The 56,096-nt window shown below is 46.6% G+C and carries 48 protein-coding genes, 1 tRNA gene and 3 pseudogenes; 30 read left to right on the top strand and 22 right to left on the bottom strand.

Annotation, left to right across the window (positions count from 1 at the left end):
• Window positions 1-687: 687 nt before the first annotated feature.
• The 5 genes from QUB44_RS18550 to QUB44_RS18530 form a co-directional block, all read right to left on the bottom strand.
• Window positions 688-1,449, bottom strand: coding sequence for a DUF72 domain-containing protein (locus QUB44_RS18550; RefSeq protein ID WP_333369772.1), 762 nt, complete (start codon window positions 1,447-1,449; stop codon window positions 688-690).
• Window positions 1,450-1,537: 88 nt separating this feature from the next.
• On the bottom strand, window positions 1,538-1,915 hold the full coding sequence (locus tag QUB44_RS18545) for a hypothetical protein (protein ID WP_333369771.1): 378 nt from the start codon (window positions 1,913-1,915) through the stop codon (window positions 1,538-1,540).
• 174 nt (window positions 1,916-2,089) lie between these two features.
• Window positions 2,090-3,157 carry a CAF17-like 4Fe-4S cluster assembly/insertion protein YgfZ gene (gene ygfZ / locus QUB44_RS18540; protein ID WP_333369770.1) on the bottom strand — a complete coding sequence of 356 codons (1,068 nt, stop codon included), beginning with the start codon at window positions 3,155-3,157 and terminating at the stop codon, window positions 2,090-2,092.
• A 137-nt stretch (window positions 3,158-3,294) separates the two neighbouring features.
• A complete protein-coding gene (locus tag QUB44_RS18535; RefSeq protein ID WP_333369769.1) occupies window positions 3,295-3,678 on the bottom strand; it encodes a hypothetical protein in 384 nt (127 codons plus the stop codon).
• Window positions 3,679-3,864: 186 nt separating this feature from the next.
• A tRNA-Val gene (locus QUB44_RS18530) sits at window positions 3,865-3,936 on the bottom strand.
• A 72-nt stretch (window positions 3,937-4,008) separates the two neighbouring features.
• Here QUB44_RS18530 and QUB44_RS18525 point away from each other — a divergent pair.
• Together QUB44_RS18525 and mazG are read left to right on the top strand one after the other, a co-directional pair.
• Window positions 4,009-4,638 carry a metal-binding protein gene (locus tag QUB44_RS18525; protein WP_333369768.1) on the top strand — a complete coding sequence of 210 codons (630 nt, stop codon included), beginning with the start codon at window positions 4,009-4,011 and terminating at the stop codon, window positions 4,636-4,638.
• Between the two features lie 151 nt (window positions 4,639-4,789).
• On the top strand, window positions 4,790-5,617 hold the full coding sequence (mazG, locus tag QUB44_RS18520; protein ID WP_333369767.1) for a nucleoside triphosphate pyrophosphohydrolase: 828 nt from the start codon (window positions 4,790-4,792) through the stop codon (window positions 5,615-5,617).
• 127 nt (window positions 5,618-5,744) lie between these two features.
• On the opposite strand, the gene QUB44_RS18515 is transcribed toward mazG, so the two are convergent.
• Window positions 5,745-6,146, bottom strand: coding sequence for a helix-turn-helix domain-containing protein (locus QUB44_RS18515; RefSeq protein ID WP_172192721.1), 402 nt, complete (start codon window positions 6,144-6,146; stop codon window positions 5,745-5,747).
• A 180-nt stretch (window positions 6,147-6,326) separates the two neighbouring features.
• Here QUB44_RS18515 and QUB44_RS18510 point away from each other — a divergent pair, with 180 nt between their 5' ends.
• Window positions 6,327-6,710 (top strand): hypothetical protein, encoded by a 384-nt coding sequence (locus QUB44_RS18510; protein ID WP_333369766.1) that lies wholly within the window; start codon window positions 6,327-6,329, stop codon window positions 6,708-6,710.
• A 128-nt stretch (window positions 6,711-6,838) separates the two neighbouring features.
• Here QUB44_RS18510 and QUB44_RS18505 read toward each other — a convergent pair whose 3' ends face one another.
• Together QUB44_RS18505 and QUB44_RS18500 are read right to left on the bottom strand one after the other, a co-directional pair.
• Window positions 6,839-7,324, bottom strand: coding sequence for an allophycocyanin subunit alpha-B (locus QUB44_RS18505; RefSeq protein WP_293336342.1), 486 nt, complete (start codon window positions 7,322-7,324; stop codon window positions 6,839-6,841).
• 232 nt (window positions 7,325-7,556) lie between these two features.
• Window positions 7,557-7,691 carry a hypothetical protein gene (locus tag QUB44_RS18500; RefSeq protein WP_333369765.1) on the bottom strand — a complete coding sequence of 45 codons (135 nt, stop codon included), beginning with the start codon at window positions 7,689-7,691 and terminating at the stop codon, window positions 7,557-7,559.
• A 102-nt stretch (window positions 7,692-7,793) separates the two neighbouring features.
• Between QUB44_RS18500 and rlmD the strand changes: the two genes are divergently transcribed.
• From rlmD to QUB44_RS18465, 7 genes and pseudogenes are all read left to right on the top strand, one after another.
• Window positions 7,794-9,206, top strand: a complete 1,413-nt coding sequence (gene rlmD / locus QUB44_RS18495; RefSeq protein ID WP_333369764.1) for a 23S rRNA (uracil(1939)-C(5))-methyltransferase RlmD — start codon at window positions 7,794-7,796, stop codon at window positions 9,204-9,206.
• A gap of 149 nt (window positions 9,207-9,355) precedes the next feature.
• Window positions 9,356-9,774: pseudogene (locus QUB44_RS18490) on the top strand (XisH family protein).
• Window positions 9,762-10,097 carry a XisI protein gene (locus QUB44_RS18485; protein ID WP_333369763.1) on the top strand — a complete coding sequence of 112 codons (336 nt, stop codon included), beginning with the start codon at window positions 9,762-9,764 and terminating at the stop codon, window positions 10,095-10,097. The pseudogene QUB44_RS18490 and the gene QUB44_RS18485 overlap by 13 nt, the downstream one beginning before the upstream one ends.
• A 160-nt stretch (window positions 10,098-10,257) precedes the next feature.
• Window positions 10,258-10,986 carry a DUF6884 domain-containing protein gene (locus QUB44_RS18480; RefSeq protein ID WP_333369762.1) on the top strand — a complete coding sequence of 243 codons (729 nt, stop codon included), beginning with the start codon at window positions 10,258-10,260 and terminating at the stop codon, window positions 10,984-10,986.
• A complete protein-coding gene (locus QUB44_RS18475) occupies window positions 10,983-12,482 on the top strand; it encodes a DNA double-strand break repair nuclease NurA (protein WP_333369761.1) in 1,500 nt (499 codons plus the stop codon). Before QUB44_RS18480 ends, QUB44_RS18475 begins: the two co-directional genes overlap by 4 nt.
• Before the next feature lie 15 nt (window positions 12,483-12,497).
• Window positions 12,498-14,300, top strand: a complete 1,803-nt coding sequence (locus QUB44_RS18470; protein WP_333369760.1) for an ATP-binding protein — start codon at window positions 12,498-12,500, stop codon at window positions 14,298-14,300.
• A 5-nt stretch (window positions 14,301-14,305) separates the two neighbouring features.
• Complete coding sequence (locus QUB44_RS18465; protein ID WP_333369759.1) at window positions 14,306-15,358, top strand: hypothetical protein; 1,053 nt, start codon at window positions 14,306-14,308, stop codon at window positions 15,356-15,358.
• A 245-nt stretch (window positions 15,359-15,603) separates the two neighbouring features.
• Here QUB44_RS18465 and QUB44_RS18460 read toward each other — a convergent pair whose 3' ends face one another.
• Entirely contained in the window at window positions 15,604-15,939 is a 336-nt protein-coding gene (locus QUB44_RS18460) for a DUF5615 family PIN-like protein (protein ID WP_333369758.1), read from the bottom strand.
• The gene (locus QUB44_RS18455; RefSeq protein WP_190655942.1) at window positions 15,932-16,252 is read right to left on the bottom strand and encodes a DUF433 domain-containing protein; all 321 of its coding nucleotides are present in this window, start codon (window positions 16,250-16,252) and stop codon (window positions 15,932-15,934) included. The genes QUB44_RS18460 and QUB44_RS18455 overlap by 8 nt, the downstream gene beginning before the upstream one ends.
• Before the next feature lie 318 nt (window positions 16,253-16,570).
• On the opposite strand from QUB44_RS18455, the gene QUB44_RS18450 reads away from it, so the two are divergent.
• The 4 genes from QUB44_RS18450 to QUB44_RS18435 all read left to right on the top strand — a co-directional run bounded on the left by QUB44_RS18450 (window position 16,571) and on the right by QUB44_RS18435 (window position 20,743).
• Window positions 16,571-17,686 (top strand): SPFH domain-containing protein, encoded by a 1,116-nt coding sequence (locus QUB44_RS18450; RefSeq protein ID WP_333369757.1) that lies wholly within the window; start codon window positions 16,571-16,573, stop codon window positions 17,684-17,686.
• A 424-nt stretch (window positions 17,687-18,110) separates the two neighbouring features.
• The gene (locus QUB44_RS18445; RefSeq protein WP_333369756.1) at window positions 18,111-18,425 is read left to right on the top strand and encodes a YkvA family protein; all 315 of its coding nucleotides are present in this window, start codon (window positions 18,111-18,113) and stop codon (window positions 18,423-18,425) included.
• A gap of 143 nt (window positions 18,426-18,568) precedes the next feature.
• On the top strand, window positions 18,569-19,609 hold the full coding sequence (gene lpxD / locus QUB44_RS18440; RefSeq protein WP_333369755.1) for a UDP-3-O-(3-hydroxymyristoyl)glucosamine N-acyltransferase: 1,041 nt from the start codon (window positions 18,569-18,571) through the stop codon (window positions 19,607-19,609).
• A gap of 249 nt (window positions 19,610-19,858) precedes the next feature.
• The gene (locus QUB44_RS18435) at window positions 19,859-20,743 is read left to right on the top strand and encodes a CPBP family glutamic-type intramembrane protease (protein ID WP_333369754.1); all 885 of its coding nucleotides are present in this window, start codon (window positions 19,859-19,861) and stop codon (window positions 20,741-20,743) included.
• Here the strand turns inward: QUB44_RS18435 and QUB44_RS18430 are convergent.
• The 4 genes and pseudogenes from QUB44_RS18430 to QUB44_RS18415 form a co-directional block, all read right to left on the bottom strand.
• Window positions 20,728-22,566, bottom strand: a complete 1,839-nt coding sequence (locus tag QUB44_RS18430; protein WP_333369775.1) for an alpha-2-macroglobulin family protein — start codon at window positions 22,564-22,566, stop codon at window positions 20,728-20,730. The two genes, QUB44_RS18435 and QUB44_RS18430, sit on opposite strands and share 16 nt — an antisense overlap.
• Window positions 22,540-23,733, bottom strand: a pseudogene (locus QUB44_RS18425) (Hsp70 family protein); the annotation flags it as partial. The gene QUB44_RS18430 and the pseudogene QUB44_RS18425, both read right to left, overlap by 27 nt.
• 1,731 nt (window positions 23,734-25,464) lie before the next feature.
• Entirely contained in the window at window positions 25,465-26,769 is a 1,305-nt protein-coding gene (gene cbiE, locus QUB44_RS18420; protein ID WP_333369753.1) for a precorrin-6y C5,15-methyltransferase (decarboxylating) subunit CbiE, read from the bottom strand.
• A 257-nt stretch (window positions 26,770-27,026) separates the two neighbouring features.
• Window positions 27,027-27,767 carry a DUF1868 domain-containing protein gene (locus tag QUB44_RS18415; RefSeq protein WP_333369774.1) on the bottom strand — a complete coding sequence of 247 codons (741 nt, stop codon included), beginning with the start codon at window positions 27,765-27,767 and terminating at the stop codon, window positions 27,027-27,029.
• 176 nt (window positions 27,768-27,943) lie between these two features.
• On the opposite strand from QUB44_RS18415, the gene holA reads away from it, so the two are divergent.
• Both holA and QUB44_RS18405 read left to right on the top strand, forming a co-directional pair.
• The gene (gene holA / locus QUB44_RS18410; protein WP_333369752.1) at window positions 27,944-28,921 is read left to right on the top strand and encodes a DNA polymerase III subunit delta; all 978 of its coding nucleotides are present in this window, start codon (window positions 27,944-27,946) and stop codon (window positions 28,919-28,921) included.
• 229 nt (window positions 28,922-29,150) lie between these two features.
• Complete coding sequence (locus QUB44_RS18405; protein WP_333369751.1) at window positions 29,151-30,077, top strand: hypothetical protein; 927 nt, start codon at window positions 29,151-29,153, stop codon at window positions 30,075-30,077.
• Window positions 30,078-31,406: 1,329 nt separating this feature from the next.
• On the opposite strand, the gene QUB44_RS18395 is transcribed toward QUB44_RS18405, so the two are convergent.
• Complete coding sequence (locus tag QUB44_RS18395; protein ID WP_333369750.1) at window positions 31,407-31,991, bottom strand: endonuclease dU; 585 nt, start codon at window positions 31,989-31,991, stop codon at window positions 31,407-31,409.
• Between the two features lie 98 nt (window positions 31,992-32,089).
• Here QUB44_RS18395 and glpK point away from each other — a divergent pair, with 98 nt between their 5' ends.
• From glpK to rpmA, 6 genes are all read left to right on the top strand, one after another.
• A complete protein-coding gene (gene glpK / locus QUB44_RS18390) occupies window positions 32,090-33,577 on the top strand; it encodes a glycerol kinase GlpK (RefSeq protein ID WP_333369749.1) in 1,488 nt (495 codons plus the stop codon).
• 74 nt (window positions 33,578-33,651) lie between these two features.
• Window positions 33,652-34,023, top strand: a complete 372-nt coding sequence (locus tag QUB44_RS18385; RefSeq protein WP_333369748.1) for a c-type cytochrome — start codon at window positions 33,652-33,654, stop codon at window positions 34,021-34,023.
• 186 nt (window positions 34,024-34,209) lie between these two features.
• The gene (locus QUB44_RS18380) at window positions 34,210-34,704 is read left to right on the top strand and encodes a DUF3122 domain-containing protein (protein ID WP_333369747.1); all 495 of its coding nucleotides are present in this window, start codon (window positions 34,210-34,212) and stop codon (window positions 34,702-34,704) included.
• A gap of 331 nt (window positions 34,705-35,035) precedes the next feature.
• Window positions 35,036-35,251, top strand: coding sequence for a hypothetical protein (locus tag QUB44_RS18375; protein WP_242716252.1), 216 nt, complete (start codon window positions 35,036-35,038; stop codon window positions 35,249-35,251).
• A 263-nt stretch (window positions 35,252-35,514) separates the two neighbouring features.
• Window positions 35,515-35,907 (top strand): 50S ribosomal protein L21, encoded by a 393-nt coding sequence (gene rplU, locus QUB44_RS18370; RefSeq protein WP_172190164.1) that lies wholly within the window; start codon window positions 35,515-35,517, stop codon window positions 35,905-35,907.
• A 27-nt stretch (window positions 35,908-35,934) separates the two neighbouring features.
• Window positions 35,935-36,234 carry a 50S ribosomal protein L27 gene (gene rpmA, locus QUB44_RS18365; protein WP_190738131.1) on the top strand — a complete coding sequence of 100 codons (300 nt, stop codon included), beginning with the start codon at window positions 35,935-35,937 and terminating at the stop codon, window positions 36,232-36,234.
• Between the two features lie 304 nt (window positions 36,235-36,538).
• On the opposite strand, the gene thiS is transcribed toward rpmA, so the two are convergent.
• Together thiS and QUB44_RS18355 are read right to left on the bottom strand one after the other, a co-directional pair.
• Window positions 36,539-36,751: a sulfur carrier protein ThiS gene (gene thiS, locus QUB44_RS18360; protein ID WP_333369746.1), complete on the bottom strand. Its 213-nt coding sequence runs from the start codon at window positions 36,749-36,751 to the stop codon at window positions 36,539-36,541.
• A gap of 101 nt (window positions 36,752-36,852) precedes the next feature.
• On the bottom strand, window positions 36,853-37,935 hold the full coding sequence (locus tag QUB44_RS18355) for a thiamine phosphate synthase (protein WP_333369745.1): 1,083 nt from the start codon (window positions 37,933-37,935) through the stop codon (window positions 36,853-36,855).
• A gap of 361 nt (window positions 37,936-38,296) precedes the next feature.
• Between QUB44_RS18355 and QUB44_RS18350 the strand changes: the two genes are divergently transcribed.
• Window positions 38,297-40,174: a DUF1565 domain-containing protein gene (locus QUB44_RS18350; RefSeq protein ID WP_333369744.1), complete on the top strand. Its 1,878-nt coding sequence runs from the start codon at window positions 38,297-38,299 to the stop codon at window positions 40,172-40,174.
• A gap of 623 nt (window positions 40,175-40,797) precedes the next feature.
• Here the strand turns inward: QUB44_RS18350 and QUB44_RS18345 are convergent.
• The gene (locus tag QUB44_RS18345) at window positions 40,798-41,475 is read right to left on the bottom strand and encodes a peptidoglycan-binding protein (RefSeq protein ID WP_333369743.1); all 678 of its coding nucleotides are present in this window, start codon (window positions 41,473-41,475) and stop codon (window positions 40,798-40,800) included.
• Between the two features lie 264 nt (window positions 41,476-41,739).
• Between QUB44_RS18345 and QUB44_RS18340 the strand changes: the two genes are divergently transcribed.
• From QUB44_RS18340 to QUB44_RS18330, 3 genes are all read left to right on the top strand, one after another.
• The gene (locus QUB44_RS18340) at window positions 41,740-43,653 is read left to right on the top strand and encodes an SdrD B-like domain-containing protein (RefSeq protein WP_333369742.1); all 1,914 of its coding nucleotides are present in this window, start codon (window positions 41,740-41,742) and stop codon (window positions 43,651-43,653) included.
• A gap of 545 nt (window positions 43,654-44,198) precedes the next feature.
• The gene (locus tag QUB44_RS18335; RefSeq protein WP_333369741.1) at window positions 44,199-46,622 is read left to right on the top strand and encodes an SdrD B-like domain-containing protein; all 2,424 of its coding nucleotides are present in this window, start codon (window positions 44,199-44,201) and stop codon (window positions 46,620-46,622) included.
• A gap of 383 nt (window positions 46,623-47,005) precedes the next feature.
• Complete coding sequence (locus tag QUB44_RS18330; RefSeq protein WP_333369740.1) at window positions 47,006-47,866, top strand: SDR family oxidoreductase; 861 nt, start codon at window positions 47,006-47,008, stop codon at window positions 47,864-47,866.
• Between the two features lie 683 nt (window positions 47,867-48,549).
• Here the strand turns inward: QUB44_RS18330 and QUB44_RS18325 are convergent.
• On the bottom strand, window positions 48,550-49,578 hold the full coding sequence (locus QUB44_RS18325; RefSeq protein WP_333168489.1) for a hemerythrin domain-containing protein: 1,029 nt from the start codon (window positions 49,576-49,578) through the stop codon (window positions 48,550-48,552).
• 378 nt (window positions 49,579-49,956) lie between these two features.
• Here QUB44_RS18325 and QUB44_RS18320 point away from each other — a divergent pair, with 378 nt between their 5' ends.
• Both QUB44_RS18320 and QUB44_RS18315 read left to right on the top strand, forming a co-directional pair.
• Window positions 49,957-51,222 carry a pitrilysin family protein gene (locus tag QUB44_RS18320; RefSeq protein ID WP_333369739.1) on the top strand — a complete coding sequence of 422 codons (1,266 nt, stop codon included), beginning with the start codon at window positions 49,957-49,959 and terminating at the stop codon, window positions 51,220-51,222.
• A 262-nt stretch (window positions 51,223-51,484) separates the two neighbouring features.
• On the top strand, window positions 51,485-52,753 hold the full coding sequence (locus tag QUB44_RS18315; RefSeq protein WP_333369773.1) for a pitrilysin family protein: 1,269 nt from the start codon (window positions 51,485-51,487) through the stop codon (window positions 52,751-52,753).
• Window positions 52,754-52,777: 24 nt separating this feature from the next.
• Here the strand turns inward: QUB44_RS18315 and QUB44_RS18310 are convergent, their stop codons facing one another.
• From QUB44_RS18310 to QUB44_RS18300, 3 genes are read right to left on the bottom strand one after another with little or no spacing between them, the layout of a single operon-like run.
• A complete protein-coding gene (locus QUB44_RS18310) occupies window positions 52,778-53,125 on the bottom strand; it encodes a BrnA antitoxin family protein (RefSeq protein ID WP_333369738.1) in 348 nt (115 codons plus the stop codon).
• A 38-nt stretch (window positions 53,126-53,163) separates the two neighbouring features.
• Window positions 53,164-53,544 (bottom strand): PIN domain-containing protein, encoded by a 381-nt coding sequence (locus QUB44_RS18305; RefSeq protein ID WP_333257349.1) that lies wholly within the window; start codon window positions 53,542-53,544, stop codon window positions 53,164-53,166.
• A 9-nt stretch (window positions 53,545-53,553) separates the two neighbouring features.
• Window positions 53,554-53,814 carry a hypothetical protein gene (locus tag QUB44_RS18300; RefSeq protein WP_333369737.1) on the bottom strand — a complete coding sequence of 87 codons (261 nt, stop codon included), beginning with the start codon at window positions 53,812-53,814 and terminating at the stop codon, window positions 53,554-53,556.
• 181 nt (window positions 53,815-53,995) lie between these two features.
• Here QUB44_RS18300 and QUB44_RS18295 point away from each other — a divergent pair, with 181 nt between their 5' ends.
• Together QUB44_RS18295 and QUB44_RS31220 are read left to right on the top strand one after the other, a co-directional pair.
• Window positions 53,996-55,816 carry an efflux RND transporter periplasmic adaptor subunit gene (locus tag QUB44_RS18295; RefSeq protein ID WP_333369736.1) on the top strand — a complete coding sequence of 607 codons (1,821 nt, stop codon included), beginning with the start codon at window positions 53,996-53,998 and terminating at the stop codon, window positions 55,814-55,816.
• Window positions 55,817-55,934: 118 nt separating this feature from the next.
• Window positions 55,935-56,096 (top strand): annotated as a pseudogene (locus QUB44_RS31220) (ISL3 family transposase); the annotation flags it as partial.

Here is a 56,096-nt window from a genome sequence, read left to right as displayed (position 1 = left end):
TTTGGGCCGCCAGTTCTCTGGCAGAGAGAGTGACTTATTGGTCGTCCATAATCTGACGGTGAGCAACAGGCCATTGCCAATAACTCTGTTACTTGTTCCATGCTAAATTTTGCCGGTGCGCCAACACGCTCTCGATCTTGTAATCTTTGCAAAATCGATAAGTCTTTTCCCTCGTTCTCCAACCATCGGTTTCGCCCCTTCACGAGCCATCTGCAGGTTAATCTCTAGGCTTCGGGCTATTTCACGATTTTTGACCATCAGATGCCATGATCATGATTTTGGCTCGTAGCACGATTTGTTGCGGTGTTTTGTGTTTGTCGATCAACTTCTGAAGTTCATGACGCTCGCCATCGCTTAAATTTAATATTTTAGGCATTAATAAGGCCATATATTACTCCTCCATCGCCGACCGAAACAGGTCTCAACTAACTCTAGCCTTGGTCACGCTTGGTTTGCGGACTAATCTTTACCTAAAAATCTCGCTCCTGCCACCTTTGCAGCATACCTCGGCTTACCTCATCTTTCGCTCGAAACGCTATATGTTATTCTACCACAAATATAGTCTGTATACTTACGCCGAGCTGTACTAGACCGATCGCCACCTCCGATTTATAATTCAACTTCAGGGAACTGCGGAGCATTGATGAATGCGCCCAAAAGAATGGGAACGGTCTCAATTAGAGTCTGTCAGGAAGTACCATTCTCCACAAAAGTTTTCAGCTTTGAAGCGTTCCTCACTGCATTTCCCTCTCCGTCATTGTTGAAGTAGACGAACACAGGTCGCCCCTGGCTTTCCCACTCGCGGATGCGATCGGCCCACCAATGCAAATCGTCATCGGAGTAGGAGCCGCCGTAGAGATTGTTGGGGTCGGGGCCGTGGAGGCGCACATAGACGAATGAACCCGTTACACGCAGGATACATGGAAGGTGGGCGCCGCTCATCACGCAGTAAGCCGCTCCTTCGCGTTCCAGAAGCGAAAATACCTCTTCTGTGTGCCAGCTTGGGTGTCGGAATTCCACAGCTAGTTTGATCCAGGAGGGCACCTGTTCTAGAAAGTAGGCTAGGCGGGCCAAATCGCAGCCGAACTGGGGAGGAAGCTGGACGAGCAGAATACCGAGTTGATCGCCTAGGCATTGAAGTCCCTCACTCATGCGTTCCAACCACTTTTCTGGCGAATCAAGGCGCTTGGAGTGCGTTAGACCACGGGGCGCTTTTACGGTCATGAGAAATCCTTGGGGGAGGCGCTCTCGCCAGTTAGCAAAGGTAGTGTTTGGTGGCCAGCGGTAGTAGGTGCTATTAACTTCGACGGTTTGATAGTGCTGGATGTAGCGATCGAGCCTAGAGCGAGGCGGTAGCTGGTGGGGATAAAGCACACCTTCCCAATGGTCGTAACTCCAACCTGAAGTGCCAATATGAACAATCAAATCGGGGTTCGTTATCCCTTCCATGATTCGGCTTGAAATCGCTACTACACAAACTTTCGTCCCAGCAGAGAGGGACTAAGAATTTGATATTTGAAAACAGGATGCGATTGAATTAGTTGGCTCGATCGCTGCTACCTCCCTCTGTAGCTTTTTCTACTGCTTCCCGTGCCGGCGTAACTGCTTCGCCCACGTTATTTTTTACCGATTCTATAAATCTTTTGGTACTGGGGGCGATCGGTTGGTCAAGATTCAGCTTTTCTCGGATATTGTCAACGGCATCATTCCCGCCCTTCTCGATATCACTTGTGGGCTGGCGATCGGGACGGGCAACTTCGTAAGACGTAGCTTCTGGGGTTAAATGTGTAGCGTTCGCTTGCATTTTATTGCCCGAAAATTCCAATTCGGAGCTAAAAATCAGCGCTATTCCTACAGCCAAGATTATTCCAACTCGCAGGCAAGTTGTAACTAAGCGCGATGTAAACTTTTTCATTGAAAAACTCTGTTTTTTTTGTGACGACTGTAATACAGAATAATTTCGGTTGTTGGTTTGCAAATCTATCTAAAGATAGGACTTGTGGCCAATTTATGGTGTTAGCATCCTTCCCAAATCAACCTCAAGAAAAAAGTTTTGGGCGCTGCGGCGTCACCAGGCGACCGATCGCAACTACGAACTCAAGAAAGGTACATTTACTACTTCCCCTGACACCGATCCGACTTGCACTTTCAGTCCTTCGCCGCCCACTTTTGTGCGGATGTAAGCAAGACCAAAAAAGCCGGATTCAGTTTCCGTAAAACTGGTGAGTTTGCCGACTTTTTCCTCTCCGATTGTGACTGTTGTTCCGGGTTCAACCGCACCGCTCAACTGTACGCCCCAAAGTTGCTGTTTGACTCCTTTGTAGGTGTTCAACCGGGCAATTGTTTCTTGACCGATGTAGCAGCCTTTGTCATAGGTAATCGTGTGTAAAAGACGGGCTTCTAAGGGGTTGTAATCGTCTGTGAGTTCAAAATCGGGTGCGGGGCGTCCTTGTTCGATTCGCAGTTGTTCCCAAACTTGATCGCCCATTGGTACGGCCCCAGCTTTGACTAATTCATTCCACAACTTGGCTGCATCGCAAGCTTGTGCAATTAACGTGTATCCGGGAGTTGCTAAACCGCTACCAACCGCAACTCGAACCCCCCCTTGGTAAGGGGGGGAAAGAGGGGGGGGTTTTATCAATTTGTGAGTAGCGTAAGGTTGATTTTCTAGTTCGGTAACTCCGATTTTTTCTAATAGTTGAGTGCTTTCTGGGCCGAGGAAACTGAAAGCAACAGTTGTATCGGTTAAATCTGTTAACTCGACGCGATCCATTGGGAAAATATAGCGATCGAGCAATTCCAGGAGTTGGCGGCGGCGGTTGGCTGAGACTAGCAGCAGTACGGCATCTTCTGTCGCGTAAGCAGTGGCGAGGTCGATCGTCCGGGCGGTGGAAGTCACGAAAACGGTGTCGCAACCTTGACCGGGTTTGAGTATATTAAAGTTATTGGTACTTTGATTGTGCAAGAACCGCAGTCGATCGCTATCTGAGATTTGAATGCGTCCCCAGTGAGTGCGATCGTACAAAGCCACACCTTGTTTCGTTGCTGCGATCGCTTCTGCGTCGTTACCAAAACTGACTGGCACAATTTCTTTGGTTGTTAACTCGGCAAAAGTAGCACCGGCCGCTGCTTGAATGTCGTGCAATTCTTGAATCATAAGATTTTGTTTACTGTTAACTGTTGGCTGTTGACTGATGACTGTTCGCTGTTAACTGTTGACTGTTGACTGATGACTGTTCGCTGTTGGCTGGAAAGCTCATCACTGACAACAGATAACTGACAACTGTCAACTGACTATTGGCCCAAATTGGCGAATATTTCTTGTATTAATTGACTGGCTTTGGCATCAAGACGAGTCCAATCTACATCGCCCGTGTCCTCCTCAATCAAGCTAGTATCAATTACAACTTCTTGGCTTTGCAGTTGAGTGTGGGCGGGCTGGTAGTTGACAAAGCAGACTCGATAGCAAAGTTCCCAAATATCGATACATCTTTGCTCGCCTTGAAGCTCTAAAAGTAGTTGATAGCCAGGAATGGGGATCTGGACTTCTTGATAAGTACCCGTCCAGACAGACTCCTCTAATTGTTTGCGGATGTTGTCGAGCACTCGGATCATCGCTGGCTGCATGAGCAGTTCAGCTTGCTGCCAAGCGATCGGGCTAGTTATTTTAGGCTTCATATACACGGTTCTAAAAAAGAAAATCAATAAATTAATTTTCTAGCATTGGGTGCCAACTTTTGAGACATCCGCCACAGAATGTTAAATTTAGTCGTTACCCAATTTAACAGTCAACTCTCAACAGCAACAGCCGTTCTCGGCTTGACGGCTAAAAACGGCTGAAACTGTTGATATTGAGTTATCGGATGGGTAATGTAGGATTTGAACCTACGGCATCCTGCGTGTAAAGCAGGCGCTCTACCACTGAGCTAATCACCCAATTGCACTCACCGGGATTTATCATATCACAGTAACTCAGAAAGATCAAGTAAAAAAAATCCTAAACTTTAAATGCCCTCTGGCCGCACCCACGATCAAATAACCCTGTGGAGTTTGCCCTTGGTGGCAGCCCTCACCTTTGGCCAGACGAGCAGCAGCAACCTGACTTTGCTCGTTTCCGGCAGTTTCTTATTCGGCGGGCTGATGTTTGGCCCCGACTTGGATATCTACTCCTGCCAGTATCAGCGCTGGGGATGGTTCAAACCGATTTGGCTCCCGTACCAAAAAAGCCTGCGCCACCGCTCTTTTTTGTCCCACGGCCCTCTGATCGGCACTGCTTTGCGAATCTTGTACCTCGCTATCTGGATCGCGGTTCTCGGAATGTTGGGATTGGCAATTGCCGAAAAAGTCGGAAACTTAGGCTGGAATTGGCAGGATGTGGTTTTGAGTTATGGGCGATCGATCTGGGAACACCACATCGAAATTTTAGCCGTTTACATCGGTCTAGAATTGGGCGCTATGAGCCACTATCTGAGCGATTGGGGCGGATCTGCTTACAAAAGATTCAAAAAGAAAGGATTGAGCGGATTGCGCCCTCCTGGCACAATTAAGAGGCGCAAACGCCAACCAACCCGTCGCACTTCCAGCAAATCTATAGCAGAAGGAAGAAGGAAGAAGGAAGAAGGAAGAAGGAAGAAGTAATAAAATCAGCAGAAGGAAGAAGGAAGAAGGAAGAAGGAAGAAGTAATAAAATCAGCAGAAGAAAGAAGGAAGAAGATGTAATAAAATCAATGGTTGGAGCCATTAACAACGTTATAACCGTCTTGGCGGTTGATATAAAAGGTAAATTATTATGTCTAATTCTGAAAGTCGATCGCTCACAGCACTCAAAGAACTTATAGAAGTTGTGGCTAAATTGCGATCGCCAGACGGCGGATGTCCTTGGGATTTAGCCCAAACTCCCCAAACTCTAGTTCCTCACATCATAGAAGAAGCTTATGAAACCGCCGATGCGATTCGCAAAGGAGATAAAGATGCGATCGTGGAAGAATTGGGCGACTTATTGTTACAGGTAATTCTGCAAGCTCAAATTGCCAGCGAATCCAATCAGTTTACCTTCGCCGAAATCGCAGCGGGCATTACCGAAAAACTCATTCGGCGACATCCCCACGTCTTCGGCGATGTCGAACTCAACAGCGTCGATGAAGTCAACGAAAACTGGGAAAAAATCAAAGCAGCCGAAAAAGGAAAAACTTCGGAAAAGCCCCCAAGTTTAGCCTCGAAAATGAGCCGTTATGCCAGCACTTTGCCGCCGATCGCCGCCGGGATGAAAATCTCTGAAAAAGCTGCGGAAGTGAGTTTTGATTGGGACAATGTAGAGGGCGTTTGGGATAAATTTCACGAAGAAATGGCAGAATTTGAACACGCTCTCAAACACGAGGATAAGGCAGCGCAGCAGTCAGAATTGGGAGATATTATGTTTGTGTTAATTCAATTAGCTCGCTGGTACGATTTAGATCCGTCGGCTGCTTTGCAAGGAACAAACGATCGCTTTGTGCAGCGGTTTGCTATGGTGGAGGCTGCGTGCGATCGACCTTTGTCAGATTATCCCGCAGAAGAGTTAGAATCTCTGTGGCAGCAAGCTAAAGGTTTAATTGCTAAACAAAAGGGCGATCGGTAATCAATCACCGCAGATAAACACAGATAAAATGACATCAGCGTTCATCAGCGTTCACCCGCTAATATCTGCGGTTCAAAACTCCCCATCTCAAGAATTTGGTTGCATCAGTTCAGATGTCAGCAATCAACTACTCGTAAAGCTTCGCATCGTTGTATGGGGGATGTTCGCAAGCGATATAAAGCGCATTTGTCGGTTCCAGGGCTTCCCCTGTCACTGGATCGATCGGCTTGAGGACAAAGCATAACAGAGAGAGCGATCGCCAATCCAAATTATCCAGCTTCCCGCGTTCGTAACGGTTGACTGTTGCGGCACTGATACCCACATCTTTGGGTACGGGTTGATTTGTAGCAGTGAACAGCGCCTCTTCATATCCCTTTGTTTTGAACTCTGTTTCGCTGACAGACCAGCCTGTTGTCTGTCTTGCTGCTTTTAAAATCTTCCCCAAACGCATCCGCCCCGTTTCAGTGAAGCGAACGGGACGCAATTCCTGCTCTTTGTCTACCACAGCTTTGTTAGAGAGTCCTGACATTTTTCCCACCTACGTTAACTCTCAAACTAGCACAGCATCAATGATTGAGGGTTGCACGAGCAACATCTGAGCTGAAGAAGTTTAAATTTATTTCATTGCACTTGTGCAATAAGAGTCTGATATAGTAATATGTAATTGACTCTAAACCAAACTTGCCTCTCAAGCCCTGAGTATACAGCTATGACAGCACTGTTTCGCCGCATCCAACCCTCGAAAAAGCTCCGCATCACCGTCAGGTCGATCGCCCAACTGCTCAAAATCAGCCAAAACCTGATTAAGCGAGTTGAATCCTGGGCTTTCGTGGTTTTCGTCCACCATCGGGATAGAGGCGGCCTGTTCGTCAGCTACCGCAGGCTGGAAGAATGGCAAAATGCGATCGCCCATCAGATCCAAACCTGCCCCACCCTTGGAGAACTCTCGCAGCTCAAAACATCGATTCAGTACGACAGCCGGAAATTCAAAAAACAATCTCTCCCAAAAACCCTTGACTTTTTAAATCAAATGTGCGTTGAAAGACAAGACGAACTCAACATCTGGGAAAGCTTAAACAGCATTGCTTCCTAGCAGAAATGAGGCAGATTTCCTTTCCAAAAAACAGAAGCGAAACATTTGCGAGCAATTGCGAGATCAAATCACCCCAAAAATCACCCGCGAATGCTCCGCCACATTCATGAAAGCAATCACCAAAGCAATTAAGACATTGCCTGAGCGATATAATCAAAATAAGGAGCTGCTTCCTTAGCATCATCCTGATTGAGCAAAGCCAAAGAAGCTTCCTTCAAACAGCGGATAGCTTCGACCATGCCAGGAACAGGAACGCCGAGAGAATTATACATTTCCCGAACGCCAATCAAACCGATGCTTTCGATCGGCTCCTTGTCACCCGCCAAGATACCGTAGGTAATCAGGCGCAAGTACCAGCCGTAGTCGCGCAGACACAAAGCCCGTTCGCGCTGGCCGTAAGCATTGCCCCCAGGAGAGATAAAATCAGGTCGTTTTTTCCAGAGTTTTTTACTAGCTTCTTCAACAATTTTCTTCTCACTGTCAGACAGCGCAGTAGCAATACGCACCCGCTGTTCTCCGGTTTTAAAGAAATCATTGATACTTTGGAGTTCGCCGGTACTGGGATAACGAAGTTCGTCGTCGGCTTGGAGAATAAATTGGCTAACTACGCTCATTGTTATTCAAATTTGAGGATAACATTAATAAACATTCCCATCTGTTGGCGACGGGATTCTTGGTTCGCAGACTTGCCTTGCTCCTAACATTTATCAATCCTAGAAGTAGAGGGTAAATCTCCCCAAGCGTTATGCTTGATGTTCAAGCCAGTTTCCTTGTGTTCCAGGGTACTGGGGGAAAAACTCAAAAATTGCGAGTGAGAGTTTTGATGTCGGCAGACACTTTGACTGTTTAACGAGTTTTTGCTACATCGCCCCAACAGCCGATCGCACCGACGATATCGAGGCAACTCGCGACAAGCTCGACTCCCCGGTTGAAGCTTGGCTTTAGCAGCAAGACGTTCAGCAGCAGGAAGACAGCCTGCAATTGAGTTTGAGTGCGATGGCTTACGCCCCGCTTCGCTACGACTTATCTCAGGAAAGAGAGAGCGATATTGCATTACCATATTAAATCCTACCACGACTACTTGTGACCAAATCTAAATTCCCGACCCCAAACTCGACGAAATTGGCAAACCCTTGCCAGCAAGGTCAACTGATTGAGATAGAGATTACCGACTTGACAGACACCGGCGACGGAGTTGGTCGTTTTGGTGAGTTAGTGGTGTTTGTGCCCGATACCGTGACGGGCGATCGAGTCCTTGTCCGCCTCGTGCAAGTCAAATCCACCTATGCTACAGGCAAGCTGGACACACTTCTCGAAGCATCCGAACACCGCATCCGAGCTAACTGCATTGTCGCCGACAAGTGCGGCGGCTGTCAGTGGCAGCACGTAGATTATCAATATCAGCTTGCAGCCAAACAAAATCAAATCACTCAAGCCTTAGAACGGATTGGCGGATTTAGCAATCCGCAAGTCGATGAAATTTTAACAGGGAAAATCGAGGGATTTCCCCAATTTTTGGGATACCGCAACAAAGCGACTTATCCCGTGGCAATATCTGCAACAGGTCAAGTCCAAGCAGGTTACTATCAAAAAAGCACCCACAAATTAGTCAATCTCAATCAGTGTCCGGTGCAAGACCCGCGCCTCAATCCTTTGTTAAAAGAAGTCAAAGAAGACATCCACTGGCGGGATTGGCAAGTCTACGACGAAAAGAAACATACAGGAGAATTGCGTCACTTATCCTTGCGGATCGGACGGCGCACCGGCGAGATGCTGCTAACTTTAATAGTTCGCACTGGAGAGTTGCCGGGACTCGAAGAGCAAGCATCAGAGTGGCTGAAACAATATCCTCAACTGGTAGGTGTTTGTTTGAATATAAACCCCGCTCAAACTAATGTGATTTTTGGTGCCGAAACTCGCTGCATTGCGGGTCGTTCTTATCTGCGAGAAAGATTTGCTGGGATGAATTTTCAGCTAAGAGCAGATACTTTTTTCCAGGTAAATACAGAGGCGGCTGAAGCGTTGTTAGAGGTGATGGTAGGGGAATTGAATTTACAGGGAAACGAGGTTTTGGTTGACGCTTACTGCGGCATTGGTACTTTTACTTTACCCCTGGCAAAACAAGTAAAAATAGCCATAGGTTTAGAAGTGCAATCGGCGGCGATCGAACAAGCCACATTAAATGGTGAGTTAAATGACGTGAGAAATGTCGAGTTTCAGGTGGGAACTGTAGAGAGTTTGCTGCCTTCCTTGGGATTGACACCGGATATTGTGCTGCTAGATCCGCCGAGGAAAGGGTGCGATCGCGCGGTTTTGGAAGCTATCAAGGAAATCAAACCAAATCGCATTGTTTATGTTAGCTGCAAGCCTGCTACTTTGGCTCGCGACCTGAAGATTTTGTGCGAAAATGGGGATTATAAGTTAGCGCGAGTGCAGCCGGCGGATTTCTTTCCTCAGACTTCTCATGTTGAGTGTGTGGCTTTTTTGGTCAGGTGAAGGAAGGGGCGATCGCTTGTTGGGAATGAAAGGGCGATCGCGCTTATTTGATTCTTGGCATTTTGGTTGAGTGCTATAATACTATTAGTGCTAAGTTCCTAAGTGCGTGGGTTTGGATAGAATAGAAAGCAGGTCTTTGAGTAAAGTCTATGTCGGCTAGGGATGTTTTCCATGAGTCTGTGAAATCCGCTCTCCTGAAAGATAATTGGGTGATTACCCACGATCCGCTGAAGCTAAAGTTTAGCGAAGACGATCGGCTCAGGATTGACTTGGGGCGGAACAGCTTTTAGCCGCAGAGCGAGGTGTGCAGAAGATTGCGGTGGAGGTTAAAAGCTTTCTGAGTGAATCAGCTATGTTTGATTTCCACCTAGCCCTCGGTCAATTTTTGAATTATCGACTAGCACTCAGAAATTTGGAGCCAGATCGATCGCTCTATTTGGCAGTTCCCATCGCTGCTTATAATTCATTTTTCTCTCGTGCTTTGCCCCAAGCGGCGATAGCTGAGTACGATTTAAAGTTGTTAGTATACGACCCTACTAATGAGGTGATTGTAGAATGGAGAGATTAGCTAAATATCGGCAGATTGTTCGCACTTTTTTGATGGAATATAGCAAGACTAAACCTATCAATGACGACATAGAAATCCAGGTATTATTAGACACAGAACATGACCATTATCAGATAGTAGATTTAGGTTGGGACGGTCACAATCGGATTTATAGTTGCCCGATCCACTTAGACATCAGAGATGGGAAAGTCTGGATTCAACGCAATCAAACCGATGAACTAATTGCTGAGGAGTTAGTGCTGATGGGTGTGGCGCGGGAGGATATTGTTTTGGGGCTTCAGCCTCCCTATGCAAGGCCGTTTACGAGCTATGGTGTTGCTTAGCTGTGGCGATCGCACTTATAATGTCTTGTCACAAGGGCGATCACTTTTAGGGAATGAAAGGGCGATCGCATCTGCTACCTCTACTTCATCAGGCTAGTTGTAAAGCAAGAAATAGAATAATGTGGTAAATAACATGAATAATATATAGTGAGTTCTGAATTTGCGACATCTGCTAATTTTGGCTTGCTCGCAGCGTAAACGTTCGGATGCTGATTCGCTGCCTGCTATTGAGCGCTATGATGGCCCAACATTCCGTTTGCTGCGTCGTTTTCTGCGGAAACAACCATCAGCACCGTTAGAGATATATATTTTGTCAGCTAAGTTTGGCTTGATACCGAGTGACTATCTGATTCCAAATTATGACCAACGAATGACAAAAATGCGATCGCGCCAACTGCAACCAGAGGTGATTGCTAAACTCAAACATATCCTCAACGCCAAGCCATATCAACAACTTTGCATTTGTCTGGGTCGAGATTATTTCCTTGCACTGGATAAATACGATATGCTAATTAAATCAGGATTAATTGTGCGAGTTGCCACAGGCTCATTAGGCAAAAAGCTGTCAAGTTTACATGATTGGTTATACGGGAAGCCCCCGGAACTCTCTCCCAGTTGGCAGGCTGCTGCTCCGGCAGGGAAAGCCAGTCTTAAAGGGATTGAGGTTGTGTTGACACCAGCACAAGTGCTTGATGTAGCACGTCAGGCGTTGGTGGAAGGCAAGGGCAAGCCTGGTTGTTACCAGGCTTGGTATGTGTTAGTTGGCGATCGACGAGTATCGCCGAAGTGGGTGGTGAGTCTCTTGACAGGATTGCCTGTCAGTGATTTTCATTCAAGTGCGGCTAGGCGAATGCTAATCCAGTTAGGTATTGAAGTGAGGAGTGAATGAATCACCAAGACAGTCAGGATGACAGTTTAACAGAGCAAGGAGTGATAACGGATTTACAAAATCAGCCTCACTTGATGATTAAGCTGCAGGAAAATGCGCTTCTTGTTGCGGAGAGTCTGCGAGATAACTATTTCGCAAATACGGCCAAATTTGTTACAATCCTGCGACGCGCAATGCGCGAAGCCGATTTGGGAAAAAGAGAACAAATCCTTAATGCTAAAGCCATCAACGATCTAGATTGGGAGAAGGTTCAGGGTGAGGTTGTCACCTTTATTGATGGGGGTCTTGGTCAAGTTCAAATGTCAAGTCCAGTTCCTATTCTGCTACGAGTAGGTTCTTATCGTGTACGAACTGGTGAACGTAATCTTGCTGAACGCGAACAGTTTGGTTATTATCCCGTTATTCTTGGCGATTTAGAAGGGGGTAGTAAAGAACGCAAAGATTTCCCTGATATTGTACGAATTACTGCCGAACTTTTAGGTGGTCTATCAGCTTTAAAACGGACACCTGATTTACGACTCTTAATGTTTCATGGTCCTCTAGTTTACATGATGAGTGCCTATGCTGGACATACTCCTTTTACGGAAAAAGATATTGACCTTTTTTTGAGTCAGTACGCACAAGAACCTGAAGGAATTCAACAGATCAAAGAAGAATTTCTCAATGAAGCAGAACTAGAAATATATCCTAAACTTGCTCCAGATCGTTGTGATGAGTGGATAGAAAAAAGGCTTTTTGAACCCCTTTCGTGGATAGCTTTTTTATATCGTCAATTGATAAAAGAAGCTAAAAAACGCCAGCCAAAAACTATCATTACTGGTGTCGTTGAGCGAGGTGAATTGCGGGAGTTTAGTGAGACTATCCTCCTAGACAGGATATTTCAAGGTTTAAGAAAGAACAAAAACACAAACTACTTTAATGAGTTATATGGACGTAAAGATCTCAAATCACCGAAAGTCTTATTAGACAGACTAGGCTATACAGATGCTCTCCTACTATCGATGTTGCTGGAACCTGGTCAGTTTTCAGAACCTTGGGAAATCAAAAATAAATATGCCGGACTAACTAAAGGTAAAATTTCCTTGCCTGATGAGTCTTATACAACAGATGCAGATTGGAGTTGCCTGAAATCATCTAATAATAAAATTGGATTTCCTAAAGTTCAAGGGTGCTATGTAAAAGTTTCCGAAACTACTGAACCATTTAGAGTAGAAGTTTTTGCGGATTTAGGTAAAGACCAGATTATAGAAGCTGCTCGACGCGCTTATTTGTATGCTCGTGTGCTGCCTGGATATGCTTTTCCAGTAGGATTAGACATTGCTGACAAATACGCTAAAATTCCCAACTGGCTAACTGAGTCTTATAGTAAGCTAATAAAGTATCATTTGAGTGTTAGCTTGCAAAATGGACAGATTACTGACGCTCAAATGCGACGCATCATAGTTCAGTCAATTTACATGACCAAGCGGGATTGGTTATTCCGTCCTAACGTTTAGAAGAGAACAAAATTTATGGCAACATCTGCAAAAAACACATCGCCATCAAACAATCCAGATCCTAATTCTGTTTTACCTACTCGTTATGTCGGCACGTTGGTAGGCGAAAGTACAAGCCGCCAGTTTCGACTAGCTGTAGCGCCTGAAGCTGTCCGCGAACAAGATATCATCGCTGTAGATGCACAATTGCGTCAATCAGAAAATAATTTAAATGTAGAACAAATTCGTATTTGGGCTAAGGTTCAAACGATTGAACGAATAAATCCTTTTTTCCCAAGTGAAGCAGGACATGAGTTAGCTGCTACCCGGACAAATCCATTTGATACAGTGCTTTCATTAAGCCAAGAAATGGTGACGGCAGTTTGTCAAGTATTAGGCGCTGAACCTTTAAATGGTAGGGGAGGTGGTAAGCTAAACAAACTTCGTTATCCTCCTAAACCGGCTTCAACTGCTTACCGCCCTGAATCACCAGACATTGCTCGCGTGGTTCTTGGGGAATTACAAGACAAGAAAAATCGTGCATTAGACATTGCTACTCTTTCCAACCGTTCTGAAGTAAATGTCACAGTAGATGGTCATGCCATTGTCACCCGTCACCTAGCAATTTTAGCCATGACTGGTGCTGGCAAAAGTTGGACAGCGCGGCGAGTTATTGAGCAGTTGGCAGCCAAAAATTATCCCATAGTTATATTTGACCCTCATGGAGATTATACAGGTTTAGCAGATGTTCCAGCTTTGAAAGAAAGGGTACATCGTTACTACGCTCAATTTCCCGTCTTTGAGCAAGATACGGAAACAGTCATAACTGTTGTAGAAGCCTTGGGATGGCCTCTAGCCAATACACATCGTATGATGTTTGACGATCTTTTCAAGGGAGCGAAAACTTTTATTTCGACAGACTCAGAAGGATTGAAAAAACGCAGCAAATGGCTCAGCGATTACTTAGGAAACCAAAATATATCAACGTATGGACTGAAATCCAATCTATTTTTCTTAGCTGATTTTGTACAAGCTGTTGTCAAAGCTAACAAGACCCAAGACAGTGAGGCAGTTGACCAAATTATAGAATGGAGTGATCGAGAACAATTAAAAGTTACAAAACAAGTAGCTGGTTGGTTAGAGAATTTACCTAATAACCTACGAGTATCTGCCAAAAAACTCAAGGGTATGGAAGACATCAGTAAGAAAGTTGCAAAGACTACTGAACCTCTTCCATCTGACCGGACTGAACTTGTTCGGTATGGAGAAGTTAGTATTATTGCATTGGCTGGATATAGTGGCGATTTCCAAGCCACAATATATAGCCTAGTTGCTAATAGTATCTTTGAGGCTCGTGTTCAAGAAAAATTAAAAATGCCAGTTTTGTTACTTCTTGAAGAAGCACATAACTTTGTTCCATCCCGTGCGAACAGCATCGCTGAACAACATTCAATCAATGTTACTAAGCAAATCGCTCAAGAAGGCCGTAAATTTGGCGTTGGTTTGATTTTAATTAGTCAGCGCCCTTCCCGACTGGATGAAACCACTCTCGCCATGTGTAACTCATACATCATCATGCGTATGGTTAACCCTGCTGACCAAAGCTTTGTTCGTAAGGTGATCGAAAGTTTAGGTGAGGAAGAAGTAAAGATGCTTCCAGATTTAGAAAATGGTGAAGCAATTCTATCTGGACAACTTACGAGCTTTCCTGTCCTGGTAAAAATAAAAGAACCTGCTTCCAAAGGCGAACGAGAAGAAAAAGATGCTTTCGATGCTTTGGAGGAAGCCAACTCGGAAAACTCTCATAAAGCAAAATATTCCAAACAGACAAAGGGATAAACTATTTGGAAATCGTTGCTGGTATCAGTTTAAAGGGAATAAAACCGCGTGTATGGGATAGAACCTCAGAATATTACCTTCCCCAACTACACGCGGTAATGATTTCCTACGCCGATTTTCACAAAATGCCTAAACGCAGGCGTGAGGCAATGGAAAAGGGACTGCACGAATCTCTGGGTATTCCTACTCAGGTTAAAATTTATCTTGATAACGGTGCTTTTTACTTTATAAAACGTGATGGTGAAACGCCAAGAAAAGAGTATGAAGAGTTTGTAGAAAAAGCTAAACCAGACTGGTATCCAATTCCTCAAGACTTTATTCCTACTCCCAAAATGACATTTAAGGAGCAGAAACAATGTTTCAAGCGCACAATGGAAATGAATCTAGCTTATAAAGACTATCCATCATACATTCCTGTTATTCACATTAGCGAATTGCTTGAAGAGTATGTAAATGAAATCAAGGCACATAAGGAATTCTTAGCAAAACCATATATTGCTTTGGGTGGGATTGTACCAAATTTACTACGCGCTCCTAAAGCACTACCTTATCAGAAAATTCTATCTAGCATTCAACATATACGCGAAGAATTTAAGAATACAAAACTTCATGTTTTTGGCATTGGTGGCACAGCAACTATACATTTAGCCGCTTTATTGAGGATTAACTCAGTAGACTCAAGCGGTTGGCGCAGTCGGGCGGCGCGGGGGATGATACAATTGCCTGGAACCGGAGAGCGAATAGTGGCTCCTTTAGGTAACTGGAGGGGTCGTCAAGTCAGTCAAGAAGAAGAAAAAAAACTAGAGGAATGTCTCTGTCCAGCTTGTCGTCAGTATAAATTAGATGGACTTAAAATAAATGGTATGGAAGGTTTTTGTAATCGAGCTACTCATAACTTGTGGATACTACTGGAAGAGGCTCGACTGATTGAAGAACATTTATATAATAGTGGAGATTATAAGGAGTGGTACAAGGGACACTTAGATAACACCATTTATCGTCCACTGATTGCTAAAATAGTTGAAAATTTGGAAGGCCGAGAAGTTAATGAAAACTAAAGCGAAGCGCACTGAAGTTAATAACTTTGATGAATAAATTGAACTAACTCGCTAGAATTAAGAGTTGATGGCATTTCTCAACGAGCGCGGACAACAAACAAAAACCTTTTCAGCAGTAGAAGTACGAGCTAGGCTGGGGTTAACAAGCAGTGAGCAAATCGAGATGCGATCGCCCCTCTCCCCTCCTCAATCTTAAAGTACGATCGCCCTTATTTTCCGTGCATTGCGATCGCGTTACAATAATGTCAAATATATTCAATCCTCCCGATCATTTCTTCAGGTGTATAGACTTCATAAATTAAAATCAAACTACGGATAATCTCGCCAATAGAACGAGAATTAGGAGGACAATAGACAATTCCCGGATAATCGCTGGTATCACTTGCCATAATTAGAAAATCATCATCGTGAGTTAATATCACGCGCTGCTCTTCGCGAATAAACGCTAGGTGTGACTCATCGCTTTTAGTACGCAACCCTGCATCAACTGTTGTCGTCACATCTATCCCGTAACGACGTAAACCGCGCGCAATATTAGAGTCAATATGTTCGTCTAAATGAAAACGAATTTGCTCACTCACCTCTAATTGCCCTCAATTTTTCTTGTAACGGAGATGGTGGACTATTACGCTTTAATTCTTCCACAATAGCTCGACTTTCAGCAGTGTGACGATCGATTTCTTCTCGACGATCGTAATAATAGGTCATTGCAGCATGAACAGAGGCAAGTGGTAAGTCATACTTGCCGGCAATTTCTTCTATAGAAATCCCCATTTTGAGATACATTTCGGCGATGTGTGCTACAGCAATTCGATGACCGGCAATGCACGGCTTACCGCCAAGCACCCCAGGCGTGATTTCAATATGTTCTGTGATGACGGATTCCTTAGACATTATAGTTAAAGGCTATTAATTGGTAATTTTTAAGCTCTTTAATATTAGCACAAATAGTCACAGTTACAGGAAATTGTAGGGTACGTCAGACATTAATTCTTTCGATTTCAACAGGTTTGAAGGATCAGACGCACCCTACGGACAGTATTTCGATCGCCCCCACCATCAACTAGATGCAAGCTAGATCCAGTCCGGCCTGAATCGGGGGGAGTCCAGAAGTATAGAATAGAGGTTGCGGAACCGGCACACCGCCCGATCGCTCGCCCCCAGCAATTTGTTACCCTAAAAATAGAATCTCCCCTCCTTCAACTCCCTCCCATGAACAACGCTTCTCCCCTGATTCAAACGATAACTCCAGAACGCTGGGCCGGGTTTAGTATGGACTTTATAGGGGCGGGTTACACGGGTTTGTTGGTCAAAAACGGCCGCGCCGTGCGTACCCTGAAATCCGGGCGGCATTTCAGCTTTGCCCTTCCCCTGCTGGAACAGTGTCAAATTGTCGTCGTAGACACCAAACTCCGCAATTTGGATGTACAGTCGCACGGAGATTTTTTGTCTAAGGATCGATTTTTAATTGATGCCACTCTGACTGTTATTTATCAAGTTATAGATCCGAAACGGGTAGCTTTGGAACTGTCCGATCCTATAGCTGTTTTAGCAAGTGCAGTTAAGGATTGTATGGGATTAGCGATCGGGCAAATACCCCTACAACAGCTTATCAGTCAAGGACGGCTGTTGCTGCGGCAAAATTTGCTCGATCGCGTCCAAGATTTTTATACCCTAGGTTTTAACTTAGAAGACGTGCGAATTGGCGATGTCAGCTTTCCCGAAACCAATGGAGTTATTCGCCAAGTTGAGGGAATGAGTGCCCGACAGGAAGCAGAAAATGCCGCCGCCCTGCAAATGAGAATTGCCGAAGCAGGCCGTCCGATTGTTCCTCAATCTCCCGTACAGCAGTTAAACTTAATTTCAGGTAATTCTCCTGCGAGTCTTCCAGCTTCTGACACAGCAGCGGGGTTCGATCGAGATTTACAACAACTAACACAACAACTTGCTCAAAACAGCCTTCCTGCTGGGAGAAATCCTCCCCAACTTGCACCAACCGTACTCGCAAGCAGCGATCGCCAAACAACCGCATATTTAATCTACAAACTTTCTGGAGAGGCGATCGCTTTAACGGCCAATCCTTTTACAATTGGACGCGAACCAACCAACACTTTAGTATTACAAGATCCGCAAAGTTCGCGCTACCACGCTCAAATCCGCCGGGCCACTGACGAAATTGGCAAACAGCGATATCAGCTTGTCGATAGCGGCAGTTCCAACGGCACTTTTGTGGGGGGGCAGAGGCTGGCTGCTAACGAGCCTTTTTGGCTGCCAAATGGCTGCGAAATTGCGATCGGCGACCAAAAATGGATCTTTCAAAATTCGTGAGTGAGAGATATGAAGATTTTTTTAAACAGCAGATAAACACAGATAAGTCCCATCGGCGTTCATCGGTGTTTATCTGCTGACATCTGCGGTTGAAAAATCCCAATCTAAGTAACTTGCTTTAATCACGATATACAAGTAATAGATTCCGAATCTACCGTCAACAATATGAATGTTTTTTTAAACCGCAGATAAACCCAGATAAACGCAGATAAACGCAGATAAATTCCATCGGCTTTCATCTGTCAGGTTTCTGTAGGGGCGTTGTCAAGACTCCCCGCCCTTCCGACACAGCTTGACAACTTCTCCCTCCCCAATTCCCAATACTCCCAGGTAGAATTCTCTTCCCAACCCTAGGGGGGATATCTCCACAAGCGTTTCGAGCGAGAATTTGTCAAGATTAAAAATATAAGTAGAGGACAACCCCATGAACTTTTCTATACAATCTGTTTACAACTGGTACCGCGACACCCTCCGCAACCCCAAATACCGCTGGTGGATTATTCTGGGAACGCTGGCATATCTGGTAAGCCCGATCGACATTGCCCCAGACTTTCTCCCCGTCGTCGGACAAATTGACGATGTGGCAATTGCTGTGCTACTGATTTCCGAAGTTTCGCAAATGGCGATCGACTATTTTAAATCCCGCCAAACAGAGACAGCTTCAGCATCCGAAGCCACCGGCAGCCCTTCTGAAGCCAAAGGCAGCACAGTTGACGTAGATGCAGTTTCTGTACAATAATTGCCAAAAATAATCGAGCGCTACAACCCCGACTTCTTCAAGAAATCGGGGTTTTTGTTTTTTAAATGGCAACTGCTCAGATCGTGCTCCAAAGCTGGTAATTTTAACTATGGTCAATCTGTGTTAACAACAAATTTTTATAGATGAAGTTTAGCGAAATAGTAGAAAAACTTAACTTAGCCACCAGTCGCACCCTCACAGCGTCGGTTGCTACCGATCGAGAAATTACAGGCCCCGCCCCAGTCGATGAAGCCGAATCGGGCAAAATAAGTTACATAGAAGGAGCTAAATTTGCATCTCATGTCACCTCGACAAATGCTTCGGCGTTAATTTTGCCCTTAGATGAAAGCCTCCAAGCTCAATGCGACGATCGCAACATCGCTTGGATTGCCGCAGCAGATCCGCGATTGTTATTTGCTCAAACGATCGCCATTTTCTATCAACCGTTTCGCCCAGCATCCGAAATTCATCCCTCAGCCGTCGTTCACCCCTCAGCAGAAATTGGTGAAAATGTCTATATCGGCCCCCACGCCGTTATTCAAGCAAAAGTCAAAATTGGCAGCAACGTTTGCATTCACCCAAATGTCGTAATTTACCCAGATGCGGAAATAGGCCCCGGCACAGTTTTACACGCTAACTGCGTCATTCACGAACGTACTCGCATCGGGGCAAATTGCGTGATTCACAGCGGTGCGGCGATCGGTTCCGAAGGTTTTGGGTTCGTGCCGACAGCCACAGGATGGGTGAAAATGGAGCAGTCTGGCTGCACTGTATTAGAAGAGGGCGTTGAGGTTGGCTGCAACAGCACGATCGACAGGCCCGCTGTCGGAGAAACCCGCATCGGCCAGAATACAAAAATCGACAATTTAGTACACGTAGGTCACGGCTGTCAAGTAGGAAAAAATTGTGCGTTTGCCGCTCACGTTGGCATGGCCGGCGGGGTAAAAATTGGCAACAATGTAATTTTGGCAGGTCAAGTGGGAATTGCTAATCAAGCCAAAATCGGAGATGGGGCGATCGCCACTGCTAAAGCCGGAATTCACAGCGACGTGCCCGCAGGTGCGATCGTGACGGGCGTTCCAGCAATTCCCCACAAACTATTTCTCAAAGCCGCAGCCGTCTACAACCGCTTGCCCGAAATGTACCAATCTTTGAGGCGAATTCAGCGCAAGCTCGATCGGTAATCATTAGTCATTAGTCATTAGTCATTAGTCATTAGTCATTAGTCATTAGTCATTAGTCATTAGTCATTAGTTATTAGTTATTAGTCCTTAGTCATTAGACATCTCCAATAATTCTTGTGGAACAGGCATCCTGCCTGTTCAAGACTGGCTTTTCACTTCTATGTCTATTAGACATCAGTCATCAGTCAACAGTCAACAGTCAACAGTCAACAGTCAACAGTCAACAGTGTTATGGTTGCAACCTTTTAAATGTGGAATCACCTAAACAACCTGCGATTGATGTCGCCGTCAATACCAGCAATTGTCAAAATAATCTTATTTTTCTCAACTTGGATTGTTTTGTGGCTTCCCGCAGCGACTGTACTGGCGATCGCCCTCAAATGGCATCCACCCCAACCCCTGGGAAACAAAAAACTACCTTTACTCGCTTCCCTCTACCTGATTGTTCCCTTCATTGTATGGGCGACAAGTTGGATCGAAAACACATCTTTTGCCAACTGGGGTTGGGATTGGCAACCCGCAGTTTTGATGTCTTTACTGCGGGGATTAGGATTAGGAATAGTCAGCTTAGTAATTTTATTCGGGCTGCAATTAGCCGCAGGCTGGATCGAGCTACAAAAAAGCGAAAATTCCACCGAAACAGGCGAAAAAAAAATTAATCCTTGGGCCTTAATCCTTAGCCCTTCTAGTCTGCTGACTCTGTTATTAGCACTGTGGATTAGCGCCACAGAAGAGTTAATCTTTCGCGGCTGCTTGCAAACAATCCTCCAGCAAGATTACTCAGTGCTAATCGCAGCAGCGATCGCCAGTTTCATTTTCGCGATCGCCCACCTAATTTGGGCCGCCAAAGAAACCCTACCGCAACTCCCCGGATTGTGGCTGATGGGGATGGTTTTAACATTAGCCCGCATCGCCGACAATGGTAGTTTAGGATTGGCGATCGGCATCCACGCAGCTTGGATTTGGGGTATAACTACCGTAGATACAGAAGGCGCAATTAAACCCACAGGCCGCGCACCGGAATGGATTACAGGAATAGCAGCAAAACCCCTAGCCGGTGCCGCCGGAATTCTGCTACTGCTAGCAACAGCAGCCTTACTGTCAATAGTCATTGGTTATCAACCACCAACTTGAACGCGCAACAATCCAGAATTACCAGTTTCTTCATCATTAAACATATTCCTTACCACCGCGCGCCAATGTTCGCCAGCAGGTGAAGTGTAACCAGTGACTCGCAGCGGAATTTTGATAGTTTTTTGACCGCAAAAGTCTACTGAAAATCGTTTGACTTCGCCTCCTCCTTCCAAACGAGAAAGTACAGGCGGCAAACATACTTGGAGTAACAAACCCGGTTGGTAAGATTCCACTTCGGCAATTAGTTCAACAGTATCACCTGGTTGTAGAAAACTATTCGTTTTGCTCAATTGAATTTTGACTGGTATATCTGCGGCAAAGGTACTCCAATCTTCGATCGCAATACCCTTCATATCAACTAAAGCTGTACCTTCTTTGAGAGCGATCTCCTCCATTTTTTCAGTGCTGAAAACCTGCTCTGATTCCAGGGCACGCATTTCACCTTCCTGCAGGGCATAGACAGTACCATTCAAATTGATTCCCGCGGCTTGCAAAGCAGTCATTAAAGCAATCATCCCTACCGAATCCACAGTAGAATATAAACGACCATCGCCATTTAGACAGCGTGCAAGTTGGTTGACAGTATTTAAAGCCGATCGCAAATCGGAATTCTCCCCCGCCATTAACAAAACCGTCGCACAGTAAGCTTGTTCGCTGCGGTTGATGACATTATTCTGATGCGTTGTTTCTGGAGTTTTTAGGTAACTGCGAGCATATAACAAAGCTTCATTTCTGGTAGAAGCAAGCCGCATGAAAGAGCGGTAAGCATCGCGCCCGCTGGCAATTTGAGTTGGGATCGTTGGCAAATGATAGGCTGCGGCTGCACCTTCACCAATGGCGATCGCACTTCGCAACGCAGACTCAAGTTCCAGATCGCTCTTAACCGCTGCTAAACCAAATAAAGACTCGCCGATCGTAGCTAAATCGCATAGATGTTGGGCAGCTATTCTACCCCAATAATCATTTGCTTGAGCATTACTCCCTTCCCATTCTTGCGGAGGGTATAAAGCTAATCCTTTTCCCGGCAAATACATCTTTTGTTCTCGCGCCACCCCAGCTATAATTACATTGCGTAGCTTCGCCGCATCGCCTCCTGCTGTTAGGGAAGCAACCGCAGCCAGAAGCTTAGCAGCCGTTTGTTCGCAGCAGTGATGTTCGTAATTGGTAGTTGCATCGCACAGCAAGTTAAAAGGCTTTTCCAAACAAGATAAAACTCGCAATTCCCATACTTGGTGCGATCGCAAATCAAAAGTTTCACCAGCCCGCAATAATTGAAAGCGCTGTGCTACTTCTTCAAACTTACCGAGTTCACCAACAGTACGCACGCAAACATCATAATCCTGAGTAACTAAATCCTGCACTTCGGCCCGCCACTCACCAGGCTGTGCTTCAAAAATTACCTTAGCTTGCTTGCTTTGGTAAATGTTGGGTGCGATTTGTTCCGCATCAAATAAACTGAATTCAACCGGCACACCGTTACAAAATAACCGCAACCCGAATTTCCCGCTAGCACACTTTACATATAAAGTTGCTAGACTTTTATCGCCCGGATAAATGAATTTAGGTAGCTTAAATTCCGCCCAAACAGGTAGGGAAACCTCCAAACGCTTTTTGACACTGCACCATTCTGTACCAGACTGAGACATAGCAAATGCCTCAATATTATAGGAAGTAATAGCATCTGGTAATTTGAAACTAACCTCAGCCTTACCCAATTCATCGGTGCGAACAATACCGCAGTAAGCTACATCAGCAAAGTCAGTGCGCGGCAATAAGTTTCCATTAGTGCGATCGGGCAAATCTAGCAATAATAGGTCACGCACTTCTCCAGAAAGAAAACTCGCCTGAATCGCAGCACCGAAAGCCACCGCTTCATTCGGGTTGATGCTCTGCTGAGGTTCTTTATTCAGCATTTGCCTGACTAACGCTTGAACTGCCGGAATTTGGGTAGAACAGCCAACTAAAACAACTTCATTAATTGCAGATTTGTCGAGTTTGGCCTCGCGGATGGCGTTTTCTACGAGGATGCGGTAGCGATCGATCGAATCCGAGCAGAGTTCTTCAAACTTGGCCCGCGTCAAAGTCGTGTCCAAGTGTTTTGGGCCGTCTGGAGTCACGGTAATACACCCCAAGTTGATTTCAGCTTGGGTAACGCTCGACAGTTCTATTTTGGCTTTTTCTGCTGCTTCTGTCAGACGTTGCAGTGCTTGTTTGTCTTTGCGGAGGTCAATTCCTTCGGCTGTTTGGAATTCGTTTGCGATGAAATCGACAATTTTCTTGTCGAGTTCATCGCCTCCTACATCAGCCTCCTCGGCGGTGGCTAACACTTCAAACACCCAATCGCCAACTTCTAGAATCGACACATCCAACCCGCTACCGCCGAGGTCAAACACCAAGATAGTTTCGTTAGACTTTCTGTCCAACCCGTAAGCTAAAGAGGCCGCTGTAGGTTCGTTAATGATTCTCAATACTTCAATTCCAGCAAGTTTGCCAGCATCTTGAGTAGCTTGACGTTGAGCATCATTGAAATAAGCGGGAACTGTAATTACAGCTTGAGTTACTTTTTCTCCCAAGTATTTGCTAGCATCTTCAATCAGTTTTCGGATTATTTCCGCTACTATTTCCTGCGGTGTCAATTGTTTGCCTAAATTCGGACAATTAAGCTTGATATCGCCGTTGAAATTGGCCATTTGGTAAGGTAATCGACTGGCTTCGCTGACGACTTCATCATCATATTTGCGTCCGATGAAATTTTTGAGCGAATGAAAGGTATTTCCCGGGTTGAGTGCAGCTTGACGTTTAGCTTCCTCACCCACAAGGCAACTTCCATTTTTAGTATAAGCAACCACAGAAGGAATGCTAGCGATCGCAGTAACTTGACCGTACTGCTTAATAGCTACCTTTGAGTGAGTTGCACCCAAGTCAATGCCGACTACTTTGCTGCCTCTGAAACGACGCCATTCAGGGTGTTGTGTTAGCTTTTGCGTAATATAGCCTGAAGTTGCCCAATTACTTACTTCTTGTAACTCTTCCTTGAGTGAGGCGGCGAGACGTTCTTCAGGACTCGCACCAGTTAAGCGGCTATCCCGCACTCGCAGGTAAACGGCTGCGGCTTTGTCGGCGGTAAGACTCAGTTCCACGATTTCGCCCGGACTAGCAGTTGCAGGCGCGGTAACAGCTAGCTGTGCTTTTGAAGGAAAAATTAATGTTGACCAGCCTTCCCAAGCTTTATCTTCTATCCAAGCGGCAATAGCTACCAAACCAACAGGTGCGGGGACTTCAATATCTATTTCCTGTCCGCAAAAAACATCGCCTAAGTCTTTTTCACAGCAAACATTTCCGTGCAAATCTAATATTAATAACCGCGCTGCTTGTGCTCCTACCATCCACCGCAACTGCATTTGACCGTTAGCGAATGGGGGGTAAACAATCATGGCGGGGGTATTTTTGACGGTGCTATTTTCACTCACGTACAGTCCCCGCACTAACCTAGTTTGCGGTTGCGGCATCATGCTTACTCGCACTTCTCGCCCTAAATTTGAAAGTAAAGTTTCAGATTGCTCTAATTGTTGGGAACCTGGAATCACAACTGTCGCCACTCCATCGAGGTAACCGATCCGCAATTCTAATCTTTTAGTAGTTAAAAATGGGGAATTGAAATTAGCGTCATAAATGCCAACTGTGACGGGTTCTAGTTGCTGTTGACCGAGTTTGTGTTCTCCAATCCACAATTCAACTTGTACGGCTTGATTAAACGGTTGATTAAAACGCTCGACTTGCAGGCGACAATTTAAATTAGATTCCTGCAATTCATGACTCATTAGGGTAGCTTGCAAGGGTGAGAGAACGTATTCAGCCACACTGAAAGGCCATTCAAATTTATTCTTTTGACCTCCCCAGTCTGCCTCGTTTTCCAAGTAAACTCGATAATTGCCTACAGGAAGCTGAGTCAGTTCTACTAAGGTTAGTCCCTCTGCTGCTAACTCGATTTTTTGAGTGCGGTAAACACTCCAATTTTTTTCGATGACTAATTCCACAACTTGCTGTGATGTTGCTTTTTGACTGTTTTTGATTAACCAGTCGGGCGCTATGATGAGTAAACGCACTGAGTCATGAATTGCTTGATAAATTTCCTTATCGGGTAGCAATACAGGGGATTTTTTTAAATGTTGTTGTATTTGTGGCTTAATCTTAAAACCTGGAAAAATCTGACCGTTTGGGACTAAGGAAATAGTGCGCCGTTGCGGTGGGCCGTAGAAGTTTTCGAGTGCAATTTGACAATTTTGAGGATTTTTGGATGGTTTGGAATCAATGAAAGCGAAGGCATTTCCGACTAAAATTCGATCGCCATACTGACGAGCCATTTCTGGGTCGGTAACATAAATATTTAAATTAGACATGGCACTGTTTGAGGGTGAATAAACTGTGTCTATATCTTGGTTTGGCTTTGCGTAAAAACATCAGTGGGAGGTTACTACTTAATGAGTAGAGATTTCCCGATAACTCTTCTCTAAATGATTTTTAAGTTTTATCATTTTTACGTTAGAGTTAAGAATTGCCTTCAGACAGTAGGTTATATGCACGCTTAAATTGCGGATTTGGTATAACCAATTCGTAGCGGTAAGGTGCGCTAGGAGCATACTACAAATAGACTTGAGGCGTAAATCCTACTAGCGTTAATCTGCGCTAATCTGCGTTAATCTGCGGTTAAAATTCAAAGATTAATTCAAGTGTCGATCGATCGTCACAATCGAAACCGGATTCAGCGCGTCAAAACGAGTTGAATTTCCCCCAGCCACAGAACGCGATAACTGCACTTGCATGATTCGGTAACTCCAGTGCGGTTCCCGGCGCACCCGATCGCCAATCCAGCTCAAAACAGTAGCAATATCCTCAAAAGCTTCCATTGCCAGGACGATCAAGCCTCCAGGAAGCAGGCGAAGGGCGCAAACGCCCAAAATTTTAGTCAACCCTCCGCCACTACCGCCAATAAAAATCCGGTGCGGAGGACGCAAGCGGTGCAAGATTTCCGGGGCGGTTCCGTAAATCGAGAACACATTTTGCAGCCCAAAACGGCCGTAGTTGAACTCGATCGCAGAAGTACCAGAAACCGTTTGTTCGATCGCATACACCTCAGACTGCGGGAATAAACGAGCAATTTCGATCGACACAGAACCATTACCAGCACCCACATCCCAGACAACTTGTCCCGGTTGCAAAGCCAATTGTGCCAGCACCAACACCCGCACTTCCCGTTCAACCGTCAAACCAGGCTTGTCGCCACAACCGATAAAAGCTGCATCCGGTATTCCCAACAAAGGCAACTTTTCCAAATCCAAAGGTTCCGTCCCCGCCGGGGACTCCCGCAGCATCACAACCACGCTCAGCGGTGCAAAAGACTCTCTCAGCAAAGCTTCCAGAGACTTGCGGCTTACCCGTTCCTGGGCCGCCCCCAAATTTTCGCAAACCCAAAACTCGTAGCGTGTAGGCAAATCTAGAGCTTTCACCAAACTTGCCAGTACAGCCGGAGTGTGAGCTTCGTCCGCCAGCACCGCAATCTTCTCCACACCGAGCTTCAGCTTCGCCGTCAGCTCCTGAAAATAGCGTCCTTGAGAGCCTACACAATGAGCATCTTGCCAAGGGATTCTCAAGCGATTAAAAGCCAACTGCACAGAACTGACATGGGGGTGAAAAGTCAATTTGTCTGCCGGCAATTGGGCAATTAACAACTTTCCCCAGCCGTAGAACAGCGGGTCGCCGGCCACTAAAATTACGATCGGTTGATCGCGGGGTTCCACCGTCCCTGCTGAGGGTTCTAATTCGGGTTCAGTCGCCCACCAGCGCCGAATTTCCAGAATTGCTTCGGTCAAATCTTCCAACGCCCAGCGCTCTCCGTCGTGCTGGGGAAAATAGCTCAAATGGCGCTCGCTCCCTATTAGCAGAGCGGCCATTTCTACAACCTGCCGCGCCGATTCGCTCAGCCCAGCAGATCCATCTAAACCTATACCAACAACGTGTACTGTCACTTTTTAAGCAAAAAGTAAAAAACCAGAATTACTGATTTTTCCTGGTTTTTCATAAATTTTTTCCTTGACTTTACTGTCAAACAAAAATAATTAAAGCATTTAATAGGCAATATCCTGACTCTTGTCAAAGGGGAGAGAGGAAGAGGGGGCGAGAGAGTGGGAGATGGGGAGATGGGGAGAGTGGAAGATGGAAAAAAATCTTCCTTCTTCCTCCTTCCTTCTTCCCTCTTCCTTCTTCCCTCTTCCTTCTTCGTTCGTTAAAACTCAAAAACAGGCCAGTCTGGTTGCCGGAGGTAGGTAGCCATGTCCTCAAACTTCCGTAGTTCCACTCGGTTTACGGACAGTTCTTGTGGCGTGTCCAGCCATTGCTCGTTTAACTCGGACAGCAAAGCGCACAAGCGATCGCGGTCAAGGTTCGGCCCGGTGTCCCCAAAATAAGCCAGAGTAATGTGTGCCGTAAAATGATATTGCTGTTCAATTCCCAAAGCCATTAAATCGGGATTTTGATAGATCGATCGGCGAAACTCTAGAATTTGCTTGTAAGAGTTTTCGTCCGTCGGTGCCAAACAAACACCCACAGCTCTAGTCATCACCATCAACCCCAGCACTATCCAGCGAATGGGAGGGCCGCCCGCCAAGGGTTTGCAGGCGGCAAAACGATCTGCCATGCGCGAGCGCAGTTGCTCCTCAAATTCGGGATTTTTATCAGAGGCATCTCGAAAAGCGCTGCTCCAAATCAAATCGGCTACGGTTAAATGGAAGCTATCAGGAGGCAGTGCCACGAGCGCACCCTCCCCTATTTCCTGCAATAGCCGTTGTTGGCTCGAGTGCAAATTACTATAAAATGCAGCATTTTCTGCATCTTCCCCGGCAGGAGGCGTAATCACCGAATAACCTGGAAAAGGTACAGGATATCTCCTGCCTGCTTCGTCGGGCTTAAATTTTGGAGATTCCTGAATGTGTTCCACCTGGGACTTGTAAGAGTCCAGCAGCGTCATTCGCGCCACCCGATTTACGTAAGCTTGATAAGTATCATCCAATCTTGATTTCCTCGCGGTGACAAACTCCCACACCAAATTTTATATTATGGCGCGGGCTTCCAACAGCCCAATTCAGGATATGTTGGACAAGCCTCGCGTGCAAATGTGATTTTTTTGGCTAGTGAGCGTTTTTCATGCAAATTTACCTGTTTTGGGGGGAAGACGACTTTGCGATGGCGCAAGCTGTAACAAGTTTGCGTCAAACAGTCCTCGACCCCAACTGGGCGAGTTTTAACTATGACAAAATTATTGCCGATCGAGCCGACGCTGTGGTCGAAGGGCTCGATCGAGCCTTAACGCCGCCCTTCGGTACCGGCAGCCGTTTTGTCTGGCTGGCAAATACGACTGTAACGCAGCAGTGCTCTCCTGAACTGTTAGCACAATTTGAACGGACGCTGCCGGTGATTCCCGACACCACCGTGTTGCTGCTGACATCCGTCAAAAAACCCGACAGCCGGCTCAAATCTACCAAGTTACTGAAAGAGTCCGCCGAATTTCGAGAATTTTCACCGATTCCGCCTTGGAATGACAAAGAATTAGCCCAGCGGGTGCGTCAAGTCGCAGGCGAAATGAACGTAAAATTGACCGCCACGGCGATCGAACTTTTGGCCGAATCCATCGGCAGCGATACCCGCGGGCTATACAGCGAACTCGAAAAATTGCGACTGTTTGCCGGCAACCGCAGCCAACCTCTGAACCCGGAAGAAGTTGCCGCACTGGTGCACTGTCACGCCCAGAATACCTTCCAGCTAGCCGATGCGATTCGCGAGGGCAATACCTCCGCCGCTTTGGATTTATTGGCCGGCTTAACTGGCCGCAGCGAGCCTGGTTTGAGAATTGTGGCTGGCTTGACTGGTAAGTTTCGGATTTGGCTATGGGTAAAGGCAATGATCCAAGCGGGCGATCGCGATGATAAAATTGCTCAAGCTCTAGATCTGGGCAATCCGAAACGAGTATACTATTTTCGTCAAGAAGTCAAGAATGCCAGCTTAGAAAAACTGCAAAAAAGTTTGCCTTTGCTGCTAGACTTAGAAGCTTCTTTAAAGCGGGGGCGAGAAGAAATCTCAACCCTGCAAACCAAAGTTATAGAACTTTCTAGCTTGTTTCGCTGATGCGCGACAGGCCACAGGAGCGGCCCCTTACTGTAAATTTTTACAACAAATTTCGATAGCGGCTATGTGCTTGATGCCGGATCGCCGGCCAAAAGGTCAATAGATACTAGAAATATTCTCAGAATGCCAAAGTAGAAGTTAATGTGGTAAATAAATATTGTCCGCCGAATGCCGATCGGTTAATATTATTTGCCGGCTCTCCACCCCCCCCAAAAAAAGAGCGCTACCCATGACACAACAGAACCCGCGGGAACTGCTCAAGCAAGGCGATCCAAAAGCGATCGCATCTAGCATCAACCGTACACTCAAACCCAAAGGCATCAACGCCGATGTGACGCGCGACAACGGCTGCCTCCACATAATTCTGGAGGCAGACAAAGTACCGGATCAAATGGTATTGGTCGATTTCATTCGCACCGGCATGACGAAGCTGGGACTTGAATCAATTCACACTGTAAAGGTTTACGGGCGTCGAACAGGTGAGGGATCGCCTACGTGGGAAGATGAAATTGATCTAATGCCTGCAGATTCAATGCCTTACCCCTTGGATAGTGGAATGCCTGACGACTCTGTAGGTTTAGATGATGTCGAGCCAGAAGAGGAAGACTATTATCAAGAAGGAGAATTCGATCGAGATGACGACGAGGAAGACGAAGACGAAGACGAAGATCAAGCCCCGCCTCCGAAAAAACAATTTCCCAAATGGGTAATACCTGTGGGTATCTTAGTACCTCTGGCGGCGATCGCAGGGCTTTTCTTTACTAAAACATTCCCCTTCGGCGACTCGAACCCAGAACCCATCGCCCCCGAAGCTGCTTCCCCTTCCCCGAAACCCGCATCTCCCGCGTCTAAAGCCGCTCCCACTGCTGCTGCGCCAGCAAGCCCAGCTCCAGCCTCTCCTGCACCAAAAGCCGCTGCGCCTAAGCCTGACTCTTGGAGAGAAGCCGTTAACACAGCTCAGAAGGCAGCAATTTCGGCCCAGAAGGCTCAGTCTCAAGATGAGTGGATCGCAGTAGCAAGCGAGTGGCAGCAAGCGGTTAAGCTCATGAGAGCCGTACCGTCAACCAGCCCGAACTATCAAAAGGCTCAGCAAAAAGCGGCAGAGTATCAGGCTAATCTGATTGTTGCCAACCGCAGGGCGGCAGCAGCGCCTTAAGAGTTTTGAGTTTTGAGTTTTGAGTTTTGAGTTGAATACTCGATGTGCTAAAAGTCAAAAGTCAAAAGCCAAAAGTAAAAAAACTTGTTTTTACTGAAAGCTTTCTTACTTTTGACTTTTTTCAATTTTATGAAAATTTCATTTAACTTTACCTATTGCTTTAAGTCAACAAGCTGTAATTCTTTTTCATTCAATCCTTTTTAAGCCCCTTCTAGTTTCATTTTGAACTCAAATCCGGTAGCATCGTCTGGCGTAAAATCCAGTCAACCTTCAACAATCACGGCACAGCCGGAATTGAGATAATTCACCTGCGTTAATCTGTGTTTATCTGCGTATATCGGCAGTAAAAAAAAGAGAATTTATCGGGCCGCAGCTAACAAGGAATTGACACTGATTCACGCAGATATCGAGAATAGAGAGCTGAATGATTCCGAGGCTAACAGATTTGATATGACACCAGTATTTAAGCCGATTTTTTGCTAGCTTTGGGGTAGTATACTCTAACAAGCCAGCTACTTTTCGGTTACTAAAACGTCTTGATACTTTTAATGTAGCTTTCAGGCGAGAGTCTTATGCTAGTGTAATATTTGATAGTTGACGGATATTTGATAGTTATCTTAAGTCAATACTCCGGACAGTTTTTATATAGCCCAATGGCTTATTCTCGCTTGAATTTGAACCATTGTGGATAATTAAATTAATGTCAGCTCCCCCCCTGACGCGGCATTTAATTCGACTTTATTTATAATCCTTGCCCCGCGTAAGCTTGTAGTCTCGTTCCAAAAACTGTCCGGAGTATTGAAATTCAAGAAAGTGAAATCATTCCGAGTAATTGTTTCCACCAACAAGACGGAATATGTCGCGACTAAGGACTTAACTAAGTCAGAAACAATGACGTACAAAAAGTGTGTGCCATTCGTTGGAAGTTTGTAGAATGTAACCGATAAATCAAGCAATTAACAGGAATATAGTCAAGTCGCGTGTCGGAAAGCTCGGATTCAAAAAAATTATATTGCTTGCACTTTACTTGTATGGGTAAGGCTTAAAAGTTTAGCCGCTCGGACAGGTCGAACAATATATCAAATCAAACATGGGCTGTTATCAAATTATTTAATGGAACAACTGAAATGCCCCTAGATACCAATGTTTATTGTGTAAAAAATATGGCAATAAACTGAGAGAAGTTTTGATTTTAAAAGCTGACAACCTTTGCCCTTTGTTGGAACTTTTGGAGAGGCTATAGAAGCATTTGTGATAGTTGCTTAAGTCCTGCCCACAAGAAAGTTCACGCTTTGTGGAACGGGCATCTTGCCCGTTCTTAACAATAATTCAAGCAGAACTGCCGCTAACTCCATTAATTACCGCCGCACCAATCAAATGAGCCAAACGCAAAGCTTCAGGAACTTTACCAGTGTTTGTCAAACGCTGGAGCACCCTCGCTATTACTTCTGGTTGTTCGCCGCAAACTTGAAAAAAGAAAGGTTCAAAAGCGTGAATTTTACCAGCGCGGCGCAACAATTCTAAACGGTATTCCGAGTCGGGTAAATGGCGGAGGGCTTTTTCAACAGCAGCTAAATCTGGTTGACGGCGCATGACAGCAACGCAAGGAATTTGCAGCCGCGATGCTAACTCGGGAAGGTCAATAATATTGAAGCCGCCGAAAGCAATTCCGTCTAGCAAAACCAGGTGCAATTGCGGCAGAAATTTGCCTCCGAGGAGTAGCCCAGAAATAGCATCCGTGGCATCTAATCCGTCTGGGAGGACTTGTCCCCACACCATTCCTTCAAATCGAGTTCCCCCGCAGACTATGCCCGCGATCGACACCAGACTGCCGCTTCTACGAGAAAACGGAGCGTCGTCAAAGCCAATAACCTTAATTGTGCGATCGAGCCTCAGCAAATCTGCCAGTTTCAACTTGTGGAGTTCCCTAAGCTAAAGTTTTTGAGATTAGGTTGTGTTTTACATAGTATCATATACGTTAAATAGCTCATTACTAAAAAGGTTTTAGACAATTGGCAAAAAAATACGTAGCAGCGATCGACCAAGGAACCACCAGCACCAGATTTATCATATTCGATCGCCTGGGACAGATAATTTGCAGCAACCAACAAGAACACCAGCAAATCTATCCCCAACCAGGATGGGTTGAGCACAATCCCGATGAAATTTGGCAGCGCACCCAAAGCGTGATTAAAAATGCCCTCGAAATCGGCAATATCGACCCCAAAGATATTGCTGCACTTGGTATTACTAACCAGCGCGAAACTGCAATTGTTTGGGACAGAAAAACTGGCAAGCCTTACGGAAATGCGATTGTTTGGCAAGATACCCGCACTCGCTTTATTTGCGAGCAATTAGCTGAAGTTGAGGGCAAAAATCGATTTCAAAAACGATGCGGTTTGCCGCTGGCTACTTATTTCAGCGGGCCGAAAATTAAGTGGATGTTGGACAATATTGCAGGATTGCGGGAAGCTGCAAATCAAGGGGATGCGATTTTTGGCAATGTCGATACTTTTCTGATTTGGCACCTGACTGGCGGCGCGCACATTACCGATGTTACCAACGCCAGCCGCACGATGCTGATGGATTTGCAAACCCTTGATTGGGATGCCGAAACTTTGGAAATAATGGCAATTCCCCGCCAGATGCTGCCAGAAATTCGCCCTTCGAGTCAAGTTTTTGGGATTGCAAAAGGATTACTTGCAGGTGTTCCGATTGCTGCTGCTTTGGGCGATCAGCAAGCCGCCCTCGTAGGGCAAACTTGTTTCAGTCCGGGGGAGGCAAAAAATACTTACGGTACGGGCTGTTTTATGCTGCTGAATACCGGTGAGACGATCGTCCCTTCAAAAAACGGATTACTAACAACAGTCGCCTACAAGATGGGGGAATCGCCCGCTGTGTATGCTTTGGAAGGCAGTATTGCGATCGCCGGAGCTTTAGTGCAGTGGCTGCGAGACAATTTGGGCATCATCAACACATCTGCAGAAGTAGAAACATTAGCAAATACAGTCGAAGATAGCGGCGGAGTTTACGTTGTCCCCGCCTTTTCTGGACTCTACGCGCCCTATTGGAAAGACAGCGCGCGGGGAGTAATTGCAGGTTTAACTCGCTACGTGACTAAGGCACACATTGCCCGCGCAGCATTGGAAGCTACAGCGTGGCAAACGCGGGAAATATTGGACGCGATGAATCAGGATTCTGCTGTGCAGCTTTTGTCTTTAAAAGTAGACGGAGGAATGGTGGGAAATCACACGCTGATGCAGTTTCAAAGCGATGTTTTGGGAGTGCCTGTGGTGCGGCCTGTGGTAGCAGAAACTACTGCTCTCGGTGCGGCTTATGCGGCCGGTTTGGCGGTGGGTTTTTGGAGTCAGCTAGCCGAATTGCGGGACAATTGGGCGGTGGATTGTACTTGGGAACCGAAAATGCCGATCGCACTTCGCGAACAAAAATATCGCTTTTGGAAAAAAGCAGTTTCCCGCACATTCGATTGGGAAGAATAAATCGCTGAGTTAACCCGAAAATGCGTATTTAGTGATATCATTAAATCCAGCACTATTTTTCAAATTGCAAATAAATGATTTCGCTCAAGAACTTTAAAAAAATTCTCACCGCCTTTCTATTGATACTGACACTGGCATTTGTAGAAATCGCCACTAATTCCCAAATCGCCCTCGCAGATACAGCTACAAATCCCACAACCGCAGCCGAAGTCTTCAGCACCAACTGTGCAGGCTGTCACATCAACGGCGGCAACATTATCAGGCGCGGCAAAAACTTGAAACAAAAAGCCTTAAAAAAATACGGTATGGATTCCATCGCCAACATTTCCAACTTAGTAACCAACGGCAAAGGTATTATGCCCGCTTACAAAGATCGTTTGTCGGAACAACAAATTATCGATGTTTCAGCTTACGTGCTATCCCAAGCTGAACATGATTGGAAATAAAGCGGATTATGGATATTGTCAGAGCAGGTTTAGCGTTTAACTTGGTCATCCATGAATAATATTTATACAAACAAAGCCTGCCTGCTTTTTATCTTCTATTGTTCATTCCTTAATAATCTCAAGACAAAACCTATAATTTTTCTATGTTCGGGTAAAAAAAATGTAAATTAGCAGAGGTATTGCAAGGTGAAAAAACATTATTGTTTGCCTAGAACTTTAACTATTATTAGCTTGTGCTTGTATCTGATATTAGCTAGCAGCCCGCCCGCTTTCGCGTCGATTCACAAATATCCAGAAACTGCCGAGACAGTAATGTTCCGATCCGTACAAAGCCTGCGTGATAAAGATCACAAAGCATGGCAAGTTGTTTTATACAAACGAGTCAAGTCGGGAGTAGTAAAGTCTTTAAATCTGAGATTAGTAGGATTTCCTGGAACAGAATTGCAGCACCCGGTTCCGCTGAAAGTTGCGGCGGGCAAGCGCGAAATTGGCAAGGCTAATGATATTTGGAACGAGTCCGATTTGCCAATTAATGTCGGAGAATACGATTTCAAATCAATAATTACAGAATTGGAAAGTAATCGACCTTTGCTGTTGAGTTTGCCCGTGAAAAATCAAAATGAGACACAAGTGCTGGTTCCTCCTTTTGCTGTCAGAGAATGGCGGCTGTTGTTAGAGTGAAACTAAATATACGGATTTAAGCGCACTCTACATTCAAAATCCATACAATTTTCAATGTCACAAATCGCTATGTTTAAATTATGCCTTAAGGTAGATTTAATGTATTTGAAGAATAATGCGAGCTGACAAAAACTAAATAGATCAATTTAATTGCACTGTACATTTAAAATCGCTCAAGTTTCAGGGATGTATCAAAAATAACTTTATTTACATAGACCTTAAGGTAGATTTAACCTATTTTAAGGATAATTATGAAACAAACTAAAAGCTGAGTTAGTCGGGTGACAAAACTCCAGTGTTTTAACGTAGGTGTATTCAGGGTGAAGCTACTATGACTTTAATCAGTAAAATTGTCCGCAAAGCTTTGGCAACAGGTTACTTAACGGTTGAGGCCGAAGAACAGTTGCGACAGCAGTTGCAGATGACCAAGTATGGTTTAGAAGATTTTGAGGCTTTTATTAATTTGCAAAAAGAGGTGATGGAGGGGAGGGTGAAACAGCAAGCTTTGGAATTGTTACGATCGCGCAAATGTTCTGTGACGGCTTGAATCCCGTTCGATCGACCTTTTGGAGAAATGGGATAAAAAAGTTACAGCATCTTGTATTTTTATCCCTCACTAGAATTTTCCGGCGCGATCAAACTTGACAAAACTACAACAATCCGCAATAATTGTAGATTGTCTGTCTAAATCCGGCTCGGATCAGGTTAAGACATTCCAAAAGCTGGAGAGCAGTCAGCAGTCAAAAGTCCACAACGACCAATGACCAAAGACTCATCAGCTACCTGTACGGCAATTTCAACCACCATCCCATGACTTACGCAATCATTGAAACCGGCGGCAAACAATTTCGGGTAGAACCAGGCCGCTTCTACGACATCGAACTGCTTCACGTTGAAGCTGAATCCAAAGTCACCATAGACAAAGTATTTCTGATCCAGCACGAAGGCGAGGTTCATATCGGCCAGCCTCTACTAGAAAATGCCACTGTAGAAGGAACGGTTCTCCGGCATTTCCGGGGCCGCAAAGTCCTCGTCTACAAGATGAAGCCGAAAAAGAAAACTCGGAAGAAAAAAGGGCACCGTCAAGAAACAACTCGCTTTATGATTGACTCGATTAGCGTCAACGGTACAGTCTTAGCCGCCAGAGACTTAACAGCAGCAGTTGTTGAAACCCCCCAAACCGCCGAAACTGATTCAGAATAAAACATAGTAAATACAGTTGAGGATATTATGGCCCACAAGAAAGGTACAGGCAGTACACGTAACGGACGCGACTCTAATTCCCAGCGTCTCGGTGTCAAAAAATACGGTGGTCAAGTTGTCAAAGCTGGCAACATTTTGATCCGTCAACGCGGCACTAAAGTTCACCCCGGTAATAATGTTGGTATCGGCAGAGATGATACTCTGTTTGCCATGATTGACGGTGTGGTGACTTTTGAAAGAAAAGGCAAAACTCGCAAGAAAGTCAGCATTTATCCTGTTGTAGCAGCACCTGTGGCTGAGCCCGTGGCTGAAGCTGTCGCAGTTTAATTGCGATATTTTGGGGCGTTCCTTAAGTCTCTTTTGTTTGTCTCAAAGTCTCGATCCCCCCTAGCCCCCCTTAATAAGGGGGGGACAAGATTTTTCTCAAAGTCCCTCTTTATTTAACGGGATTTAGGAGGACAAGATTTTTCTCAAAGCCCCTCTTAATAAACGGGATTTAGGGAGACAAGATTCTTCTCAAAGTCCCCCTTATTAAGGGGGATTTAGGGGGATCTATACTTGACTGCAAGCGACATTCCTAGGTTCTGTCAATTGGTGACAATTTAAGGTTGAATTTGTCACCAATTTGTGGCTAGCCTCCTCCGACAATTGTCACAATTTCCAAGATGTCGCCCTCTTGCATCTGTGTAGTTTCCCAAAATTGTTTGTGCAGAATTTCCCCGTTGTACTCCACAGCCACCAAACGCGGGTTTAATCCCAATTGTTCTAGTAATTCTGGTAACGGTGTGTTGATCGCACAATTGCGGGTTTCTCCGTTAACTTGCAGCGCAATTTGATTTATCATCAGTAAAATATCTTATCTGTTTTTGGGGCGGGTTTGGTAACAAAATTATATTTTATGCACAGATTTCCTGTGCTAAACCCGCCCTACAAATCCCAATCAACCTAGCTTTTTCCGTGCAAAGCTTTCTGAGCTTTCAGATTCTGCATCCGAATCAACTGCGAGATGAAAAACTGCGTGACTAAAGTAGGCTGTTCTGCTTCCATAATCGCGCGTACTGTGGCAACCCTTTGAGCTCCAGCATTCAATACTTCATCGAGGTTGTTGATATCAATTCCGCCGATCGCAAACCACGGAATCGGCGACTTATCAGCAGCATACCGCACATAGTCCAAACCTGCCGCGTGTTTATCAGGTTTAGTAGGAGTGTGGTAAACCGGCCCAACTCCAATATAATCTGCTCCCGCATCAATAGCTCGCTGCATTTCCTCGCCATTCGTAGTCGAACAACCGATGATCCGTCCCGGGCCGAGCAACTTGCGCGCTTCCGCCACAGGCAAATCTTGCTGTCCTAAGTGTACGCCGTCAGCACCCGCTGCGATCGCAAAATCCACGCGATCGTTCACAATCAGCAAAGCATCGTAGCGGTGACAAAGTTCGCAAAGCTGGCGCGCGTTAGCCAACTTTGCGCCGTCATCTGAACTTTTGTCGCGATACTGCACCAAAGTCAGTCCGCCTTGCAAAGCAGCTTCCACAACTCCCATCAAGTTGTCTCTCGGCGAAGTTACGAGATATAACTGCGATCGAAGTAACTGCTGGTAGCGCCGATAAGCCAGCAAATTGCTTTCGAGAGTATAAACCCGATAGCGCATCTGCTTAAAAGCCGCGCCCATATTCCGATCGTAAATTTTGCCATACTCTTCGAGTACCCGCAAAGCTTCTTCCACCCGACAGAAATTCGCCTCCAGTAGCTGCTGAATGCTCGAACGCTGCTCTTCCTGCGGGTGAGTCAACTCCGTACCCGGATCGGCCGACGTATCCCTAGCACTGCGAAGTTCTGCGACGTGCCAAGCAGCCAATTCTTGACGCAGTTGCTTGCACTCGCCAGCCAAATCGGCGTTGTTGAGACCAAACCTGCACCATTCTTCAATAATTCTCAACCCTTCGCGCGATCGATCTAAATTTGCATCTAAAATCCGGCAGAGGGCTGGCTGTGCCGGTAAAGTTCTGTTTTGTTTGTCGGTCATTCAGAACCACCCTAATTATAATTAATCCTAGCTGTCAAACCGCTACATTGTCCCACGCCGTCATTCGATTTTAGATTTTAGATTTTGGATTTTGGAGGCGACCCCACGGATAAATTCGGGGGCTTGAGGATTTTAGATTTGAGATGCTTTCGATTGATTCCACGGATAAATCACGTGGCGGATACCATCAAGAAATTCTTGGTCAAGATCGTAGCAAAGCGATCTGCCTAATTTTTACCTCAACCGATTTAATTTAGACAAATTTTTAAGTTTTATTGAATTTGAGAAAAACGAAGCATAATAGATCAAACTTGATGAGAGTGGAATCGTTAAACTGCATACCACACTTGGGAGGAGAGCCGTGAGGTTAGCAGAACAACACAAAAGATTAAGGGAGAACAACCCAAACAGGCGGGCGTATTTAAACTTCGATCGCGAAAACCTGACACGAAACACCGGAGGCGAAACTCGGCTCACAGATAAGTTGCGTTTTTTTATGCTGATTTACTCACAACAGACCTGGTGCAAAGAAAATCGATCGCAAAAATCTTGTTTGAGTTCTTGCCTTCTGCTCGTCTTTGCGATGACCGCCTTTTGCAACCCTCAACCGTCAGTTATCGCTGCCGGGATACCGGGAGTGCAACTACTTTCTCAGACCCTGGAGAGCGACATTAACATACTGTACGTCAGCTCGATCGGCGGCAGTGACACAGGAGGCAACGGCAGCGATCGAGCTCCGTTTAAAACCCTTACCTACGCCTTAAGCGTCGCCCCGCCCAAGACAGCGATTTTGCTAGCGCCCGGTACTTACAGCGAGCAAACCGGCGAAAAATTTCCATTAATGCTCAGGCCCAGCGTGACAGTTCAGGGAAATCCCAACACTCGCGGTCAGAATATTGTCATCAAAGGCGGAGGCTACTTTATCAGTCCGACTTCGGCGGGTCAAAATATCGCGATTTTAGGCGCAGATGGGGCCGGACTCAGCGGGGTGACGGTGACGAATACCAACTATCGGGGTTACGCTTTGTGGATTGAATCGAGTTCTCCGACGGTTGTTAACAATACTTTTTCTGGCAGCACTCACGACGGCATTTCGGTAGTGGGTACTTCCAGGCCGACGATTGGCGGGAATGTTTTCTCGAAAAATGGAGCTAACGGCATTACGATTTTTGGCAGTTCCCAGCCGGAAGTTCGAGATAATGTGTTTGAAAACACGGGATTTGGGGTGAATGTAGCGCAGAACGCTTCGCCTCTGCTCATCGGCAACAAAATTACTCGCAATAAAGATGGCGTGGTGGTGCAAGCTAATGCTAGACCTGTGCTGCGTAACAATTATATCGAGAGTAACCGGCGGGACGGAATTGTGGCGATCGCGAGCTCTCTGCCGGATTTGGGAACAGCAGCCGAACCGGGGGGCAATGTCATTCGTAACAACGGTCAGTACGATGTGAACAATGCAGCCAAAGGTCAAGTAATCCCAGCTTACGGCAATCAATTGTTGAGCAGCCGGACGACGGGATCGGTTGATGTGGCGGGAACTTTTACCCCTCCACCAATGGGGGGAAGTGCTTTGCAGCTAAGGGCCGATCGACCTCCCAGCATCGGTGGCCCAGACACTTCTCTCCCTGTTTACACTCCCGGACGGCTAAGTCCCAGAGTTGAAAGAGCGCCACTTCCCCCGCCTGCGCCCGTTTCAAGGCGACCGGTGCAAAATCGATCAACACAGCCAAGCGCTCAGTTGCAGCAAGAGCTTTCTCCCAGGAATGCCGCTGCTTTATCGGTAGTCCCAGGGACAATCGCAATTCCTGTGCCCGATCCGAATTATCGATCGGTTTCGGAAATTTCGGTACAGCAACCAATTATTCCTCCCAATTTTGATAGTTCGAGTTCGGTTTCTTCCGAGGGTAGATTGCCGGTTCCTGCCCGCAACATTCCGATAGGAAGGGGCGGTTATGTACCTGCACCTTTAGGGGGGAATTCTTTGCCCGATGCGGCGGATAATTCGCCGTCATTCGATCGAGCCAGAGCTTTGGGTTTCCGGTATCGAGTTGTGGTGGATACCGACAGTTGGCGCGATCGACAAAAAATGCAATCCCTCGTTCCCGGTGCTTTTCGCTCTTTTTCCAGTGGGCGACCTGTGATGCAAGCCGGTGCTTTTCGGGAACTCGAAAAAGCTGAGGAATTGCTACAAATGCTCAGCGCTAACGGTTTGAATGCTCGAATTGAGGACATTAAATGAAATGGTCATTAGTCATTAGTTAACTGTTGACTGTTGACTGTTGACTGTTGACTGTTAAATCTTAGCCAAAGACTGCTTGCTACTTCAAAAAAAAATCAAAATTTTAGGGCCTAGCATATCGGATGCCAGACCCTAAAAAGTTTGTAAATTAAGTTGATTCAAGTGGGTTTTTAGCTCTGCTGAGTTTCAGCAAACTACAACTAAGGTGGACTTTTTTGCAACTACTCTGCGGACGAGCTAGCTATCAGCGGAGTCTATTCAGACTTCTGTGTTTGACTGTGCGATCGCAACTTTTGATTCATGCAATAGCCTCAAGCTATCTAACAAATATCGAGCGCAATGTCAACCTTTCTTTGCTAATCAGCTACACGGTTCAGGCGTTGCCTGCGGACTAGAGCCGATCGGGACAAATACTCTAATTCCAAATTTTTTATCCAAGTTTTTTGTGCTTCTTGGTTTTGTCCCTCATGTTTTTAAGTTAACACCAACTGCGCGCATGAAAACACTTTGTTTACCAAACTTGACACTTTTTGATGTGATGAAATACTTCCAAAAGCGATTATTAACAATTTGTACGATCGCTCGACCGCGCAACGTGCACACCCGGCACTTTTCGCTTGCTGTCAACGCAGCAGAGCTTCCCAAGTTGCGCGGCCGACAATGCCGTCTGCGGGCAATTGGTATTGTCGCTGAGCCGCTTTGACAGCAGCTTGAGTTTCCGGGCCGAAAACGCCGTCAGCACTCACCCGCAAAAATCCCTTGGCCCGCAGCCGCTCTTGCAAATCTCTGACAGCAGGCCCCCGCATTCGTCTTCTCAAAACTGGAAAATTGGTTGGCTGCGCTTGGGGGTTAATCTCTGAGTTGTCGCCATTTACAGGATTGTTAGCGATGGGGTTTTCGATCGCGCTCGGAGTCGCAGGAAACAGCCGATTCCAAGTATCTTGACCGACTATTGCGTCGGGAGCCAGGCCAGCAGTTTCCTGGAACTGAGACACAGCTCTAGCGGTGCTTTGTGAGAAAATCCCGTCTACAGTGCCAGTATAAAAGCCCAACAATTGAAGAGCAGCTTGGAGTTCGATCACTTCCTCGCCGCGGCTGCCCAATTTGATTGCGGGGCGGACGATCGCACCTGTTTGAGCGATCGGGCTGTTAATGTTACCTTGTTCGGAGATAGGTAGCTGTGCTGCAACAGGAGTAGGGGCGATCGAGCCTATTGCCAATAAACCGCACAAACTCCAGCCGAAGAGCAAACTCGGAACATCGCGGGCTTTATTCCAGCTTGCTATCAAGTTTTGGGACATTGGGAATTCGACCTCTGCAAAACTGGTAGCGATCGTACATCAAATCTGGAAAAAATTGCGAATTTCGGCATAGGGAATTGGGCATCAGGCATTAACTGATTCCCTGGCTATGTCTGCGAACCAGTTAACTCAAAACTCACAACTTTCTCCCCTTCCCTTTCCTAAAAATAATTTATCCCTCTCAAATAGCTGCAATTGGCAAAAAAACTGCTAGATTGCCCTACAGAAAACATTGAACCGCGTTCATTGGGCCCCAGCAACACCATGTCCGAATTCAGAACCGCCAGCCAAATAGACATCGGCAACGTCAACATCGGGAACTTCCAAGTCGGCAGCATCAGCGGCACCAAATACAACGACTTCAACGCCAACGGTCTCCCAGATCCCGGAGAAGTCCCCATTCCCAACTGGCAAATCTACCTCGACCTCAACAACAACGGCCAGCCAGAATTTAACGAACCTTCCACCGTCACAAACGCGCAAGGCAACTACATCTTCGCCAACCTGCCGCCGGGAACTTACCAAGTTAGGGAAGTCCAGCAGCCGAATTTTCGCCAAACTACCCCAAATCCCGCACCCATCACGATTACCAGCGGCACCAACGCTGGCAATATCAATTTTGGCAACAACTTTAACGCAGGGACGATCGCAGGCACAAAATTCAACGACATCAACAACAACAGCAGCCGAGATCCCGGGGAACAAGGGCTAGCTAACTGGCAAATTTACCTCGACCTCAACCGCAATAACAGGCTCGACGGCGGCGAACCTGTTACTTTGACAAACGGTGAAGGCAATTACGCTTTTGTCAATATTCCCGCAGATACATATTTGGTGAGAGAAGTCCAGCAACCGGGTTTTCTTCAAACCACGCCTGACCCCGGCCCGGTTAACGTTACTTCCAACGCCACTGTCAACAACATCAATTTTGGCAATGTCTTTTTTGTCGGCAGCATCAGCGGTGTCAAGTTCAACGACCTCAATGCCAACAGCGTCCGAGATGCGACAGACCCGCCTCTGACAAACTGGCAAATTTACATAGACCTCAACGGCAACAGCAGCTTTGATCCGGGCGAACCCAATACCATCACAAACCCGCAAGGCAACTACACTTTTGCCAATGTTTCTCCCGGCCGATATTTGGTGAGGGAAGTTCAGCAACCGGGATGGGTACAGACTACGCCAAATCCAGGCCCGATCGACATTACCGGCAATACCAACGCTGTCGGCGTCAATTTCGGCAACAATTTTCCTACCGGCAGCATCAGCGGCTTCAAGTTCAACGATCTCAACGCTAACGGTATCAACGAACCGACGGAACCGAGAGTTGCCAACTGGCCGATTTACCTTGATTTCAACAACAACGGCAGTTTAGATCCGGGCGAACCTTCGACTTTAACCAACCCCGAAGGTAATTTCTCTTTTATCAATTTGCCTCAAGGAACCTATGTGGTGAGGGAAGTCCCGCAGCCCGGTTTTCAACAAACCACGCCAAATCCGACTCCGATTACCGTGGGCAACGGCACAAATGCCACTAATCTCAGCTTTGGCAACGTGTTGGTAACGGGCACGATCAGCGGTGTGAAATTTAACGATTTTAACGCCAACGGCATCCTAGATCCCGGGGAACCCCCGATCGCCAATACTCAAATTTACATCGACCTCAACAATAACAGCAGTTTAGATCCGGGTGAAGCGAGTACCTTCAGCGACCTTCAGGGCAATTACAGTTTCCGTAACGTTCCGGTAGGTAGTTATGTTGTTCGCGAAGTTCCGCCCCCCGGTTTCATTCAAACGACTCCGCCTGCGGTAGTTGTGGTCTCGGCAGAGATTGCGGCCAGCAGCATTGATTTGGTGACTGGAGAGGCTGACGGTAGGTCGGCTAAATCCTTGGGCGACCCGCTGACGGATACCAGTAACTATGTGGGCGAACCTGCAGGCAATATTGGGGCGGATAGCTTGCTTTTGAGCCAGGGTCATGATAGTGATCAAATTAGTAAATTTTTGAGTGATGGATATTTTGCAAATTTAGGCAATATTCCTAACTTTGGGCAACAGAATGTCGGTCTGGAGCCTAATGCACAAATTGGTACTTTTGTCAACACAAATGAATTAAATAATGGGGCGATCGCTCACTCGTTTGGGCCGATGGTCGCGAGAGATTTCTCGGTTATGTAGGGGGACACAAAACTCGATCGCCCCGAATCCCCAACCGCAGATAAAAATCCGGAAGAGATTAAAGGGCGATCGCGTGATACCCTATTGTTGGCAACCTCCAACGCATAGCCAGAGTTCCGGGAAGCCCAAAGCTGGCTTGTATATGAGGAGCAAGATTCAGAGGTAGTATCATACCTGTTTTTAGGAATAATCAGACAATTCCCCAAGTGCGATCGCCCTCGTGGCATGGTCGCTCAATTCACCGAGGTTCAGTGAATCTTAACGTTGTTCCAGCTCTAAACAGCAAGTGTCCACGGGCAGAAGAACTCAGGGCGCAAATCTTGAAGATATTGCGCTCAAATTGCCACAGCTATTCAAAACCTGATATAATCTCGTGCGACAAAGCTGGAGTAAGCCGGAGGTTAGATGAGGAACCTTTGAGCAACGTAGACGTATGTATGATTGAGTAGCGATCGTCAGTCGCTAGCAGCAGCTAACTGCTGATTGACAAAGTGATACAGTAGCCTGTAGCTTACGTAGATTTAGGTGTGAAGGAAAAGAAAATCATGACAGAAGAAAGAATAGCTAGTCAGGTACTTCCTGTTCCTGGAGTATTCCCAGTCCAGCTACCGCCAACCGTCATTTTTGGCAACGCTCCTGCGGGTATCCAGGGTACCAAGTTCAATGACCAGAACCGCAACGGCATCCGAGAGCCAGGCGAACCGGGACTCCCCAACGTCCAAATCTTTATTGACACCAATAACAACGGCACTGTCGAGCCAGGTGAACCCTCGACGTTGACCAACGCCAGCGGAAACTTCGTATTTCCAGGCTTGCTTCCAGGCACCTATACTGTCAGGGAAATCCCGCCACCCAATTTCAGCCCGACAACTCCCAACCCAGTCGTCGTCACCCTTGCGGGCATTAATGCCACAGTGTTGTTCGGTAATGCTACAGGTGAGGGTCAGATTATTGGCTGCAAATACCTCGACGTAGATAACGACGGCTTTCGAGACGGGAGTGAACCTCCGATGGAAAACGTCAGAATCTATATCGATGCCAACAACAACGGTCAGTTAGATGCAGGGGAACCCACTACCTTAACCGATAGAAACGGCGAGTTCCGATTCACCGGTTTGCAGGCTGGGCTGTACCGGATTCGGGAAGAGCGCGCCAACGGGCCGGGCACTGAACCGTTAGAAAGAGATTTTCCCCAAAGCACTCCCCCCGGCAGCACCCCCCTGCTTGACGTTAACCTCGGCCCTGGCGAAATCTGGGCCTGCGCTCAAGTGGGCAACACTCCCCTGTACGAAATCCCGATCTTCAAATTCCGGGATGACAACGCCAACGGCATACAAGATGGAGGCGAAGTTCCCCTCTCCGGCATCCCGTTCATCCTCGATTTGAACCGGAACGGCCGGACAGACGCGGGCGAACCGCAACTGTTCACTGGCCCTGATGGTAGGGCTACCTTCAGAGATTTGAAAGCTGGCAGCTACTCGGTATTGGAAACCTTTGAAACATTCATAGCCAACCAGCCGCCAATTAACACTACCCAGAACCCAGTAGAAGTTACAGCCCCCGGACCCCAATCGCGTCAGCAGGGAACGCTGCCTTTCATAGTGACCGATCCAACAGTTCCAGGTGGTCAGCGGATCGTTGCGGCGAACTTTCCGCCCCCCTTCCCCCCGGTCAACCCGGAACCCGCAGTCTTCTTCACCCCGATTTTGGTAAATCCAGGTAGCGGTGCTGTCGGGAATACGCGCCCTAACATCACGATCTTCAAATACAACGATCAGAACGCTAACGGTCGTTACGAACCGGCCAACACTCTACAGGAAGTGGGCATTCCCGGCATCACGGTCTACCTTGATGCCAACGACAACGGCGCCCTCGACACAGGGGAACAGTCGCTAGTAACTGATGCCAACGGGCGCGGTGCTTTCACCAACCTGGAACCGGGCAATTATGTGGTTCGGGAAGTGCCACAGGTGGGTTTTAGTCCTACTACTCCGGATCGGGTGCAGTTCAACCTCAGCAATCAAGATGCGAACGTTGTCTTTGGCAACACCCCCAACAGCCGGATCACTGGGTGCAAATTCCAAGACTTGAACGGCAACGGCTACCGAGACGGCTTTGAAACGCCGATCGCAGGAGTCACAATCTTCCTCGACACCAACGGTAACGACGCCCTTGATGCGGGAGAAGCAAGTACCGTCAGCGATCAGTTCGGTCGCTGGGAGTTTGGCAATTTGACCCCTGGTATTTACCGAGTCCGGGAAGTGGTGCCTTCCAATTCTTTCCAAACTACTCAACCACTGGACATCGTTCTGGGCGCCAACCAAACGTTTACTTGTGCTTTGGTGGGCAACGGCCAGTTCTTTAACTTGATAGTTCCCAAATTCCGGGACGATAACCGCAACGGCCTGCAAGATGAGGGTGAGCCTCCTTTGGAGGGCATCCCGTTCACTTTGGATTTGAACAACAATGGCCGCTACGATGCTGCTACCGAGCCTCTGGTAAGGAGTGATGCGACTGGTACTGCGCTGTTCACCAATTTAGCTCCGGGCAACTACTCGGTATTGGAAGTTTTCAACGCTCCGGGTGTTCCCAACCCGTTCCCCATTCCGACCGGGCCTAACCCTGTTACGTTCTCGGTGCCCGGGCCAAATACTTTTGTAACGGCGATCGGCGTGTCGGCGCCAGAGCTAACTGATTTGAGCCTCGATCCGGTGACTGGCGGCACGGGTGTGGTAACTGCTTCTAGCATCCCCGATCCTCTGCTCGACGGCGGCATTTCACCCGATGCTACCGTTAACGCCAGCGTCGATGGCTTGCTCGCTCCTGAGACTGGTGTTAGCAGCTTTGTTGACATCAACGATTTGCAAAACACGGCGAATTCCCTGATTGCAACATTTTTAGTAGAGAATGGTCTCGAGGAATTACTGTTAACTCCTCCTGCTCCGCAGGCTGATGGTGCCTGGTTGTAATGTTAGGTTGGGTTTCTAGTTCGAGACTCAGCAATTAGCAACTAGCTTGTTTAAACTGCACGTCAAATGATGTTTTGGCGTGCTTTTTGCTGTTGTGACGCTCGCGCGGCGGGTTTATCAATTTCTTTAATTACCGGAAATATTGTTCGTGAAACCCGCCTCTACAACAAATATATCCCGATGCTCCTAGAGGCCTGTTTTACCGACAATCTTTGAGGAAAACTCACAATTTATATAAACCAGCCCGCCACAATCATGGGTTCGGCTGACGGGTTTATCTCTTTAATTACTGTCTTTAGTAGTAGAGCGCGATCGGCAAAAAGAGCGATTCCCTAGTTCCAGAAAACCTTTATTTATAAAGGTAGAACTTAGAGGAATATGTTATGCCAACTCAACAACAAACCAATCCGGCTCAACATCAAGAACAGCAACCCGGTATTGAATCCCAAATGACTCCGCAACCTCAATCCTTCGCGGAGGGCTATCGCGGTAGCGACAAATTGCGGGACAAAGTAGCCTTAATTACAGGCGGAGACAGCGGTATCGGGCGTGCAGTGGCGATGGCCTTTGCCAAAGAAGGCGCTAACGTGGTCATCAGCTATCTTAACGAAGATGATGATGCCAAAAAGACCAAAGAGGCGATCGAACAACAAGGCCGGCGCTGTATTGCGATCGCCGGCGACATCGGCGACGAAAACGTCTGTCAAAACCTTGTAGAACAAACAGTTAAAGAATTCGGACACCTCGACATCCTTGTCAACAACGCCGCCGAACAGCATCCCCAAGAAAGCATCGAAAACATCACCGCCGAACAATTAGAGCGCACCTTCCGCACGAACATTTTCTCAATGTTTTACCTCACAAAAGCCACTCTCAAACACCTCAAAGAGGGAAGTGCAATTATCAACACTACGTCTGTCACCGCTTACAAAGGCAATCAACAATTGCTAGATTACTCCTCCACAAAAGGAGCAATTGTTGCCTTTACTCGCTCTTTGTCTCAAAGTTTAGCTGAGAAAGGAATTCGCGTCAACGGAGTCGCCCCCGGTCCGATTTGGACGCCTCTAATTCCTGCAACTTTCCCTGAAGAAAAAGTGGAGAAATTTGGTGCAGATACGACCTTGGGACGCGCCGGTCAACCCGATGAAGTTGCCCCCAGTTACGTGTTTTTAGCTTCAAAAGATTCGTCTTACATGACTGGTCAAATTTTGCATCCCAACGGAGGATCTGTGATCAACGGATAGATTTGTCGCGAGTTGAGATATAAATAACCGCATTTTGTGGGGACGACTTTCACCCACAATCTCTGACTATAACTCACAATCTAAATAAACCCGCCCCCACAACCATGTTACCTAGGGTGGGTTTATTCATTTTTTTAGTTATTTCAAATCCGGTAGCATCGTCGGGCGTAAAATCCAGTCAACAGCGATGCCCACTCACCTTCGCCGAAGGGTCAATCGATTTTAGATTTTAGATTTTAGATTTTAGAATTGAAGCATTGACCCCACGGATAAATAAATTCGGGGGGCAAGTTTCATCGGATAAAGGTTTTTTATTTCTGGGTCCTGAGTCTGCGAAGGAATGAATCCGGGGGCTTGTATCCTGGATGCTTTCGGTTAACAATCACGGACGGTGCAACCGGAATTGTTGATACAATTAATCTGCGTTAATCTGTATTTATCCTGTATCTGGTGTAAAAAAAAGATAATTTGTTAAGTGCAGATGACAATGGATTGACGCAGATTCACGCAGATAAAGAGAATAGATAGATGAATAATTCCGATGCTAACAGATTTGATATTAGTTTTTGAACATTGGTGAGTTTACACAAAACAGTAATCCCGCCAGGTTGGTAGCGGGATTGATAGGTTGCAGTTTAGCTATTCTCTAGTTTTGCTAGAGTTAAAATTAGCCGACTGCTGAATTATTTCATCTTAGCCATTTCTTGCTGGATGGTGGTTTTTGCTGCTTTGAATTGAGTAGCCATTTGTTCCATTTGTGCTTCGCTCAGATTGCGGCGAATATGAGGGAACATATCGTTTTCTTCTTGTCGAATGTGATCTTTAACCGCTGTTTGGAGCTGTTTAATTTGGGCTTTGAAATCAGAAGAACTAGGGTTAAGAGCCTTAATTTGGGCAAGCATCTGCTTCATTTCTGCTTGCTCGCTATACAGTTCTTGAGTATTGCCGTAGTAGCTGCGAACTGCGGGATAAACAACTTGTTCTTCGGCTTCTGCGTGAACGCTGAGGTCTTTGTAAAGTTGACCGAAGAATTCTTGCAGTTTTTGAGGATCGTCGGTGCTTGCGATTTCCATAAAGAGGGTATCGGTTTTGCGGTGATCCATTGAGATGATTTCGGTGATGTTCATCTCATCTTTGCTGCGGGTAACTGCACCGCCGATGATGCCGGTCATTGCTGCCATTGCATCTTGCACGCGCGCCCAAACGCCTTGGTCGGGGTCTTTGCCGGTCAGTTCGCGGACGCCTAAAATTTCGAGAACTCCTTTGAGTTGTTCTTGGTGAGCGCGGTTCTCAAAGTTAACTGTATTGAGCGGGGTAATGGCTGCTTCAATGTCTGCGCCTACTACTTGAGCAGCTTTGTGAATTAACATACCGGCCATTGTTTGTTTGTGTTTGAGCAGTTCGTGCTGAGCTACTTTTTCAAACATGGTGAGTTCAGAACCTTTCATGAGTTTCTGAACTTCTTCAATCATTTTTGTGCTGGTTTCTTTGGGCTCGGCTTGAATGCCGTATTGCACGATCGTGGTTTCTAATACGCCCAAATTTTTGCGATCGTCTTCTAGCATATCCCGGAAGCGCTGGGCTAGTTCGGAGTCGTTGCAGGAATTGATGAATAATTGCTCGTTGGCGATCAACAGGTTTTGCAGCGCTTTCATGTCTGCTAATTTAGTTGCGATCGCTTGGCGCTTAGTATCTTCTAAGGTAGCTACCATCTGTCGTTTCTCCTCTCAATGTCTTTAGTGTTCTTACATCTCTTAATTTATTGATATATTCTGATAACATCCTCTTTCTCCCGACTGATTCATTAATATCCCGCGCAACCTATTGACTTTTAAACCAAGAAATGATAGTTAATTAAGGCTAAGGTCGTTTTTAAAAAAAGCAAAAATTACCCTTAATAACTGCCAACTAACCACTGACAACTATTAAGTGACAACTACCAACTGACAACTGCCCACTGCCCACTGCCAACTGCCCACTGCCCACTGCCCACTGACAACTGACTTTTGTATCAATTAATCCCGATCGCATAGCTGTAAAGCGCTACCATAGTTGCAGCCGAAGTTAACTAAAGTTTAAGAATAACTAGCTTGTCTCAACTGCTCACTGCTTTAGAGTTCCCAGCCAATGTCTGGAAGCTGAATAATGGGTTAACGGTCATTCACCAGCGGATTTCGGCCACACCGGTGGTCGCGCTAGACGTGTGGGTGAGGGCTGGTGCTACGCTGGAGCCGGATTCTTGGTCGGGAATGGCTCATTTTCTAGAACACATGATATTTAAAGGGACGGATTCGATCGCCCCTGGAGAATTTGACCAGGTAATCGAAAATCGCGGCGGTGTCGCCAATGCAGCTACAAGTCACGACTACGCGCATTTTTTCGTCAACGCTGCGGCCGATTATTTAGCAGAAACAGCGCAGCCGCTGGCAGAATTGCTGCTGCGCGCTTCGATTCCCGATCGGGAATTTGATCGCGAGCGAGATGTGGTACTCGAAGAAATCCGTCAAGCTCAAGACAATCCCGATTGGCTGGGTTTCCAAGCAATGATGGAAACAGTTTACCAGCGGCATCCCTACAGGCGATCGGTACTCGGCACGGAAGAACTGCTGATGTCGCGAACTCCCCATGAAATGCGCTGTTTCCATCGATCGCACTATCAGCCGGAAAATATGACTGTGGTGGTAGTCGGGGGAATTGATGAACAACAGGCCAGAGATGTTACGGAGAAAGCATTCGAGCAGTTTTCAGACAGGTGGGATTGTCCCAAATTAACCGCAGAAGCGGAACCGCCACTGATAGAAATTCGCCGTCAGGAGCTCGGCCTCCCCCGATTGGAACAAGCGCGGCTGATGATGGCCTGGACCGGCCCGGGAGTTGAACACTTGCAAAGTGCTTGCGGCTTGGATTTGCTGTCGGTGTTGCTTGCAGACGGGCGGACTTCGCGTTTAGTCAGGGAATTGCGGGAAGAATTACAATTGGTAGAGGCGATCGACAGCACTTTCTCGTTGCAACGGGAATCGAGTTTATTTACTATCAGTGCAGTCTTGGACGCGAAGGATGTCGAACAGGTGGAATCTCGGATTTGCGATCGACTTTGGGAATTGCAGTCTGAGCCAGTTTCCGAGGTAGAATTGCTCCGCTGTAAGCGCTTGCTGTGCAACGATTTTGCTTTCTCCCTCGAAACGCCGGGACAGCTAGCGGGTCTTTACGGATATTACAATACGATCGCCACTGCGGAATTAGCGCTCAGCTATCCCACTAGGATTAAAGCATTTGGGCCATTAGACCTCCAGCGCCTAGCTCAACAATATCTCTCTCCCCGACGCTATACAGCCGTGGTACTCAAACCAATCTAATAACGGTTGACGGTTGACGGTTGACGGTTAATTGAAAAAAGGTAAGAGAAGACTTGCAGCTAAAATAGCAAGAGCGATGGTTACATTAAGTCATCATCGTTTTAAGCATATTAAGCATATGTCATACAAAGTAGATTTAGGTGGATTCCTAGATTTACCGGGTTAAATGTATCTGTTACTGTGGTCAACAATCAACAGCGAACAGTCAACAGCCAATAGCGAACAGCCAACAGTCAACAGTCAACAGTTAACAAAGAATTCAATGAAAAATGAAATCCAGCGCACGGTTTTAGACAACGGTATTGTTGTCTTAGCAGCAGAAAATCCAGCAGCAGATATTATTGCAGCTAGGATATTCCTGCGGGCCGGCAGTCGCTACGTGCAGCCGGAACAAGCAGGATTGTGTCACTTGCTGTCGGCGGTAATGACTAAGGGAACCGATCGGCTGTCTTCGCTGGAAATTGCCGAGTGTGTAGAATCGGTGGGAGCGAGGTTGAGTGCCGACTCTACTACAGACTATTTTTTAGTGAGTTTGAAGACGGTTTCTGCGGATTTTGAGGAGATTTTGGAGTTGGCGGCGCAATTGACGCGATCGCCGAATTTCCCGGAAGCTGAAGTCGAACTCGAACGCCGCATTGCCATATCGGCAATTCGATCGCAGCAAGAACAGCCATTTGCGATCGCCTTCGAGCAATTGCGGCACTCGATGTACCAGGAACATCCCTATGCTTTCTCTCCCTTGGGTACGGAAGCTACTATGTCAAAGCTCACCAGAAACGAGATCGAACAGTTCCACAAAACCTATTTCCGTCCCGATAATGTAGTTATTTCTGTAGCCGGCAGAATCTCGACCGAAGATGCGATCGCCCTGATCGATCGAACTTTTGGTGACTGGAAAGCGCCTTTAACACCCCTGCCAACTTTAACCGTCCCCCCTCTGTACCCTTCCCCTGAATCGGTCGTTACGCCACAAGATACGCAGCAATCAGTGATTATGCTGGGCTACCTCGCACCCTCTGTCAAAAATCCAGATTATGCAGCGATTAAGTTGCTGAATACTTATTTGGGTAACGGTTTGTCGAGCCGATTGTTTGTGGAATTGCGGGAAAAGCGGGGCTTGGCTTACGACGTTTCTGCAGTCTACGCGACGCGCTTGGACACGGCTCAGTTTGTCGTGTACATGGGTACGGCGCCGGAAAATACGGCGACTGCTTTTGAAGGATTGCGCGCAGAAGTCGATCGACTCACCAGCATCCAACTAAGCGAGGAAGAATTGCAAGCTTGCAAGAATAAGATGCTCGGTCAATATGCTTTAGGAAAACAAACTAATTCGCAAATTGCCCAAGTTTTAGGTTGGTATGAAATTTTGGGATTGGGAATTAAATTTGACCAGCAATTTCAAGAAGAAATTGCACAGGTGACAGCTTCACAAGCGCGGGCTGCTGCTAAGAAATACTTCATCGAACCGTATGTTTCTTTGGTGGGCCCGGAGGCGGCGATTACAGAATTGGGTGTAGTGGCTGTTTGTTAAGGAGGCAATTGGCGATCGAACTTTTCAAAAGTTCGATCGATGCGATCGCAGATAAAAAGACTTTGCTCGTCGTCCGTTGCAACGCAGGGTGCTAATCAGGTTATGCTGAGTTTTGTTGTTCTCTATATATTGGCGTAAAACGTTGTTAATTAGAGTTTTATACTGTTCTCCTTGAGCCTCAAACCACTGCTTGATATCTGGATCGAGCTGAACTAAGTTGTCGGCTAGAGCTGCTGGAATACGTAAAGTCGATCGTTCAAAAAATTTATCTGTCAGCGGTGGAATATCTGAGTAGTCGATATTCTCTTCCGATCTTGACTCTAAAGCTGCCCAGTTAGTACCGGAGGTAATGTTCAAATCGTTTCTGCTCATAACGGTTAGCTCTTCGCGCTGAAATGATTAGGTTGCGGTTAACGTGCATAAGGCTGTGCTGTCAAAAGATTTGGGACAACTCGATAATGTTTAACGTTAAATGTGCAAAGCGTTAAACCTCGTCCCACAGCACAGGCGGCAATCAAAGCATCAAGCAATCCCAGACTGTTTGACAAATGGTAAGTTGTGAAATCTGACAACGCACAGGCACAATCAGCTTCAGTTGCCCAAATTATTGGTAATGGTGCAACCAATTGAAGAGCTTTACGAACTTGCTGCATATTCTGAGAGTCTTGGATTAGCTCCATGACAACAAAACCGGGAACACTAGGTATATCTGAAAGACTCGAAAACCAAGCAATTGCAGGTGCATGACCCCGTTGAATATCAATTAAAACATCTGTGTCTAAAAGATACATTGGCATTTCTTATGTCCGCGTCCGTGTTTCTGCCTGATGGCGCAGGTTTCGAGCATATACTTGACTATCGGTGATATCAGGTCGTGAGTTGATGACTCCTTCGCTTTGCCAGTAAGCAACAAGCTCTGCTCCAGTTTTAGGTGGGTTGCTCAGAACTTGCCTGAGCGATAAAACACGTAGGATGTACTCAGATAAAGGTAGGTTTAGCCGCAAGGCTTCATTAGACAGTTGACTTTCTAACTCAGGCGGCAACTCTAATTGAATGCTCATTTTTCCGTTCCTCATCGATCGAGATTCTCAATTAATCCTAGCTGATTTCCTCATTATCCAAAATTATCCGAAGATACCTGCACATAACGGCACAACAAAAAAAACACAACCAGACTTCAATTGAACCTTTTCTGTTCCCGAGCGGTCTAAATTGAACAGACGCCCGATCGGTCTAATTTATATGTACTTAGTAAAGCACTTTCAGATTAAAAAAGAGCTGACTCCGTGGGTTAGCGGGCTGCTTGCTGCTTCCCTGCTTGCAGGAGTAGGCTACACAGCTTACAGCCAACTCACAGTCAAATCCAGCCGCGAAACCAGACGCAGGGAAAAAACCGTTGCTGTCGAAAGGGTGAACCTGCCGATTACAATTTCGGCAAACGGCACAATTGTGCCCGAACGTTCCGTTAACGTCAGCCCCAAAACTTCAGGAATGCTCAAAAGTTTGCTTGTCAAGGAAGGAGATAAGGTTGAAAAAGGGCAGATTCTCGCCTACATGGACGACTCCAACCTCCAAGGGCAACTTACCCAAACTCGCGGACAACTCGCAGCCGCGGAAGCAAACCTGGAAAAATTGGTCAACGGCACTCGAACCCAGGACATTGCTGTGGCTAAGGCTGTGTTAGCAGAACAACAGGCAAGTCTGGAAAAATTGCTCAACGGCAATCGAACCCAAGACATTGCTGTCGCTGAGGCACAACTAGCTGAACAACAGGCAAATTTACAAAAATTGCTCAACGGCAATCGAAGTCAGGATATTGCCGTAGCTGAGGCACAATTAGCTGAACAACAGGCAAATTTACAAAAATTGCTTAAGGGCAATCGGCCTGAAGACATCGCCCAAGCGATCGCCAAACTCAGCGATGCCGAATACGCCAAAAACCAAGCTGAGGAAGACTTTCAGAGAAATCAAGAACTCTATAATGCCGGAGCCATTGCTTTGCAAGTTGTCAACAACTCCCGCACCGCGCGCGATCGAGCTCAAACGCAAGTCAGGCAAGCCGAACAAGCTGTAGCTTTGCTGCAAGCGGGTACTCGCCCCGAAGAAATCGCTTCGGCGCGGGCTGCTGTGGAGCAAAAACGGCAAGCTTTGACCCTGGCGAGATCGGGCTCACGCCCGGAAGACATCGCTGCAGGGCGGGCTGCTGTGGAGCAAAAACGGCAAGCTTTGGCCCTGGCGCGATCGGGCGCACGCCCCGAAGACATCGCTGCAGGGCAGGCCGCAGTCGAGCAAAAACAGCAAGCTTTGGCGCTGCTAGAAGCGGGTTCCCGCCCCGAAGACATCGCCCAAGCCCGCGCCCAAGTTCTCGCCGCTAGAGGCAGCCTGCAAAGCGTTCAAGCGCTGATCGACGACACTGTGCTGCGGGCTCCTTTCACCGGCACTGTTACCCGCAAGTACGCCGATCCGGGCGCTTTTGTGACTCCCACGACTGCAGGTAGTGCGGTTTCTTCGGCGACTTCTTCTTCGATTTTGTCCTTGGCTTCAAAAAATCAATTAGTCGCAAACGTAGCAGAAACTAATATTTCTCAGATTAAGATCGGCCAGGCTGCATCTATTGAAGCCGATGCTTTTGCGGGAAAGACTTTTACAGGTAAAATTACTCAAATTTCGCCTCAGTCGATCGTCCAGCAAAATGTGACAAGTTTTGAGGTAAAGGCGGCAATTATTAATGATGATAAACAGATGCTGCGATCGGGAATGAATGTGAATGTTGAGTTTAAGGCCGGTGAACTCAAAAATGTTTTGGTAGTTCCGACTGCGGCAATTGTCCGCCAACAAAGGGAAACGGGGGTTTATGTTCCGGGTGGAGAAGATGGTAAACCTGCTTTTATGCCGATTAAGACTGGTGTGACGGTGGATGACAAGACGGAAGTGCGATCGGGTTTGAAAGGAAATGAAAAAGTGCTGCTTAGTTTGCCCTCCGGATTGCGGCCTAGATCCCAAAATCCATCGCCGGGGGGGATTCCGGGTTTGCAACCGGGTGGGGGAAGGCGCTTGCGTTAGGGTTTTGATTTTTTTATTAGACCTCTTGCGAAAATGCGCTCTTTCTAGGTAAAATAAAAGAAAAAATGGCTCTCCTGGGTTTATGGTGTAAAATAGATCAACCAATACAGTTGTAGTGATGAGCTTTCATTTAGACTATCTATTAGACTTGCCTGGAGTCAAGGTTGAAACTTGCACTCAAATTGAAGGACAAATTTACTTTCGTTTGAGTGCTTTAGCATCAGGAATAGTTTGTCTTCACTGTGATAATTATACAGAAGAACTCCATCAGAATCGACCT

Source organism: Microcoleus sp. AT3-D2, from assembly GCF_036705715.1.
Classification (GTDB): domain Bacteria; phylum Cyanobacteriota; class Cyanobacteriia; order Cyanobacteriales; family Microcoleaceae; genus Microcoleus.
This window is presented reverse-complemented; position numbering and strand designations above follow the sequence as displayed.

Bases quoted from the DNA above. Each gene is read 5' to 3' on its own strand.
- QUB44_RS18525 (WP_333369768.1), top strand. From the start codon at position 4,009: ATGCCCTCTGGCCGCACCCACGATCAAATAACCCTGTGGAGTTTGCCC.
- QUB44_RS18315 (WP_333369773.1), top strand. From the start codon at position 51,485: ATGAAAAATGAAATCCAGCGCACGGTTTTAGACAACGGTATTGTTGTC.
- holA (WP_333369752.1), top strand. From the start codon at position 27,944: ATGCAAATTTACCTGTTTTGGGGGGAAGACGACTTTGCGATGGCGCAA.
- ygfZ (WP_333369770.1), bottom strand. From the start codon at position 3,157: ATGATTCAAGAATTGCACGACATTCAAGCAGCGGCCGGTGCTACTTTT.
- rplU (WP_172190164.1), top strand. From the start codon at position 35,515: ATGACTTACGCAATCATTGAAACCGGCGGCAAACAATTTCGGGTAGAA.
- QUB44_RS18545 (WP_333369771.1), bottom strand. From the start codon at position 1,915: ATGAAAAAGTTTACATCGCGCTTAGTTACAACTTGCCTGCGAGTTGGA.
- QUB44_RS18505 (WP_293336342.1), bottom strand. From the start codon at position 7,324: ATGAGCGTAGTTAGCCAATTTATTCTCCAAGCCGACGACGAACTTCGT.
- QUB44_RS18475 (WP_333369761.1), top strand. From the start codon at position 10,983: ATGAATCACCAAGACAGTCAGGATGACAGTTTAACAGAGCAAGGAGTG.
- QUB44_RS18345 (WP_333369743.1), bottom strand. From the start codon at position 41,475: ATGTCCCAAAACTTGATAGCAAGCTGGAATAAAGCCCGCGATGTTCCG.
- QUB44_RS18550 (WP_333369772.1), bottom strand. From the start codon at position 1,449: ATGGAAGGGATAACGAACCCCGATTTGATTGTTCATATTGGCACTTCA.
- QUB44_RS18375 (WP_242716252.1), top strand. From the start codon at position 35,036: ATGACTTTAATCAGTAAAATTGTCCGCAAAGCTTTGGCAACAGGTTAC.
- mazG (WP_333369767.1), top strand. From the start codon at position 4,790: ATGTCTAATTCTGAAAGTCGATCGCTCACAGCACTCAAAGAACTTATA.
- QUB44_RS18510 (WP_333369766.1), top strand. From the start codon at position 6,327: ATGACAGCACTGTTTCGCCGCATCCAACCCTCGAAAAAGCTCCGCATC.
- lpxD (WP_333369755.1), top strand. From the start codon at position 18,569: ATGAAGTTTAGCGAAATAGTAGAAAAACTTAACTTAGCCACCAGTCGC.
- QUB44_RS18295 (WP_333369736.1), top strand. From the start codon at position 53,996: ATGTACTTAGTAAAGCACTTTCAGATTAAAAAAGAGCTGACTCCGTGG.
- QUB44_RS18305 (WP_333257349.1), bottom strand. From the start codon at position 53,544: ATGTATCTTTTAGACACAGATGTTTTAATTGATATTCAACGGGGTCAT.
- QUB44_RS18415 (WP_333369774.1), bottom strand. From the start codon at position 27,767: ATGACGCTGCTGGACTCTTACAAGTCCCAGGTGGAACACATTCAGGAA.
- QUB44_RS18470 (WP_333369760.1), top strand. From the start codon at position 12,498: ATGGCAACATCTGCAAAAAACACATCGCCATCAAACAATCCAGATCCT.
- QUB44_RS18355 (WP_333369745.1), bottom strand. From the start codon at position 37,935: ATGACCGACAAACAAAACAGAACTTTACCGGCACAGCCAGCCCTCTGC.
- QUB44_RS18310 (WP_333369738.1), bottom strand. From the start codon at position 53,125: ATGAGCAGAAACGATTTGAACATTACCTCCGGTACTAACTGGGCAGCT.
- QUB44_RS18300 (WP_333369737.1), bottom strand. From the start codon at position 53,814: ATGAGCATTCAATTAGAGTTGCCGCCTGAGTTAGAAAGTCAACTGTCT.
- QUB44_RS18515 (WP_172192721.1), bottom strand. From the start codon at position 6,146: ATGTCAGGACTCTCTAACAAAGCTGTGGTAGACAAAGAGCAGGAATTG.
- QUB44_RS18325 (WP_333168489.1), bottom strand. From the start codon at position 49,578: ATGGTAGCTACCTTAGAAGATACTAAGCGCCAAGCGATCGCAACTAAA.
- QUB44_RS18405 (WP_333369751.1), top strand. From the start codon at position 29,151: ATGACACAACAGAACCCGCGGGAACTGCTCAAGCAAGGCGATCCAAAA.
- QUB44_RS18485 (WP_333369763.1), top strand. From the start codon at position 9,762: ATGGAGAGATTAGCTAAATATCGGCAGATTGTTCGCACTTTTTTGATG.
- QUB44_RS18455 (WP_190655942.1), bottom strand. From the start codon at position 16,252: ATGTCTAAGGAATCCGTCATCACAGAACATATTGAAATCACGCCTGGG.
- thiS (WP_333369746.1), bottom strand. From the start codon at position 36,751: ATGATAAATCAAATTGCGCTGCAAGTTAACGGAGAAACCCGCAATTGT.
- QUB44_RS18340 (WP_333369742.1), top strand. From the start codon at position 41,740: ATGTCCGAATTCAGAACCGCCAGCCAAATAGACATCGGCAACGTCAAC.
- QUB44_RS18450 (WP_333369757.1), top strand. From the start codon at position 16,571: ATGAACAACGCTTCTCCCCTGATTCAAACGATAACTCCAGAACGCTGG.
- rpmA (WP_190738131.1), top strand. From the start codon at position 35,935: ATGGCCCACAAGAAAGGTACAGGCAGTACACGTAACGGACGCGACTCT.
- QUB44_RS18535 (WP_333369769.1), bottom strand. From the start codon at position 3,678: ATGAAGCCTAAAATAACTAGCCCGATCGCTTGGCAGCAAGCTGAACTG.
- QUB44_RS18385 (WP_333369748.1), top strand. From the start codon at position 33,652: ATGATTTCGCTCAAGAACTTTAAAAAAATTCTCACCGCCTTTCTATTG.
- QUB44_RS18335 (WP_333369741.1), top strand. From the start codon at position 44,199: ATGACAGAAGAAAGAATAGCTAGTCAGGTACTTCCTGTTCCTGGAGTA.
- QUB44_RS18445 (WP_333369756.1), top strand. From the start codon at position 18,111: ATGAACTTTTCTATACAATCTGTTTACAACTGGTACCGCGACACCCTC.
- QUB44_RS18330 (WP_333369740.1), top strand. From the start codon at position 47,006: ATGCCAACTCAACAACAAACCAATCCGGCTCAACATCAAGAACAGCAA.
- QUB44_RS18435 (WP_333369754.1), top strand. From the start codon at position 19,859: ATGTGGAATCACCTAAACAACCTGCGATTGATGTCGCCGTCAATACCA.